Annotated in this window: 54 protein-coding genes and 1 pseudogene (2 of these 55 cut by a window edge); 41 read left to right on the forward strand and 14 right to left on the reverse strand. The window is 70.3% G+C overall.

Translation table 11 applies throughout. The features are described from left to right. The 4 genes from KCQ71_RS05320 to KCQ71_RS05335 all read left to right on the forward strand — a co-directional run. Positions 1–127, forward strand: partial view of a TRAP transporter small permease gene (locus KCQ71_RS05320; protein WP_223403614.1) — the 3' end only. 422 nt of this gene lie to the left of the window's left edge; the window shows 127 of its 549 coding nt (coding positions 423–549); its start codon lies beyond the left edge, outside the window; it ends in the stop codon at positions 125–127. After that, positions 127–1,407, forward strand: a complete 1,281-nt coding sequence (locus KCQ71_RS05325; RefSeq protein ID WP_223403615.1) for a TRAP transporter large permease — start codon at positions 127–129, stop codon at positions 1,405–1,407. Before KCQ71_RS05320 ends, KCQ71_RS05325 begins: the two co-directional genes overlap by 1 nt. A gap of 67 nt (positions 1,408–1,474) precedes the next feature. After that, complete coding sequence (locus KCQ71_RS05330; protein ID WP_223403616.1) at positions 1,475–3,115, forward strand: acyl CoA:acetate/3-ketoacid CoA transferase; 1,641 nt, start codon at positions 1,475–1,477, stop codon at positions 3,113–3,115. Next, on the forward strand, positions 3,112–3,906 hold the full coding sequence (locus KCQ71_RS05335; protein ID WP_223403617.1) for an enoyl-CoA hydratase/isomerase family protein: 795 nt from the start codon (positions 3,112–3,114) through the stop codon (positions 3,904–3,906). Before KCQ71_RS05330 ends, KCQ71_RS05335 begins: the two co-directional genes overlap by 4 nt. A 70-nt stretch (positions 3,907–3,976) precedes the next feature. Here KCQ71_RS05335 and KCQ71_RS05340 read toward each other — a convergent pair whose 3' ends face one another. Beyond that, complete coding sequence (locus tag KCQ71_RS05340) at positions 3,977–5,002, reverse strand: LacI family DNA-binding transcriptional regulator (RefSeq protein WP_223403618.1); 1,026 nt, start codon at positions 5,000–5,002, stop codon at positions 3,977–3,979. A gap of 130 nt (positions 5,003–5,132) precedes the next feature. Between KCQ71_RS05340 and KCQ71_RS05345 the strand changes: the two genes are divergently transcribed. From KCQ71_RS05345 to KCQ71_RS05390, 10 genes and pseudogenes are all read left to right on the forward strand, one after another. After that, entirely contained in the window at positions 5,133–6,362 is a 1,230-nt protein-coding gene (locus KCQ71_RS05345; protein WP_223403619.1) for a CaiB/BaiF CoA transferase family protein, read from the forward strand. Further along, positions 6,359–6,796: a MaoC family dehydratase gene (locus KCQ71_RS05350; protein ID WP_223403620.1), complete on the forward strand. Its 438-nt coding sequence runs from the start codon at positions 6,359–6,361 to the stop codon at positions 6,794–6,796. The genes KCQ71_RS05345 and KCQ71_RS05350 overlap by 4 nt, the downstream gene beginning before the upstream one ends. Further along, positions 6,793–7,947: an acyl-CoA dehydrogenase family protein gene (locus KCQ71_RS05355; protein WP_223403621.1), complete on the forward strand. Its 1,155-nt coding sequence runs from the start codon at positions 6,793–6,795 to the stop codon at positions 7,945–7,947. Before KCQ71_RS05350 ends, KCQ71_RS05355 begins: the two co-directional genes overlap by 4 nt. After that, positions 7,944–8,687, forward strand: coding sequence for an SDR family NAD(P)-dependent oxidoreductase (locus KCQ71_RS05360; protein ID WP_223403622.1), 744 nt, complete (start codon positions 7,944–7,946; stop codon positions 8,685–8,687). Before KCQ71_RS05355 ends, KCQ71_RS05360 begins: the two co-directional genes overlap by 4 nt. 18 nt (positions 8,688–8,705) lie before the next feature. Next, positions 8,706–9,983: an AGE family epimerase/isomerase gene (locus KCQ71_RS05365; RefSeq protein ID WP_223403953.1), complete on the forward strand. Its 1,278-nt coding sequence runs from the start codon at positions 8,706–8,708 to the stop codon at positions 9,981–9,983. Positions 9,984–10,061: 78 nt separating this feature from the next. After that, positions 10,062–10,637, forward strand: coding sequence for a sugar O-acetyltransferase (locus KCQ71_RS05370; protein WP_223403623.1), 576 nt, complete (start codon positions 10,062–10,064; stop codon positions 10,635–10,637). Positions 10,638–10,833: 196 nt separating this feature from the next. After that, positions 10,834–11,346: a hypothetical protein gene (locus KCQ71_RS05375; RefSeq protein WP_223403625.1), complete on the forward strand. Its 513-nt coding sequence runs from the start codon at positions 10,834–10,836 to the stop codon at positions 11,344–11,346. 323 nt (positions 11,347–11,669) lie between these two features. Next, entirely contained in the window at positions 11,670–12,275 is a 606-nt protein-coding gene (locus tag KCQ71_RS05380; protein ID WP_223403627.1) for a hypothetical protein, read from the forward strand. After that, positions 12,268–13,038, forward strand: coding sequence for a hypothetical protein (locus KCQ71_RS05385; protein ID WP_223403636.1), 771 nt, complete (start codon positions 12,268–12,270; stop codon positions 13,036–13,038). The genes KCQ71_RS05380 and KCQ71_RS05385 overlap by 8 nt, the downstream gene beginning before the upstream one ends. 146 nt (positions 13,039–13,184) lie before the next feature. After that, positions 13,185–13,663, forward strand: a pseudogene (locus KCQ71_RS05390) (DUF2397 family protein). Positions 13,664–13,743: 80 nt separating this feature from the next. Here KCQ71_RS05390 and glnA read toward each other — a convergent pair. Continuing rightward, on the reverse strand, positions 13,744–15,168 hold the full coding sequence (gene glnA, locus KCQ71_RS05395; protein WP_223403639.1) for a type I glutamate--ammonia ligase: 1,425 nt from the start codon (positions 15,166–15,168) through the stop codon (positions 13,744–13,746). 162 nt (positions 15,169–15,330) lie between these two features. On the opposite strand from glnA, the gene KCQ71_RS05400 reads away from it, so the two are divergent. The 3 genes from KCQ71_RS05400 to KCQ71_RS05410 all read left to right on the forward strand — a co-directional run bounded on the left by KCQ71_RS05400 (position 15,331) and on the right by KCQ71_RS05410 (position 17,994). After that, positions 15,331–15,723: an RDD family protein gene (locus KCQ71_RS05400; RefSeq protein ID WP_223403641.1), complete on the forward strand. Its 393-nt coding sequence runs from the start codon at positions 15,331–15,333 to the stop codon at positions 15,721–15,723. Between the two features lie 32 nt (positions 15,724–15,755). Continuing rightward, positions 15,756–16,601 carry a class I SAM-dependent methyltransferase gene (locus KCQ71_RS05405; RefSeq protein WP_223403643.1) on the forward strand — a complete coding sequence of 282 codons (846 nt, stop codon included), beginning with the start codon at positions 15,756–15,758 and terminating at the stop codon, positions 16,599–16,601. Between the two features lie 187 nt (positions 16,602–16,788). Then, positions 16,789–17,994, forward strand: coding sequence for an NAD(P)/FAD-dependent oxidoreductase (locus tag KCQ71_RS05410; protein ID WP_223403645.1), 1,206 nt, complete (start codon positions 16,789–16,791; stop codon positions 17,992–17,994). A 130-nt stretch (positions 17,995–18,124) separates the two neighbouring features. On the opposite strand, the gene KCQ71_RS05415 is transcribed toward KCQ71_RS05410, so the two are convergent. The 4 genes from KCQ71_RS05415 to KCQ71_RS05430 all read right to left on the reverse strand — a co-directional run bounded on the left by KCQ71_RS05415 (position 18,125) and on the right by KCQ71_RS05430 (position 21,571). Next, positions 18,125–18,838, reverse strand: a complete 714-nt coding sequence (locus KCQ71_RS05415; RefSeq protein ID WP_223403648.1) for a DUF4191 domain-containing protein — start codon at positions 18,836–18,838, stop codon at positions 18,125–18,127. 54 nt (positions 18,839–18,892) lie between these two features. Then, complete coding sequence (gene lipA, locus KCQ71_RS05420; RefSeq protein ID WP_223403649.1) at positions 18,893–19,894, reverse strand: lipoyl synthase; 1,002 nt, start codon at positions 19,892–19,894, stop codon at positions 18,893–18,895. 94 nt (positions 19,895–19,988) lie between these two features. Beyond that, positions 19,989–20,684, reverse strand: coding sequence for a lipoyl(octanoyl) transferase LipB (gene lipB / locus KCQ71_RS05425; protein WP_223403651.1), 696 nt, complete (start codon positions 20,682–20,684; stop codon positions 19,989–19,991). Between the two features lie 83 nt (positions 20,685–20,767). Continuing rightward, complete coding sequence (locus KCQ71_RS05430; RefSeq protein WP_223403653.1) at positions 20,768–21,571, reverse strand: aminotransferase class IV family protein; 804 nt, start codon at positions 21,569–21,571, stop codon at positions 20,768–20,770. A 26-nt stretch (positions 21,572–21,597) separates the two neighbouring features. Here KCQ71_RS05430 and KCQ71_RS05435 point away from each other — a divergent pair, with 26 nt between their 5' ends. Then, entirely contained in the window at positions 21,598–21,993 is a 396-nt protein-coding gene (locus KCQ71_RS05435) for a MerR family transcriptional regulator (protein ID WP_223403655.1), read from the forward strand. A gap of 9 nt (positions 21,994–22,002) precedes the next feature. On the opposite strand, the gene qcrB is transcribed toward KCQ71_RS05435, so the two are convergent. Beyond that, on the reverse strand, positions 22,003–23,640 hold the full coding sequence (gene qcrB / locus KCQ71_RS05440) for a cytochrome bc1 complex cytochrome b subunit (RefSeq protein WP_223403657.1): 1,638 nt from the start codon (positions 23,638–23,640) through the stop codon (positions 22,003–22,005). Between the two features lie 202 nt (positions 23,641–23,842). Between qcrB and KCQ71_RS05445 the strand changes: the two genes are divergently transcribed. The 13 genes from KCQ71_RS05445 to KCQ71_RS05505 all read left to right on the forward strand — a co-directional run bounded on the left by KCQ71_RS05445 (position 23,843) and on the right by KCQ71_RS05505 (position 40,266). Continuing rightward, entirely contained in the window at positions 23,843–24,637 is a 795-nt protein-coding gene (locus KCQ71_RS05445; protein ID WP_223403659.1) for an SDR family NAD(P)-dependent oxidoreductase, read from the forward strand. Positions 24,638–24,814: 177 nt separating this feature from the next. Beyond that, positions 24,815–25,816, forward strand: coding sequence for a LacI family DNA-binding transcriptional regulator (locus KCQ71_RS05450; RefSeq protein WP_223403661.1), 1,002 nt, complete (start codon positions 24,815–24,817; stop codon positions 25,814–25,816). Positions 25,817–26,016: 200 nt separating this feature from the next. After that, entirely contained in the window at positions 26,017–26,934 is a 918-nt protein-coding gene (locus tag KCQ71_RS05455; protein ID WP_223403663.1) for an ABC transporter permease, read from the forward strand. Beyond that, the gene (locus KCQ71_RS05460; RefSeq protein WP_223403665.1) at positions 26,931–27,842 is read left to right on the forward strand and encodes a carbohydrate ABC transporter permease; all 912 of its coding nucleotides are present in this window, start codon (positions 26,931–26,933) and stop codon (positions 27,840–27,842) included. The genes KCQ71_RS05455 and KCQ71_RS05460 overlap by 4 nt, the downstream gene beginning before the upstream one ends. Positions 27,843–27,906: 64 nt before the next feature. Continuing rightward, complete coding sequence (locus tag KCQ71_RS05465; protein ID WP_223403667.1) at positions 27,907–29,535, forward strand: extracellular solute-binding protein; 1,629 nt, start codon at positions 27,907–27,909, stop codon at positions 29,533–29,535. A 7-nt stretch (positions 29,536–29,542) separates the two neighbouring features. After that, entirely contained in the window at positions 29,543–31,825 is a 2,283-nt protein-coding gene (locus tag KCQ71_RS05470; RefSeq protein WP_223403669.1) for a hypothetical protein, read from the forward strand. 63 nt (positions 31,826–31,888) lie between these two features. Then, the gene (locus tag KCQ71_RS05475; RefSeq protein WP_223403671.1) at positions 31,889–32,509 is read left to right on the forward strand and encodes a histidine phosphatase family protein; all 621 of its coding nucleotides are present in this window, start codon (positions 31,889–31,891) and stop codon (positions 32,507–32,509) included. Positions 32,510–32,606: 97 nt separating this feature from the next. Then, positions 32,607–34,919, forward strand: coding sequence for a glycoside hydrolase family 43 protein (locus KCQ71_RS05480; protein ID WP_223403672.1), 2,313 nt, complete (start codon positions 32,607–32,609; stop codon positions 34,917–34,919). A 61-nt stretch (positions 34,920–34,980) separates the two neighbouring features. After that, positions 34,981–35,847 carry a glycoside hydrolase family 43 protein gene (locus tag KCQ71_RS05485; RefSeq protein WP_223403674.1) on the forward strand — a complete coding sequence of 289 codons (867 nt, stop codon included), beginning with the start codon at positions 34,981–34,983 and terminating at the stop codon, positions 35,845–35,847. Positions 35,848–35,972: 125 nt separating this feature from the next. Further along, positions 35,973–36,314 (forward strand): PadR family transcriptional regulator, encoded by a 342-nt coding sequence (locus KCQ71_RS05490; protein ID WP_223403676.1) that lies wholly within the window; start codon positions 35,973–35,975, stop codon positions 36,312–36,314. Beyond that, on the forward strand, positions 36,311–37,291 hold the full coding sequence (locus KCQ71_RS05495; protein WP_223403678.1) for a hypothetical protein: 981 nt from the start codon (positions 36,311–36,313) through the stop codon (positions 37,289–37,291). Before KCQ71_RS05490 ends, KCQ71_RS05495 begins: the two co-directional genes overlap by 4 nt. A 70-nt stretch (positions 37,292–37,361) precedes the next feature. Further along, on the forward strand, positions 37,362–38,828 hold the full coding sequence (locus tag KCQ71_RS05500) for a protein kinase domain-containing protein (RefSeq protein ID WP_223403680.1): 1,467 nt from the start codon (positions 37,362–37,364) through the stop codon (positions 38,826–38,828). 100 nt (positions 38,829–38,928) lie between these two features. Continuing rightward, positions 38,929–40,266, forward strand: coding sequence for an NAD(P)/FAD-dependent oxidoreductase (locus KCQ71_RS05505; protein WP_223403682.1), 1,338 nt, complete (start codon positions 38,929–38,931; stop codon positions 40,264–40,266). Between the two features lie 21 nt (positions 40,267–40,287). Here the strand turns inward: KCQ71_RS05505 and KCQ71_RS05510 are convergent, their stop codons facing one another. The 4 genes from KCQ71_RS05510 to KCQ71_RS05525 all read right to left on the reverse strand — a co-directional run bounded on the left by KCQ71_RS05510 (position 40,288) and on the right by KCQ71_RS05525 (position 46,250). After that, positions 40,288–41,175, reverse strand: a complete 888-nt coding sequence (locus KCQ71_RS05510) for a TIGR01777 family oxidoreductase (RefSeq protein ID WP_223403683.1) — start codon at positions 41,173–41,175, stop codon at positions 40,288–40,290. 169 nt (positions 41,176–41,344) lie between these two features. Then, entirely contained in the window at positions 41,345–43,219 is a 1,875-nt protein-coding gene (sucB, locus tag KCQ71_RS05515) for a 2-oxoglutarate dehydrogenase, E2 component, dihydrolipoamide succinyltransferase (protein WP_223403685.1), read from the reverse strand. 25 nt (positions 43,220–43,244) lie between these two features. After that, a complete protein-coding gene (lpdA, locus tag KCQ71_RS05520; RefSeq protein ID WP_223403687.1) occupies positions 43,245–44,630 on the reverse strand; it encodes a dihydrolipoyl dehydrogenase in 1,386 nt (461 codons plus the stop codon). Between the two features lie 117 nt (positions 44,631–44,747). Next, on the reverse strand, positions 44,748–46,250 hold the full coding sequence (locus KCQ71_RS05525) for a leucyl aminopeptidase (protein ID WP_223403689.1): 1,503 nt from the start codon (positions 46,248–46,250) through the stop codon (positions 44,748–44,750). Positions 46,251–46,335: 85 nt separating this feature from the next. Between KCQ71_RS05525 and KCQ71_RS05530 the strand changes: the two genes are divergently transcribed. The 5 genes from KCQ71_RS05530 (at position 46,336) to KCQ71_RS05550 (ending at position 50,675) form a co-directional block, all read left to right on the forward strand. Further along, a complete protein-coding gene (locus KCQ71_RS05530) occupies positions 46,336–46,692 on the forward strand; it encodes a hypothetical protein (protein ID WP_223403691.1) in 357 nt (118 codons plus the stop codon). Beyond that, complete coding sequence (locus tag KCQ71_RS05535; RefSeq protein ID WP_223403693.1) at positions 46,689–47,120, forward strand: hypothetical protein; 432 nt, start codon at positions 46,689–46,691, stop codon at positions 47,118–47,120. The genes KCQ71_RS05530 and KCQ71_RS05535 overlap by 4 nt, the downstream gene beginning before the upstream one ends. Before the next feature lie 195 nt (positions 47,121–47,315). After that, positions 47,316–48,341, forward strand: coding sequence for a quinone-dependent dihydroorotate dehydrogenase (locus tag KCQ71_RS05540; protein WP_223403694.1), 1,026 nt, complete (start codon positions 47,316–47,318; stop codon positions 48,339–48,341). A 63-nt stretch (positions 48,342–48,404) separates the two neighbouring features. Continuing rightward, on the forward strand, positions 48,405–49,358 hold the full coding sequence (sigJ, locus tag KCQ71_RS05545) for an RNA polymerase sigma factor SigJ (protein WP_223403696.1): 954 nt from the start codon (positions 48,405–48,407) through the stop codon (positions 49,356–49,358). A gap of 81 nt (positions 49,359–49,439) precedes the next feature. Beyond that, on the forward strand, positions 49,440–50,675 hold the full coding sequence (locus KCQ71_RS05550; protein ID WP_223403698.1) for an NAD(P)/FAD-dependent oxidoreductase: 1,236 nt from the start codon (positions 49,440–49,442) through the stop codon (positions 50,673–50,675). Here KCQ71_RS05550 and KCQ71_RS05555 read toward each other — a convergent pair. From KCQ71_RS05555 to KCQ71_RS05565, 3 genes are read right to left on the reverse strand one after another with little or no spacing between them, the layout of a single operon-like run. Continuing rightward, positions 50,642–51,655: an aldo/keto reductase family protein gene (locus KCQ71_RS05555; protein ID WP_223403700.1), complete on the reverse strand. Its 1,014-nt coding sequence runs from the start codon at positions 51,653–51,655 to the stop codon at positions 50,642–50,644. The genes KCQ71_RS05550 and KCQ71_RS05555 overlap by 34 nt on opposite strands. 20 nt (positions 51,656–51,675) lie before the next feature. After that, positions 51,676–52,263, reverse strand: coding sequence for a DUF3043 domain-containing protein (locus KCQ71_RS05560; protein ID WP_223403702.1), 588 nt, complete (start codon positions 52,261–52,263; stop codon positions 51,676–51,678). A 45-nt stretch (positions 52,264–52,308) separates the two neighbouring features. Beyond that, positions 52,309–52,902 carry a DJ-1/PfpI family protein gene (locus KCQ71_RS05565; RefSeq protein ID WP_223403704.1) on the reverse strand — a complete coding sequence of 198 codons (594 nt, stop codon included), beginning with the start codon at positions 52,900–52,902 and terminating at the stop codon, positions 52,309–52,311. 65 nt (positions 52,903–52,967) lie between these two features. On the opposite strand from KCQ71_RS05565, the gene KCQ71_RS05570 reads away from it, so the two are divergent. From KCQ71_RS05570 to ctaD, 5 genes are all read left to right on the forward strand, one after another. Further along, a complete protein-coding gene (locus tag KCQ71_RS05570) occupies positions 52,968–54,284 on the forward strand; it encodes a glycerate kinase (protein WP_223403706.1) in 1,317 nt (438 codons plus the stop codon). A gap of 116 nt (positions 54,285–54,400) precedes the next feature. Beyond that, positions 54,401–54,754: an iron-sulfur cluster insertion protein ErpA gene (erpA, locus tag KCQ71_RS05575; RefSeq protein ID WP_223403708.1), complete on the forward strand. Its 354-nt coding sequence runs from the start codon at positions 54,401–54,403 to the stop codon at positions 54,752–54,754. Positions 54,755–54,856: 102 nt separating this feature from the next. Beyond that, complete coding sequence (locus tag KCQ71_RS27540) at positions 54,857–55,828, forward strand: FKBP-type peptidyl-prolyl cis-trans isomerase (protein WP_308116607.1); 972 nt, start codon at positions 54,857–54,859, stop codon at positions 55,826–55,828. 251 nt (positions 55,829–56,079) lie between these two features. Continuing rightward, positions 56,080–56,910, forward strand: a complete 831-nt coding sequence (ctaC, locus tag KCQ71_RS05585) for an aa3-type cytochrome oxidase subunit II (RefSeq protein WP_223403710.1) — start codon at positions 56,080–56,082, stop codon at positions 56,908–56,910. Continuing rightward, a protein-coding gene (gene ctaD, locus KCQ71_RS05590) for an aa3-type cytochrome oxidase subunit I (protein WP_223403712.1) crosses the window boundary here: on the forward strand, positions 56,910–57,246 show its 5' portion. Its footprint extends 1,451 nt past the window's final position; 337 of the gene's 1,788 nt are visible here — the first part of the coding sequence; the start codon lies at positions 56,910–56,912; the stop codon falls past the right edge of the window. The genes ctaC and ctaD overlap by 1 nt, the downstream gene beginning before the upstream one ends.

Genomic DNA, 57,246 nt, shown 5'->3' on the forward strand with positions numbered 1-57,246 from the left:
CTTCTTCGTCGTCGAGCTTGCGGTCCGGACCCTGCGCGGCGAATCCGTGGAGGAGATCGGCGCCGAACTGATCGACGAGACCGCGGTCACCCCCGAGGGTCACGGCATCGAAGGAGTTGGTGAGTGATGGTCGCCATCGCGGTCTCGCTGCTGGTCATCTTCATCTGCATCTGCCTGCTGCGCGTCCCGATCGCGTACGCGCTGCTGCTGGCGTGCCTGCCGTTCTTCTTCCTGGCGGACCGGCTCAACACCGAACTCCTCACGCAACGGATGTACTCCGGGGTCGACTCATTCGTGCTCCTGGCGGTGCCGTTCTTCGTCCTGGCCGGCGGCATCATGAACGCAGCCAAGGTCACCGACCGGCTGCTCGCCCTCGCGAATGCGTTGGTCGGATGGGTCCGAGGTGGACTGGGCATGGTCAACGTCGCCACGTCGATGGGCTTCGGTGGCGTCTCCGGGTCCTCGACGGCAGACGTAGCAGGCCTCGGCTCGATCCTGATCCCGCAGATGAAGCGTCGGGGTTACTCGGCCGGGTACGCCGTCGGCATCACCGCAGCATCCGCGGTCATCGGCACGATCATCCCACCGTCCATCCAGATGGTCGTCTGGGGATCCCTGACGAACACCTCGATCGGTGCGATGTTCCTCGGCGGCGTGATCCCCGGGATCCTCATCGGTGGCGGGATGATGCTCGTGGCCTACATCGAGGCGCGCCGCCATGACTATCCGCGGGAGCCGAGACTGCCGTTCAAGGAGGTCGCGGTCGCGTTCCGGGACTCGGCTCTGGCCCTGGTCATGATCGTGATCGTCCTGGGCGGCATCATCGGTGGCTTCGTCACCGCGACCGAAGCATCCGTCCTGGCCGTGCTCTACGCGCTGTTCCTCGGCCTGGTGGTCTACCGCACGATCAAGATCCGGGACTTGCCGAAGATCTTCAGGGAGAGCGCGCTGCTCACGGCGCTGCCGCTGTTCGCGCTTGCCGCAGCCGCGGTGTTCGCGTACCTGCTCGCCTTCTACCGGATCCCGTTCATCTTCGAGGACGCCCTCGCCGGGGTCCCGAGCTGGGCGATCCTCTGGGTGGTGGTCGCGATCTTCCTCGTCCTGGGCACGTTCCTCGACGCACTCCCAGCGATGGCGATCATGATTCCGGTGCTCGCGCCGGCCGTGCTCGCCGCCGGCGTGGACCCGGTCCAGTACGGCGTGGTCGCCGTCATCTCGCTCGCGTTCGGTTTGATCACGCCGCCTTACGGGCTGTGCCTGCTGCTCGCCGCGAAGATCGGGAAGATCCCGGTGATCCAGGCCGTCAAACCCATGGCCCCGTTCGCGCTCGTGATCGTGGCGACGATGGCGCTCGCGATCCTGGTGCCGGACGTCGTTCTGTGGCTGCCCGGACTGGGCGGCGAGTAACCGCTAGCGGCGTGGCCCCACCCTGTTCGGGTGGGGCCACGTTCATCTTGGAAGAGAGTTGGTAGGCATGAAGAAAGTCGAGATCCTCACCGCGCGTGCGGCGGCCGACCTCATCGAGGACGGCGACGTCCTCACCGTCAGCTCGTCGTCCGGGCTCGGGTGTCCGGACTCGGTGCTGCAGGGGATCGGTGAGCGGTTCAGGCAGACGCAGTCCCCGCGGGGACTCACCTCGGTCCACCCGATCGCGGCCGGGGACATGTACGGCATCAAGGGCATCGACCACCTCGCCCAGCCCGGCCTGCTGACGCGGGTAGTGGCGGGCTCCTACCCGTCCGGGCCGTCGTCCGCGGAGCCGCCCGCGATCTGGTCCATGATCGAGAACGAGCAGGTCGAGGCGTACAACTTTCCGTCGGGCACGCTGTTCCAGATGCACCGGGCCGTCGCGGCCCACCAGCCCGGCGTGCTGACGAAGGTCGGCGAGGGCACCTTCATCGACCCGCGTGATCGCGGTGGTCGCATGAACGAGACCACGCCGGCGGATATCGTCGAGTTGCACACCGTCGGGTCCGAGGAATGGCTCTTCTTCCGTTCGATCGTCCCCGACGTAGCGATCATCCGGGCGACCACGGCCGACGAGTACGGCAACCTCACATTCGAGGACGAGGGCTCGCCGCTCGGAGCGCTCGACCTCGCCTATGCGGCCCACAACAACGGCGGCCTGGTCATCGCCCAGGTGAAGCGTGTGGCGAGCGGTCGCAGCCTCGACCCCCAGAAGGTGCGCGTCCCTGGAATCCTCGTGGACGCCGTCGTCCTCGACCCGGACCAGATGCAGACGACCGGCACCCGCTACGACCCGGCCATATCCGGGCAGCTGCGCCGCCCACTCGCGGACCTGCCCCCGGTCGCGTATTCGCTGGAGAAGGTGATGGCCAGACGCGCAGCTCAAGAACTGGCTGAGGGCGAGACCGTCAACCTCGGCTTCGGCGTCTCCGCCCTGGTACCGCACGTTCTGAACGAGGAAGGTCACGGTACTGCCGTCTCGTGGGTGCTCGAGCAGGGCGCGGTCGGCGGCGTCCCGTTGCTCGACTTCGCCTTCGGCTGCTCACAGAACCCCGACGCGATCATGCAGAGCGCGGACCAGTTCACGCTCCTGCAGGGGGCGGGCTTCTCCCACACGCTGCTGTCGTTCCTGGAGATCGACGCCCGCGGCAACGTCAACGTCCATCACCTCCCTCGCCGCCGGCACGTCACGGCCGGGGTCGGTGGCTTCGCAGACATCACCGCGGCCGCCCCGGAGATCGTGTTCGTCGGCTCGTTCACGGCCGGACGGCGCCAGATCGAGGTCGGTGCCGACGGACTCGGCATCGTCGAGGACGGCCCACACACGAAGCTGGTGCCAGAGGTTGCCGCGGTGACCTTCAACGGCCAACTGGCGCTGCGCCGGGGCCAGCGGGTGATCTACGTGACCGAACGCTGCGTCATGGAGTTGCGACCTGAGGGCATCACGGTCACCGAGATCGCGCCCGGCGTCGACCTCGACCGGGACGTGTTGGCCCGCAGCGCCTTCCCGCTGCTGGTCAGCGACGACCTGCGGCTCATGGACACCGTGCTGTTCCGCGACGGCGCGATGGGCCTGACCCTGCCCAGACATCCGGCGCACGAGCGGCTGGTCCGACGCGCCGGCGCCGCGGACGGGAGCCCCCGATGAGCGAGTCCCCGAACCACGGCAGCGCAACACTTTCGTTCGACCCCTCCGGCGAGGTCGCGACGATCACGCTCGACCGGGCCGCGAAACTCAACGCGCTCACCCCGGCGATGCTGCGCGACCTCGAGGTCGCAGCCCGGGCGGCCGACGACTCCCCGGCCCGGGTCGTGCTCGTGCGAACGGCGGGCGTCAAGGTGTTCTGCGTCGGGGCCGACATCACGATGTTCGGCGGACTGAGCCCGGTCGAGATGTGGCGCGACTGGATCACCGTGGGACACCGCGCGTTGAGCGCCATCGAGGCGATCCGGTGCCCCACGATCGCGGTCATCGACGGCCTCGCGTTCGGTGGCGGACTCGAGCTCGCGCTCGCGTGCGACTTCCGGATCATGGTCACCGACACCCGCGTGGCCCTGCCGGAGACCGGCCTCGGCACCGTCCCCGGTTGGGGCGGCACCGGTCGGCTGCCGGCCCTGGTCGGCGCCTCCCGCGCGAAGGAGATGATCCTCGCCCGCCGGGAGGTCGGGGCGGACCTCGCTCTCGCCTGGGGACTGGTGAACGACGTCACAGCACCCGAGGCACTGGAGGAGTGCGTCGAGGGCTGGTGCGCTCGGATCAGGGGCGGTGGTCCGGTGGCCGTGGCACTGGCGAAGCAACTCGTCACGGCGACGCTCGACGGCGCCCCGGCCTCGGTGGTCGAGGCGCTGGCCGGCGGTCTCTCCGTCGGTACCGCCGACCTCGCTGAGGGCGTCGCAGCGTTCCGGGCCAAACGCACCCCGGAGTTCACCGGCCGATAGGTCGTGGCGGCCTCGCGCGTCGGGGACGGGCTGATCGAACGTGTGGTCCGTCGACGGACTACACGACCGCTCAGCCTCGCGAGCGCCTGCCCCAGGACAGCGTCGATGCACGTAGCCGCAGAGCCGGCTCGAACTCGATCCGTTCCGGAGGGGCGGCACCGTCGGCGATCCGGGCAAGCAGCAGTTCCGCGGCGGCCTTACCGACGCGATTGGGCCAGGTCGCCACCGACGTCAGCGGGGGAGCCAGCCAGGACGCCATCGGGACGTCGTCGAAGCTCGCGACGGCGACGTCCCGGCCCGGGGTCAGGCCGCGCCGGTAGATCTCTGCGTACATACCCATCGTCACCACGTCGCTGTAACCGACCACGACGTCCGGCACCTTGCCCTGGTCGAAGACGTGCGCCATAGCGCGTTCGCCGGTGTCGGTGTAGTTCGTCGGCAGCGCCGTCGCCTCTCCGGAGTCGAACTCGACTGCCGTGCCGAGCCCGGCGCGCAGGCCGGCGATGCGTCCCTGGCGCGCGGAGGACTTCCGCGGTCCGCCGACCAACGTCACCGACCGGGCCCCCAGGGTGCGCAGGTGCTCACCAAGGATGAGGCCGGCGGCCTCGTTGTCCGGGCCGACATAGTTGTCCTGCTCGTCGATGTACCGCATCATCATGACCAGAGGCGTTTCGGTCGATTTGGTGTATCGGTCTACCTGCTCCCGGGTGAGATCCTGGGCCGGTTGGAGGAGGAGGCCGTCGACGTGGCGTTCGACCATCGTGGACAGCAATTGGGACTCGCGCTCGGACTGATCGTGGCTATGTCCGACGAGCACCGTCAAGCCCTCGCCGTGCAGCGTCGCCTCGATGGCCATGATCATCTCGCCAAGGTAAGGATTGCGGATTTCCGGTACGATCACGCCGATCGTCATCGACCTGGACGCGCGCAGCATTGCCGCGCGACGGTCGTAGACGTACCCGAGCTCGACCATCGCCGCACGTACACGCTCGGTGGTGGCCGGCGAGATCCGCTCGCTGCCACGGACCACGAGCGACGCCGTCGCCCGCGAGACCCCCGCCCGGGCGCTGACGTCATTGAGGGTTACGCGCCCCATGGTGTGTGCTCCTTCACTCCCCGAATGCTACGATCCGTTAGATCGATATAACAACGACCTTAGCGCCTGTTCGCCGAATGCGACGGGCAGAACCGGGGACCGGCGTGGCTCCCCACATACAGGAGGGTACGTGAGCACGATCAGCGAGACCGGGACGTTCGTGGGGGTGGAGGACCTGCCGTTGCGCGGCGTCCGCGTCCTCGACCTGTCGCACATGATGCAGGGGCCGTGGGCCACGGAGATGCTGGCGGATCTCGGAGCCGACGTAATCAAGGTGGAGCACGTCCGTGGTGGTGAGCGCGGACGCCAGTCCGGCACGACGGAGATCGGCGGCCATTCGGCGTTCTACCTGGCCATGAACCGCAACAAGAGGTCGCTCGCCCTCGACCTGAAGGCACCGGCCGGGCTCGCGATCGCCCGGGACCTCGTGGCCCGCGCCGACGTCCTGGTGCAGAACTTCCGGCCCGGCGTCATCGACCGCCTCGGACTGGGATGGACTGAGGTGCACGCCCTCAACCCGGGGCTGATCTACTGCTCCGGCTCCGGGTACGGCGCCGACCAGGCCGATCGACCCGGCCAGGACCTGCTCGCCCAGGCCCGCAGCGGCGCGATGGCGCTGACCGGGCACCACGGCGGACCGCCCGCGCCGAGCGGGCCGTTCGTCGCGGATGCGCACGCCGCGTCGATGCTCGCCCTCGGGGTGTGCGCCGCCCTCTTCGACCGGACCCGTACCGGGCTGGGGCGGCACTTCGAGATCGACCTGATCGGCTCGATGCTGCACCAGATGACGCAGGAACTCGTCTCCCACCACAACGGTGACCGGCCCACCCGACGTTCCCCCTCGCCATCGAACCCGTTCATGGAGGGTCCCTACGGCGTCTACGCCACCAGCGACGGGTGGATCGCGATCTCGATGTGCCCGACGGCGGACCTCGCCCGCGCGCTGGAGCGCCCGGACCTGCACGAGCGTTTCCCGGACAAGGCCACGGCACTCGAACGCCGCGACGAGCTCGTGGAGGACGTGAGCGCGTTGCTCGCGCCGCGGACCACGGCCGACGCCCTCGCCACGCTGGAGTCCAACGGCGTGTGGTGCGCGCCGGTCAACGACCTCGACGCGATGACCACCGACCCGGTGGTCGGCTGGGCCGGGCGGCACACCACCGTGCCGCACCCCGGCATCGGTCCGGTCGACCTGGTCCTGAACCCGCTCTCGCTCGACGGTCGGCGGCTGCCGGTGCGCCGCCCCGCCCCGTTGCACGGCGAGCACTCGGCAGAGGTCCTCGCCGAGCTCGGCCTGGACCAGGGCGAGACCGAGCTGCTGGCGCGGGACGGCGTCGTGCACCTCGGCGGTGCCGCATGAGCGCCCGCTTCCCCGCAATCGGTTCCACGAGCAGGTTCGCCAAGACCATCACCGAGGCGGACGTCGGCTTGTTCGCCGGAATCACCGGCGACTTCGCCCCGCAACACATCGACGCCGAGTACATGCGAACCCACCCCGCCGGGCAGCGCGTTGCGCACGGCATCCTCACGCTCGGCGTCGCCTCGACGGCCGCCTCGCTGCTGTGCGAGCGGGAGGACGTGGTCGCGGTCTCGTACGGCTACGACCGGCTCCGCTTCCTCCGCCCGGTGTTCCTCGGGGACACCGTCGAGGCGCGCTACCGCACCACCGAGGTGGACCCCGCGACAGGCAAGTGGTTCGCCGAGGTCAGGGTCACGAACCAGCACGGCGAGCAGGTGCTCGCCGCGGTACACATTCTCTATTGCTACCCCGATGACGAAGGAGCACCAGCATGAAGATCCTCGATGATCTCGACGAGATGATCGCGACCACCCTTGCGCCGCGGGCAGCAGAGATCGACGCCACCGCGCAGTTCCCGCAGGACGTCGTCGACGCGGCCGCGAAGATCGGGCTGCAGCGGGTCCTGGTGGGACAGGGCGGCGCGCTCGACGTCTCCAGGGCGACCATCGTCCACGAGATCTCCGAGCGCCTGGCGATGCACTCGATGGCATCCGCGGTCGCGATCAGCAACGGGCGCCTGGCGACCTACCTGCTGCTCAAGTACGCCCCGGTCGACGTGATTGAGCGGTGGGTGGAGCCGACGTTGTCCGGTCGGGCCTTCGGAGCCTTCGCCATCACCGAGCAGCACGCGGGTTCGGATGTGCGGGGGATGACCACGCTCGCCACCCGGTACGGGGACGAGTACATCTTGACCGGGGCGAAGTCGTGGGTCGGATACGCACCGAACGGCCACTACGCGATCGTGCTCGCCAAGGAGGAGACCACCGACCGCGACGCCGCAATGGTTGCGCTCGTCGTGGACACCTCGCTGCCCGGCGTGACGCAGGCGCACGGGCCACAGTTCTCCGGCCTGCGTGGCATGACCAACGGGACGCTGACCTTCGACAAGGTGCGAGTCCCGGCCGGCTCACGTCTCGACGTCGACGGCTTCGGCGGCATGATGGACGGACTGAACCTGGCCCGGATCGACGCCGCTTCCTACGCCTGCGGGCTGCTGCGAGGCGCTCTGCAGGCGAGCATCGAGCGGGCCGCGACGAGGCAGGCCTTCGGCAGACCGCTTGGGCATCTACCGTCCATCCAGAGCAAGATCGGCCGCATGGCCGCCGACTACCGAGCTGCCCGCGAGCTGACCCGGCTCGCTTCGGAGTCCTTCGCCGAGGGCAATGGCGGCGACCAGGACATCATCTCGATGGCGAAGATGTTCGCATCGGACGCCGCCCGCAGGCACACCGACGAGGCGGTGCAGATCTTCGGCGCCGAGGGCATCGTCACCTCGTCCTGGGTGAACCGGCTCAACCGGGACGCCAAGGTGACCCAGATCTTCGACGGGACCAGCGAGATCCACGAGACCATGCTCGGACGACGTGCCGTCCGCGCGTTCTCGCGGGGGGAGCCGCTCGAGTCCTTCCTGGTGCACGTGCCGTGACCGGGGTTCTCAAGGAGAAGGTGGTCGTCGTCACCGGCGCCACCGGGGGGATCGGCTCGGCCATCGTTCGTGCGGTGGGCGCGGCCGGTGGCGTGCCCGTGATCGTGCATCACGGCGAGGCCGCGGCCGCGACGGCGCTCGCCGAGTCGGTCGGGGTGGGCGCCCTGGTCCGCGAGGTGGACGTGCGCGACTGGGACCAGGTCGCCGGGCTCGTGGACGATGTCCTGGCCGAGCGCGGACGCCTCGACGTGCTCGTCAACAACGCCGGGATCATGGCGGAGGTTCCGTTCACCGAGATGACCCGGGCGGACTGGGACGCCACGATGGACGTCGACCTCACCGGGGTGTTCCTGTGTGCTCGCCACGCGGCCGTCCCGATGCTCGCCGCGGGCGGGGGAGCGATCGTGAACGTGTCATCGCAGCTCGCCTTCAAGGGTGCCGCCGGGTACACCGCGTACTGCGCAGCCAAAGCGGGGGTCGCCGGCCTCACCCGGGCGCTCGCCCGTGAGATCGGTCCGACCGTGCGGGTGACCGCGATCGCACCGGGTCCGGTCGCCTCGCCGATGACCGACCCGTACGCCACGGACGAGTGGCTCGCGGAGCGCACCGGCCCGTTGGTGATCGGCCGGCTCGCCGAGCCTGAGGAGATCGCGGCGTCCGTGGTCTTCCTCGCCTCTGAGGCGGGTTCCCTCATGCACGGTCAGACGTTGCACGCCAATGGCGGCGGCGTGCTGGCCTGAGGTGACTTCGTGAACGTGATGGACGACGGCGGCCCACCGGTGGAGCGTACGGGTGCGGGTGGGGAGGGGGTACTGATCGACTCCCCGGGGCATCGGCTCCGCCTCGACCGGGAGGCCCGCCGACTGCTGGAGTTCGGGCGCGCCGCGCGGCTGCCTGAGGGCGGCTTCGGCTGGCTCGATGCGACGGGCGTGCCCACGCCGGGGCGGCCCAGGATGCTCTACGTCACCTGCCGGATGACGCATGCGTTCGCGCTCGGCACGCTGCTCGGGGTGGACGGCTCGGCCGAACTCGTCGACCACGGCTTGCAGGCGCTGCGCGGGTTGTTCGGGGACCGGGCGCACGGAGGCTGGTTCACCTCGGTGGGTGCCGACGGGCCGGCCGACGACCGCAAGTGGTCCTACCCGCACGCCTTCGTGGTGCTCGCTGCTGCGAGTGCGGCCACGATCGGCCGGCCCGGCGCCACCGAGCTGCTCGACGACGCCCTGCACGTCATGGCGGAGCGCTTCTGGGACGAGGAGGCGGGCATGGTGGTCGAACAGTGGGACGTCGGCTTCACTCGGCTCGACCCCGAGCGTGGGGCCAATGCGAACATGCACGCCGTCGAGGCGTTCCTCGCCGCGTGGGCGGCGACCGGCCGGGATGTGTGGCGGGACCGCGCCCTACGGATCGGCTCGCGGATGGTTGACGTGGCACGCCGGCACGAGTGGCGCCTACCGGAGCACTACGACGCGGCCTGGCACCCAGCCTTGGACCGGTACCGCGACCGTCCGCGGGACCCGTTCAAGCCGTTCGGCGCCACACCGGGTCACGGCCTCGAGTGGGCGCGGCTGCTGGTCCAGCTGCACCTCGCCTACGAGTCAGCCCCGGGCGGTTCGCCGGCCTGGCTGATTCCGGCCGCGGAGCAGCTGGCCGACGCAGCCGTGCGGGACGGCTGGCACGTCGATGGCGCCCCCGGCTTCGTCTACACCGTGGACTGGGAGGGTACTCCGGTCATCCGGAGCCGCCTGCACTGGGTCACCTGCGAGGCCTTGGGCGCCGCCGCGATGCTCTGGCAGGTGACCGGAGACGAGCGGCATGCCCGCCGCTACGAGACGTGGTGGGCCTACGCCGAGCGGTACCTGATCGACGAACTCCGGGGCTCATGGCACCATGAACTCGACGAGCACAATGCCCCGAGCGCCACGATCCGTGACGGCAAGGCCGACGCCTACCACGCACTCCAGGCGGTGCTCCTGCCGAGGTTGCCGCCGACCGCCGCCGTGGCTCCCGGCGTCGCCCGGCTACGGGCTCATTGACCCGGGACGCGTGAGACTGGCTGACGGCCGTTAGGGTGGCGTTCGGAGTGCTGGACGACCCGAGGACGGAGACCACTAATGGAGTTGCCGGGCTTTCTGGACCACGTGGCAACCGGCGCTGTCATCGGCGGCGGTTCGCCAGCGCACGTGATGATGCACCAGGTCGCGCAGGACGCGCTCCGGATCGTCGCCGAACTCAACACGGGTTATCACAACGCGGACGAAGTGCGCGCATTTCTGTCCGAGTTGACCGGACGGACGATCGCCGAGTCTGTCACCGTCTTCCCCCCGTTCTACTGCGAGTTCGGCAAGAACCTGACCTTCGGCGAGAACGTCTTCGTCAACATGGGCTGCACCTTCCAGGACACGGGCGGGATCTCGATCGGGGACGGCTCGCTCATCGGGCACGGCAGCACCCTGACCACGCTGAACCATGGCGTCGACCCGGCCCGGCGCGGCGACATGATCCCGGCGCCGGTAGTGATCGGCCGGAGCGTGTGGCTCGGCGCCAACGTCACGGTGGTGCCGGGTGTGACGATCGGGGACGGCGCCATCGTCGGGGCGGGCGCAGTGGTAACCAAGGACGTCCCCGCGAACACGATCGTGGCCGGGGTGCCGGCCAGGGTCGTCCGGCAGACCGGGTTCGACGCCTAGACCTGCGGGCGGTCATCGGATCCCGGGCTCCGCAGCACTCGGGCAGTGCTGCGCATCGCGGGCCGCGCGTGATGGGCTCGCGCCCGGATACTCTGCGGCAGCCGCCGCGTTCTCGGAGGGTGACAGTGCCGAGGCCGACGTCCAGTTCGGAACCGAACCGCCCGCCTCGTTCTGCCAGGCCGAAGGGGCGTTGCCGGTGGCCGTGGCAGGCGCCTGGCTCACCTCGGTGCAGAATGAGGCTCTGCGTTTGGACGTCTACCTGGTGGCCGTCGCCCCGGCCCCGGGCGAATCCGAATGGACCTTCGAGGGCGTCCCGCTGTTCGAGCAGGGTGACCCGGTCGTGACCCTGCAGTACGTGGTCACCAACGTGGGGGAGGAGGATCTGGTGCTCCCGAACGGGGATATGCGCATCAGCCTCAACTATGCGGACAGCGGCCACTCGGCCACTCCCAGCGAGTTCTTCTGGGAACTCGTGGAGAGCCAGGGTGTGCCGAACAGTCCCATCGACTTCACCGCCACGGCCGGTGAGACGGACTGGAACCTGCCGATCGGTCCTGGCCGCTCGGTGTCCTGGGCCGAGGCGTACTGGTACGACGAGGGTGCGGATGCGTTGTTGAGCCTCGAACTGAACGAGTTCGTCGACGGCGAGATGGACGGCGACCGGTACGTGATCGATGCCGAGACCGACCTGGTTCTGAGGGCTCCCTGACGCCGGCAAGCGCGAAGCGCCGCCGACCCGAGCAACCTCGAACCAGCGGCACCTCGTGAGCGCTACGACTCAGATGTCGTAATACATTTCTAATGTGGCTCTGACCTGCGCAAACGCAGCGAAATCCGAGTCTGGGGCCGCGCTGGGGCCGCAACCCTAGGGGTTCGGGCGGCGATGCGGCAACGAGTCGATTCTCTACGGTACGAGTTCCAGCACTTCACTGGCGAGGCTGGTCAGACAACTTCGCATATGCGAAACTGTCTGTCATGAGTCTCCTCGGTGTATCTGAGGCCGCAGAGCGGCTGGGGGTATCCACGCGACGCGTGCAGCACCTCGTCGCGAGTGGAGACCTGCGCCAGGTGGCGCGCGGAGTCGTCGACGAAGTCTCGGTCGAGCGTCTGATCGCGGTCCGCGGCGGCTCACACGTCCGGGCCTGGTCGGAGGCGACAGCTTGGGGAGCGGTGGCAATCCTGTCGGGGGCAGAGGCTGACTGGATGGGGGAGCGGCAGCGCTCGCGCCTGAGGGCGCGGCTGCGTACGTTGTCCGCGGTCGAACTCGTGGAGCGTGCCCGTGGCCGGGCCGTTGTGACTCGCTACCGCGCCCACTCGAGCGCCGGCAAGTACCTCGTCGCGGCGGTGGTCTATCCAGTGAACGTGGCTGGCCGTCTTGGTCTCGCCGAGACGAGCGCCATCGACGGGTATCTCGCCGTCGATGGCATTGCCGCCGTGGTGTCGCGTCATGGGTTGATCCGCGACGACGCGGGTCGAGTCACTCTCCGCGCCACGACCATGGATCTCGACATCGTGCGTGACCTGTGTGAACGCAGCGTGCTCGTCGCAGCCCTGGATCTGGCGGAGTCCCTCGACGTACGCGAGCGGCGGGCGGGCCTCGCCGCGCTCGACGGCGTTCTGGAGGGCTGGCGTGGCTGACCGTCTCACCATCGATGTGCCGAGCCCCGTGGGCGGCTGGGGTGCGCCGTGGCCGAATGTCGCCGAGATCGAGGCCGTGCTGCCGCACGAGAAATGGACGCTTGTCGGCGGACTCATGGCGCAGCTCCACGCCATCCATCGAGGCGTCGACGCGATCCGGCCGACGAACGACGTGGACATCGTGCTCCACGTCGAGACCACGCGCGGCATCGCCGCGGAGGCGGCGAACGCACTGGAGTCGATTGGTTACGCGTTCACCCCATCGATGGACGATCGAAACGCCATCGCACACCGCTTCCTCCGAGGCGACTCACGGGTTGACCTCGCGACCAGTGCGGATGTCGTCGACGTGCTGGTCGCCGACCACGCCGCACCCCGCGTGATCGCGAAGCTGCGTGGCAAGGACATGATGGCGATCGAGGGCGGAACCCAGGCGCTGCGGCGAACCATCAACGCGCGTCTGCAGATCACGTCCGAGCGAATGACCACGGTCAGCGTGCCATCTCCCTTCGGTGCCCTCATCCTCAAGGCGGCGGCCTACCAGACAGACTCGCGCGACAAGGAACGTCACCTCCAGGATGCGGCCCTCCTGCTGTCGGTCATCGAGGATCCTTACGCGGAGCGCGACCAGTTCGCTGGGTCCGACAAGGCTCGGTTGGCGGTGCTCGCGAAAGCCATGCCCGACTCCGCGCGGCCGTGGCGTGCGCTCAGTGCTGATCGGAGAGCGGACGGCCAAGTCGCGCTCCGAATTCTCACTGGCTGAGTCTGCGTGGCCCGACGTGGGCGGACTCTCAGTTGGTTCAGGCGAGTGTCGGTGGTCTCACATAGCGTGCGTGGTGTGTAGGGGTCAGCGAGCGGACGCTCTACCGGTACGTCACGGCCGAGAACGCGGCCGAATACCCGCAGCTGATGCGGCTGTTCACCGAGACTCTCCTCAACGACCTGTCCGCGGCTGAAGCGCACGAGGCTCTCCTTCGCACCGTGCCCGGTACGGCTCTGTCGTTTGACGACATCGAGCACCGCTGCCGACAGCTGGTGACGTGGGGAACCTCGTACCGTCCGTCCGTGACGCCCGCGTCGCCACGGTCAGCGAGTGGCTTCGTGCCAGGTCCCGATACTCGGCGTCAAAGCTCGGCGGTCGAGTACACCGCCAGGTCGACAATGTTCTTCGTGCCTCCGACGGTGCCCGCGAGATTGCGCGCGAGTTCCAAGGCAGCACCGTCCAGACTCTCGAACGCATCCTTGCCCACCTCGACGCCACGCCACTCGACGGTGACGCCCTCGCCGGCGACGTGACGACCGTGTTCAAAAACCAGCGATTCTTCGCCGAGTCCGCAACAGACTTATACGCGTTCGTCCAGGGCAGAACAACGAAAGACGGCCCCTGACTCTGGAAGACGTCGAAAGACGTTCTCGCAGGTCAGGGGCCGTCTATGACAGCTGTTGACAGGGGCTGAAGCCCCGGGTCTCAGATGTCGTAGTAGAGCTCGAACTCGTGCGGGTGCGGGCGCAGCCGCAGGGCGTCGACCTCGTTGGCGCGCTTGTAGTCGATCCACGTCTCGATCAGGTCGGGCGTGAACACGTTGCCCTCGGTGAGGTAGTCGTGGTCGGCCTCGAGGGCGTCCAGCACAGCCGGCAGCGAGTCCGGCACCTGGGCGATCTGCGAGTGCTCCTCGGGGGGCAGTTCGTACAGGTCCTTGTCGACCGGCTCCGGCGGCTCGATGCGGTTCTTGATGCCGTCGATGCCGGCCATCAGCATCGCCGAGAACGCGAGGTAGGGGTTGGACGACGGGTCCGGCACACGGAACTCAACCCGCTTGGCCTTCGGCGAGGTACCGGTGACCGGGATCCGGATGCACGCGGAGCGGTTGCGCGCGGAGTAGACCAGGTTGACCGGGGCCTCGAAGCCGGGGACCAGGCGGTGGTAGGAGTTCACCGACGGGTTGGTGAAGGCGAGCAACGACGGGGCGTGGGCGAGCAGGCCGCCGATGTACCAGCGGGCGAGGTCGGACAGGCCGCCGTACCCGCGCTCGTCGTAGAACAGCGGCTCGCCGTTCTTCCACAGGCTCTGGTGGGAGTGCATGCCGGAACCGTTGTCACCGAACAGCGGTTTGGGCATGAAGGTGGCGGACTTCCCGGCCTCCCAGGCGACGTTCTTGATGACGTACTTGAACTTCATCACGTCGTCGGCGGCGGCGCGCAGGCTGTCGAAGCGGTAGTTGATCTCCTGCTGGCCGGCGGTGCCCACCTCGTGGTGCGCGCGCTCGACCTCGAGGCCGACCTCCTGGAGCTGGGTGACCATGGCGTCGCGCAGGTCCGCCATCTGGTCGTTGGGGGAGACGGGGAAGTAGCCGCCCTTGAAGCGGGTCTTGTACCCGAGGTTGCCGCCCTCCTCCTCGCGGCCGGTGTTCCACGCGGCCTCGTTGGAGTTGAGGTAGTAGAACGAGTGCTGCGCGCTGGTGGAGAAGCGCACGTCGTCGAAGATGTAGAACTCGGCCTCGGCGCCGAAGTAGACGGTGTCCGCGATGCCGGTGGAGGCAAGGTAGGCCTCGGCCTTCGCCGCGATGTTGCGCGGGTCGCGGGAGTAGGGCTCGTCGGTGAACGGGTCCACGATGGAGAAGTTGACCACCAGGGTCTTCTGCGCACGGAACGGGTCCACGAACGCGCTGGAGACGTCCGGCACGAGCTTCATGTCCGACTCGTGGATGGCCTGGAAGCCGCGGATCGAGGATCCGTCGAACATCAACCCCTCGGTGAAGGCGTCCTCGGTGAAGGCTTCGACCGGAATGTTGAAGTGCTGCATCACCCCCGGCAGGTCGCAGAACCGGACGTCGACGAACTTGACGCCCTGCTCCTTGGTGAAGGCAATGGCCTCCTCGGCAGTACTGAACATCCGTTGCTCCTTGATCTAGGACACCCGTCCTGGGTTCGGACACACGGTAGGGGCGCGGCATTTCCCTACCGTGACCCGTATGTGTCCGCCATGTTAAACGCCGAGGCACCTGCGCCGTCCGGCTGTCTCGTCCGGCCCGGCGCGGTACTACGCTCTTGAGGCATGAGTGGTGGACCCGCCGGGACGAAAGGCAGAGCAACATCCGACGGCGCAGCGAACGTCGCGAACGCGCCGCTCGGTCGGCGTCTGGTCGCCCTGGCGCTCGACTGGGCTCTCGCGAGCGTCATCAGCTACGCGTTCCTGGACTATCACCCGCTCGCCACGCTCGGCGTGTTCGCGGTGATGACGTACCTGCTCGTGGCGACCCTAGGGTTCACCATCGGGCACCGGTTCCTCGGCATCGGGGTGCGCGGGATCGAGGGCGGGGCACCCGGTCCGGTGCGCGCGGCCGTCCGGACGTTGGGGTTGTGCCTCGTGTTCCCGCCGGTGATCACCGGACCGGACGGGCGCGGGCTGCACGACATCTGGGCGAAGACCAGGATCGCTCGGCTCTGACCAGCCCGTCGGGGGCGCCCTACCCTTGCCGGATGGGCAACGAGGGCATGCGTGAGGTCTGGGCGTCCGGCTCCGCGGGTTGGGTGCGGCACCAGCGCATCTACGACGCCGCGTTCGTGCCGTTCACGACGGCGGTGCTCGCCGCTGCGGGACTGGCTCCCGGTCAGCGGGTCCTCGACGTGGGCTGCGGCACCGGCACCCTGCTCGAGGCGGCGGCCGCGGCCGGTGCACACCCGGTCGGCGTCGACATCTCCGACGCCATGGTCGCCGCGGCTCGGCTCCGGGTGCCTGGAGCCGCTGTGATCGTCGCCGACGCGCAGGTCGACGACCTCGCCGCTGCGGCGCCCGGCGCCCCGTTCGACAAGGTCGTCTCCCGGTTCGGAGTGATGTTCTTCGCCGACCCGTGCGCCGCCTTCGCCAACCTCCGCGCGGCCGCGGCGCCGGACGCCCGCCTGGCGTTCGTGTGCTGGCGCGAGGGGGAGCGGGACCTGTTCGAGGTCGGCCTGCGCTCGCTCATGGCGAGGCTCGAGGACCCACCCGGCCCACCGCCGTCGGGCGTTCCGGGCCCGTTGGGCCTCGGCGAGGAGGCACACGTGCGCCGGGTACTCGCGGACGCGGGCTGGCGTGACGTGGCGGTCGAGCCGGTCGACGGTTTGTGCGACTACGGCGTGGACGGCAGCGACGGCGTGGCGGAGCGGCTGGCGATCGTGCTCGGCGGGCAGGCCGGACGAGCCCTGCGCGCCGAACTCGAACCTCGCCTCGGCCCCGCGGGCTGGGACGCCGCGCTCGAGGACGCACGTCAGGAGGTGCGGGAGCGGATGGTCGACGGCGTCGTCCAGTTCGTCGCGCACGCCTGGTTGGTGACGGCGACCAACTGACCCTGAGTGGCCACACGGCACGGTCGTATGGGTGTCCCACTCCTGACGGCTGGTCGAGTGTGCTGAAGTGGCAGCCACTTCAGCACACTCGCGCAAAGGTGGCGTACCGCACACGGACCGGCCGCCGTCGGGCATTTACTGATTCGTTTGCCGGACCTGACGCCGCCCTCGATGCGAACATGACCCGGTGACCAAGACCGGATTGCGGGTGGTGATCCTCGGCGCCGGTTTCGGTGGCCTGGAGGTGGCATCGAAGCTCTCGGAGGCGCTCGGCGAAGGCGTGGACACCACTCTCGTCGACCGTGCGGAGAGCTTCGTGTTCGGGTTCTCGAAACTCGACTTCATGTTCGGGCGCACGAGCGCCGAGCGGGTACAGCTGGCGTACGCGGACGTCGCCCATCCGGGCGTGCGGATGGTGCGTGCCGAGGTCGTCGGCATCGACCCGGTCGCGCAGACCGTCGCGCTGGACTCGGGGGAGACGCTGGAGGCGGACGTCCTCGTGGTGGCGCTCGGCGCGGATCTCGACCCGTCCGCGACGCCGGGTCTGGTCGAGGCGGGACAGGAGTTCTACACGGTGCCCGGCGCGATCGCCGCACGGGATGCGCTCGACGCCTTCGACGGCGGCCGGGTGGTGATCGCCGTGACGTCGACGCCGTTCAAGTGCCCGCCCGCGCCGAGCGAGACCGCACTGCTGGTGCACGATTTCCTGACCGAGCGGGGTCTTCGCCGGCGCTCGAGCATCGACCTCGTGATGCCGCTGCCGAGGCCGATCCCGCCGTCGCCGCTCGCCTCGGCGGCGATCCTCGCGGCGTTCGAGGAGCGGGGGATCGGGTGGCACCCGGGTTCGTTGGTGCGCTCGCTTGATCCGGCGCGTCGGGTCGCGGTGCTCGGCGACGGCGAGGAGATCGGCTTCGACCTGCTGCTCGCGGTACCCAAGCACCTCGCGCCGCCGGTGGTGGTCGAAGCCGGGCTGACCGAGGACGGCTGGATCCCGGTGGACCCGAGGACCCTGCGCACGAAGTTCCCGGACGTGTTCGCGATCGGGGACGTGACCAGCGTGGGCACGCCCAAGGCGGGGGTGTTCTCCGAGGGCCAGGCGAAGGTCGTGGCCGCACAGATCATCGCGCGGGCCGACGGAGGCACCTCCGACGCCGAATACGGCGGGCAGGGCATCTGCTACATGGAGTTCGGCGGCGGACAGGTCGCGAAGGTGGACGTGACGTTCCTGCCCGGGCAGGCGCCGTTCGGTGGGATGGACGGTCCGTCGCTGCCGAATGGAGTGGAGAAGCAGCGGTTCGGGGCGGACCGGGCGCGACGCTGGTTCGGGCGGGACTGGGCGCCGGTGGAGGCTGGCCGCCAGGGTCCGGGCGAGGAATTCCTCGCGAGCGAGTGATCCCGCGGCGCACAACCGGCTTGGGCCGCGCGACCGCGCCCTCGCGATAGCGGGCACCGCAGAAGTGCGCGCGGGGTGGATCAGCGGTCAGCTCGGGAGACCGACCGTAGCCGGGGCAGACTGAGCCGGCTCAGCGCCCCCGCATCCCCTTGCGGTCCGGCCGCGCCTTCCGCGGGTCCACGCCCTTCGGGATCGGCAGCATGTTCCGGTGCAGCGCGCGCAGCCGCTTGGAGACCTCGGCCACCTCGTTCTTGGTGAGTTTGCCCTTCTGCCGCTGCACCTTGGAGGCGATCTTCGGCAGCGGGATCTGCCCCTCCTCCTGCCCGCACTCGAGCAGCACGAACGGCACGTTCGGGATCACGCGGGCGGTGCGCCGGCGCTCGTTCTCGAGCAGCTTCTTCACGCGGTGCGGCGGACCCTCGGAGATCAGCACCACGCCCGGCTTGCCGACTGCGCGGAACACCATGTCCTGGGTCCGCGGGTCGATCACGACCGGCTCCTCCTCGATGTTCCAGCCGCGCTTGATCGTGCCCAGGGCAGCCGAGACCGCGCCGGGCTCGCCCTCGATGCGCTGGTACGCCGTCGACTCCGCCCGCCGGGCGAGCAGGAACATCGCCCCGAGCAGCGAGAACGGCAGCGCCAGGACCGTGAAGTAGACCTGCTGGTTGAAGATCACACCCAGCCCGAAGCCGACGGCGGTGCCGCCGATGATGATCAGCAGCAGCAGCCAGGTGATCGACGGCTGCGCCTCGCGGACCATCTTGTAGACGTCCCACAGCTGGTGATACCAGCGCTTCTTCTTCGGTTTCGGGGCAGCCGCGTCGGGGGATGAGTTCTTCGCCATGATGGGGTCAAGCCTACCGGTCGCGCGAGGGGGCTCAGGGCGCCCCGACGGCCGTCACCGGTGCAGCAGCGAGGCCGCCTCCTGGCGGGCGGTGGTCGGCTCGGTCAGGTGCTGGAGCGCCTCGGGGACCGCTTGGCCGCGGCGGGCCATCGCCTGCCCCCACAACCGGCCGGCCCGGTACGACGAACGCACCAGCGGCCCGGCCATCACGCCCAGGAAGCCGATGTCCTCGGCCTCCTCCGACAGCGCCACGAACTCCTCCGGCTTCACCCAGCGGTCCACCGGGTGGTGCCGCAGCGAGGGACGCAGGTACTGGGTGATCGTGATCAGGTCGCAGCCGGCGTCATGCATGTCCTGCAGCGTGGACGCGGCCTCCTCGAACGTCTCGCCCATGCCGAGGATGATGTTCGACTTCGTCACGAACCCGGCGTCCCGAGCCATCCGGATCACCTCGAGCGAGCGCTCGTACCGGAACCCGGGGCGGATCCGCTTGAACACCCGCGGCACCGTCTCCAGGTTGTGCGCGAGCACCTCCGGCCGGGACGAGAACACCTCGGCGAGCTGGTCGGGGTCGGCGTTGAAGTCCGGGATCAGCAGCTCGACACCGGTGCCCGGGTTCACCTGGTGGATCTGGCGGACGGTCTCCGCGTAGAGCCAGGCACCGCCGTCGTCCAGGTCGTCGCGGGCCACCCCGGTGACGGTCGCGTACTTCAGGCCCATCGCCTGCACCGAGGCGGCGACCCGGCGCGGCTCGTCGGCGTCGAAGGCGTCCGGCTTGCCGGTGTCGATCTGGCAGAAGTCACAGCGGCGGGTGCACTGGTTGCCGCCGATGAGGAACGTGGCCTCGCGGTCCTCCCAGCACTCGAAGATGTTCGGACAGCCCGCTTCCTCGCAGACGGTGTTCAGACCCTCGCGGCGCACCAACTGCTTCAGCTCGGTGTACTCCGGTCCCATGGTGGCGCGGGTCTTGATCCACTCGGGCTTCTTCTCGATCGGGACGGCGGAGTTGCGCGCCTCCACCCGAAGCATGCGTCGTCCCTCTGGCGCGATGGTCACCCGGTTCACCCGTTTCTGCATCGGTTTGATTGCTTCTTGGTCACACTACGACCCGCCCTCGGTTCACGCCGCGTGCCGCGGGTGCGTGGTCCATCTAGTGGACGACGGCGGCGCTCGCCTCGGTCTGTTCGCTCACCGCGCCAGGGGCGACGGCGGCCCGCACCGCCGCGAGGTTCCGCGCCAGGTGTGGGGTGAGCAGGTCGGCGCACTCGGTGACGCTCACGTGCCGGCCGAGCAGCTGCGTGAGCGAGATCACACCGGCGTCCTCGATCCCGCAGGCCACGATCGCGTCGAACGCGGCGAGATCAGGGCACGCGTTCACGGCGACGCCGTGCATCGTCACGCCCTTGGCCACGCGCACCCCGATCGCCGCGAGCTTGCGGTCCTGGCCGCCGTCGACCCCCAGGACCCAGACCCCGCTGCGCCCCTCGACGCGTTCGGCGGCGACGCCGAGCTCGGCGCACAGGTCCAGGACCGACTGCTCCAGCACTCGCACATACTCGACCACGTCGACGGGTTCGACGAGGCGCAGGATCGGATAGACCACCAGCTGCCCCGGGCCGTGCCAGGTGATCCGGCCACCACGGTCCACGTCGACCACCCGGGTGCCGTCGGTGGGCCGGTCCCACTTCGCGGTGCGCTTGCCGGCCGTGTAGACGCTCGCGTGCTCGAGCAGCAGCATCTCGTCCGGGCCGCCGGCGACCACGCGGTCGTGGATGGCTCGCTGCTCGGCCCAGGCCTGTTCGTAGTCCACGAGCTCGGAGCCCAGACCCCAGCGGTGCGTCAGCATGACAACACCCTAGGACTCGATTCGCGCGGTACGGGCTCCGACTTCCGGGCGCACTCCTGTGAGGGTGTTGCCGTCGCCGACAATCACACGCGCAGTGCAGGCTCATCCTGGTACGCCTGATGAAGCAGCGCGGCGAAGCCCGGATCCACGGCGAGGAGGCGCTCGCCCACGCTCGCGACCAGGATCGCTGGGGTCCACGAGTTCATCACCACGGCGGACATCCGCGCGGTGAGGTCCTCGGGGCGGATCTCCCGGGTCAGCTGTGGCACCCCGCGTGCCGTGAGCTGACGGCCGAGGATCTGCATCGTGATGCCCGTCAGGACCTCCGCCTGCGGCCAGATCACGGACTGCCCGTCCCAGAACGCCAGGTTCCAGATCGTCGCCTCGCTGAGCCGCCCGGAGCGGTCGGCGAATGCGGCGTCGTCGAAGCCTCGGGAGTTCGCCTCCCGCAGGAAGAGGGTCTTGGCGATCTCGCCGACGTGCTTCACGTGCGGCAGCACGCGTTCGTGCGTCACGACGTCGAGCCGCAGCGGCCCGCTCGGTGGGTCGGCCGGCGCGGAGACCCGGACGAGCACGTCGAGATCGGCGGGAGTTTCCGCGGGCATGAACTCGCCCGGACGGGAGGCGACGAAGGCGGTCACGGACGAGTCCGGCGGTCCCGCGTCGATCGCGGCCCGGAGGTACTCGCGGATCGTCTCGTCGGGGAGGTGGTGGTCGAACATCTCGTCGCTGGCGCCGTGCAGCCGGGCCAGGTGCCGGTCGAGGCCGCGGACGGACCGGCTGCGGACCTGCATCGCGGTGAAGTGGGCGTAGCCTGCGAAGGCGAACGGCGCCAGCTGCCCAGCGGTGGCGGGGGAGCCGTTGAGGTGGACGATCTGCGTGGTCATGGTCTCGAACCTAGGAGTTGACACCAGTGTCAGGGGCAAGCCGCGGGCCGGACGAGCGTGTTCGCATCGGTGAGCTCGCCGCGCGCACGGGGGTGAGCCCGCGGCTCCTGCGCTACTACGAGAGCCAGGGGCTGATCGTCGCGGAGCGATCGGCGAGCGGGCAACGACTCTTCGCGGAGACCACGGTCGGCGTGGTCCAGCACGTGCGGCTCCTGCTCGAGGCGGGACTGCCCACCCGCGTCATCCGCGAACTGCTCGACTGCATCCGCGATCCGGGGCGACTGGACCCCTGCGCCGTGCCCATCCTCGTCGAACACCTGCGCGTCCACGACGAGCGGATCGCGAACCTGGTGAGCACCCGCGACACACTCCAAGGGCTGATCGACACCTCCCGGCCCTTCAGCGGAGTCGACTCGCGGTGACGCGCGGCCTCACCGTGAATCCTCGAGAACGCGGCCCCGTTCGGCTGTCTCCACTGCGTTGACTGCATCCCGGTCACGGGCAGCGAGCAGTTCGGCGGGGGTGACCGGAAGGATGCGATCCCGGTAGAACCAGCGGGAGAGACGAACACGAACGCGCCTCCGCCACCGGACGCGTCCGTTGGCGTCCGGCTCGAGCGTCAACGGTTCTTCTGCCTCGTAGTCGACCAGCCGCCACCGCTCGTAGTCGTTCAATGGCCGATGCAGCTCGATGTATTCACCCGTCGAGGTCCGGACGACTCTGCCGGTTTCATGGCCGTGGAGCACGAGTTCTCGATCCTTTCGTTGGAGTCCGATGCAGATGCGCTTGGTCAGGACGAACCCGAGCACGGGGCCGAGCAGGAGCGCGATCTGGAGTGTCAGCACGAGTCCCTCGAAGGCGACCCCGAACTGCAGCGCGATGGTGTCGATTCCGGCCGCTGCCCAGAGAACGCCGTAGAAGATCATTCCGGCGACTCCGATTGCGGTGCGGGTCGGGGCGTTGCGCGGTCTGGTGGGCCTGTGGTGCTCGCGTCGGTCGCCGGTGATCCAGCGTTCGATGAACGGGTAGAGCATGGCTGTCATCAGGTACAACCCGGACACCGCGACGGGCACGAGGAGCCCAAGGACCCAGGTCCCACCCATCCAGACGAAATCCCAGCCCGGGGGAACGAGCTTCTGCGCTCCGTCGAGGAAGGCCAGGTACCAGAGCGCGCCGGCTCCGGCAGAGGTGTTGCCCGGATCTGCCGGCCCGTAGTCCCAGATCGGGTTCACGGTCACCAGCGCGGCCATCAGGGTCAGGCTGCCGAACACGATGAGGAACAGGCCTCCTCGCTTCGTTGCGGCTCCGCCCGGACGACGCCGGACCACGCGCTCGGATCCGTGTCCAGGTCCGGGGCGAGCGGGCCGGCTTCGTGCACCGAGGACGGCATACATCGCGATGAGCGCCACGATGATGCCCGGCAGGATGAACGCGTGGACCGGGTACAAGGTGGCGATCGCGCCGCTCGGGAACTGTCCCTGGAACACGAGGCCCGACAGCCAGGTGCCCACCACGGGGACGCTCTTGAGCAGCCCGTCGAGCACCGCGAGGCTGCTCCCGGAGAGCATGTCGTCGGGAAGGATCGCGCCGGTCAGACCCGCGCCCAGGCCCGCGAACAGGACGCCGAACCCGATGAGCCAGTTCTTCACCCGAGGCCGGCGGAACTCACCCGTGAAGAAGACCCGCAGGATGTGCAGCAGCAACGCGGCGATCATCAGGTTGGCGCTCCAACGGTGGAGCTGGCGCATCAACAAGCCACCGCGAACCTCCAGCGAGATCTCCAGGCTCGATTCGTAAGCGCGTGACATCTCGACGCCCTGGAGGGGTCCATACGGGCCGTCATAGATCACCGGAGTGACGGAGGGGTCGTAGAAGAACGTGAGGAAGGCGCCCGTGAGCGTGCACACGACGACACTCGCGACAACGATCTGACCGAGCAGCAGCGACCACTGATCCGTGAATGCGTGCACCCGCCAGGACGTGATGATCGTGCCCAGCCGGGTTCGCTGGGCGAACCGATCCGCCAGTCGGTCCATGATCTGACTGCCCTTCGCGCTTCCTGCGCTCACGTGGCACCCACTCCGTTCGCTACTCGATGGCCGGCTCGTGGAGCCGGTTACATGGATGACGCCGTAGCTGGGCGGTTTGTGACGCCCCGCCGCAGATGCGAGACGATCGTCACAGCGGAGGTGCATGGTGCTGCGGCTCTGCTGGCGGCCCTGTGCCGCGTCGTAGGCTCGGAACCGGTCGCGATGGGTAAAGGAGGCAGGGATGGTCTGGATCCCGAGCACCGAGGGCACAGGAGCCGATCCGCTGCGGGACGGAGGGGCATCGGGCGGTTCCGTCGTCGTCACCGGCGGCAGCGGGGGCATCGGAAGGGTGATCGCCGATCACCTGGCCGAGAGCGGCCAGGTGGTGACCCTGGACCCGGCCCCGGCCACCCACACCAGTGCCCGGATCCAGCACGTCCAGGCGGACGCCGCCGACGCGGAGGCCTGTCGCGAGGCCGCCCGGCTCGCGGAGACCCGCGGCCCGCTGCGCGGCTGGGTGAACAACGCGGCGATCTTCTCCGATGCCGGCCTCGCCACCGCGAACGCGACGGAGATCGGCGCCCTCATCACCGCCAACGTGAGCCTGGCCCTGGTCGGCACCCACACCGCCGTGCGCCACTTCCTCACGCACGGCCGCCCCGGTTCGATCGTCAACGTCTCCTCCCACCAGTCCCAGCGACCCGTCCGTGGCGCCCTGCCCTATGCGACCGCGAAAGCCGCGGTCGAGGGCCTCACCCGCGCGGCCGCCGTCGACCACGGGCCGCAGGGGATCCGGGTCAACGCCGTCGCCCTCGGGTCGATCGCGACCGCGCGCTACGAGGAGTACCGGCGCGCCCATCCCGACGTCGATGCCCAGATGGCCGTGCTGCATCCGCTCGGGCACGTCGGCAGGCCCGTCGACGTCGCGGAGGCGGTCGCGTTCCTGCTGTCCCCGCAGTCCGCGTTCATCACGGGCGTCGTGATCCCGATCGACGGCGGACGGTCCGTGCTCGGGCTCGACCCGGAGGCGCGCTAGCGGCCGCTGGAGAGCATGCGTGCTCCCACGCTCCCACTCGAATGTACGCGGTTACACTCGGGCCGGTCGGAGACCTCGACCTCGGTATGCTCTGCGGGTCAACGCTCGCGAGGCCGGGGCGGAAGGGAGCGGACGATGGGTCGACGAGGGCGCGTAGCGCCGTCGCAACGGGTGCGGATGGCAGATGTCGCGGAAGCCGCCGGTGTCTCCCGGGCCACGGTGTCCAGAGTGCTCAGCCACGATCCCGCCGTTGTCGAGGCCACCGCCGCAGTTGTCCGGGAGGCGATCGAGCGGCTGGGTTACCGGCCGAATCGGGCGGCCCAGGCGCTCATGGGCGCGAGCAGGACCCTCGGCGTCATCTTCGGCGAGCCACCGGACCGGGCAAGCGCGTTGCTGTTGCGCGGTATCAACGAGGCCGCGACCTCGAAGGGGTACGCGCTCACGGTCGCGATCGCCACAGACGCGGGCGGCGAGGAGCTGCGACGGGGCCTCAACACAATGGTCGAGCAGTCGGCGGCCGCGGTCATGGTGCTGCCGGCGACCAGGCTCAACGCAGACGTGCTGGCGGCGGCGGACGTACCCTTCCCGATCATCAGCACCACCGATCTGGGACCAGGCTCGCCGTGCTCGGTTGCCGCACTGGATGAGCTGGGCGCCGTCGACGCCGTGGTGGGGCATCTGCAGGAGATCGGCAGGAACCGGATCCTGCACATCGGAGCCCGCCACGAGACGCTGGTGTCACAGTTCCGGCGCGGCGGCTGGCAGGCGCGTGTCGACGAGGCCGATCTCTTCGAGATGGCCGACGAGTGGAGTGCTCGCGGAGGCTACGAGGCCCTGCACCGGGCGGTGGCGCGCGGTGCTCGTCCGGACGCAGTCTTCGCTGCCAGTGACGAGATGGCGCTCGGCGCCATGTCCGCGGCGGGCGAGCTCGGTCTGCGGGTCCCGGAGGACCTGGCGGTCGCCGGATTCGGCGGGCTTCCGGTCACCGAGTTCTACGGCCCCGGGCTCACGACCGTAGCCACGGCGCCCCAGGAGCGCGGCGCCTTGGCCTTTGAGGAATGCATGCGGCGGCTGTCGGAGCCGGACAGCCCGCCGGCACACCGGCTGCTCGAGGGCGAACTGGTAATGCGGCCATCCACCGTTCCGGCGGGCGGTTCGCCCGGGGTGTCCGGCCTCTAGTCCGGACCCGGGATCGGCGCCCGCCCCGGCGTTTGACCACGCGGTGGCCGCAGTCGCCAGGGCATCGCCGTGGACCGCCGGCTGAGGCGACGTTTGACAGTCCGTCCGGGTGCCCGTTAAGTTGCACGCGACCCGCGATGATCGCGCGTTCATTGGCATAGACACTTATGTTCTTCACAGGCAATGGAGCTGTTGTACGCGTGAATTCCACCAAACGGGCGGCCCGGCTGCGGCGCAGCGCCCCCTTGCTGGCGCTGGCGGCACCGGGTGTGCTGCTCCTGCTGGCCTTCCAGTACTACCCCCTCGTCGGCAACGTCATCGCCTTCAAGGACTATCTGCCGTTCGTCGGGGTCTGGGAGAGTCCATGGGTCGGCCTGGAGAACTTCGAGCTGATCGCGCGCGGTGACCGCCGGTTCGTCAATGCGCTCACGAACACCCTGATCATCACGCTCGTGCAGGTGCTCCTGGTCTTCCCGGTGCCGATCGCGCTGGCCCTCGCGCTGAACTCGATGGTCTCGGATCGGATCAAGCGGATCGTCCAGTCGGTGCTGTACCTGCCCCACTTCCTGTCCTGGGTGATCGTCGTGGCGGTCTTCCAGCAGTTCCTCGGCGGTGCCGGGATGCTCAACAACTTCCTACGCGCCAACGGACTCGACACGTTCTCGCTCATCGGCAACGCCGATCTGTTCATCCCGCTGGTGACCAGCCAGCTGATCTGGAAGGACGCCGGCTGGGCCACGATCCTGTTCCTGGCGGTGCTCTCCCAGGTCGACACTTCGCTGTACGAGGCGAGCACGATGGACGGCGCCGGACGGTTCCGGCAGATGTGGCACATCACCCTGCCGGCGCTCAAGGGGATCGTGATCCTGCTCCTGATCCTGCGCCTGGGCGACGCGTTGAGCGTCGGCTTCGAGCAGATCATCCTGCAGCAGCCGGCCGTGGGCATCGAGGCCTCCGAGGTGCTGGATACCTACGTCTACAACGCGGGCATCGTGGATGGCAGCTGGAGTGAGGCGACGGCGGTCGGCCTGGTCAAGGGCGTCGTGTCGGTCCTGCTGGTGCTGGGTGCGAACAAGCTCGCGCACCTCTTCGGGGAGGACGGGCTGTACCGATCATGACGAACTCAACACGCAACGTCCGGCGCAGCACCCTCATCAACGGTCAGCAGCGTCCGTCACCCGTCTCCAGCGTGGTCAAACTGCTCGTATTCGCGATCGCGTGCACGCTCGTGGTGCTTCCGTTCGCCGCGATCATCGCCACGTCACTGGCACCGTCGGCGCAGGTGACTGCGGCGGGCGGGATGGTGCTCTGGCCCGAGCGGCTCGACATCTCCGCATATCAGGCGATCCTGTCCGGTGGCGTGGTCACCCGCGCGCTCGGCGTCAGCGGCATCATCACGATCCTCGGAGCGGTCCTGTCGCTGACGGTCTCCTCGATGCTCGCCTACGCGCTGACCAGGTCCGCGCTGCCGGGGCGCCGAGCGATCACGTTGCTGCTGATCTTCAGCCTGTTCTTCAACCCGGGCATCATCCCGATGTACCTCGCGGTACAGCAGTTCGGTCTGCTCGACAGTCTCGCCGCGCTCATCGTGCCGACCTGCCTCAACGCGTTCAACGTGATCGTGCTGCGCGCGTTCTTCGGCAACCTGCCCAAGGACGTCCTCGAGGCAGCCGAGATCGACGGGGCCGGCGAGGTGACCATGCTCGCCCGCATCGTCCTGCCGCTGTCGAAGGCAGCGCTGGCCGTCATCGGCCTCTTCTACGCCGTCGGGTACTGGAACTCCTTCTTCTCGGCGCTGCTGTACATCAATGACCCCAAGTTGTGGCCGCTGCAACTGGTGCTGCGGTCCTACGTCACCAACGACAACCAGATCGGCACCGCGGACGTCGCGTCCGGGATCCTCCCGGCCCAGGTGACCATGCAGATGGCGATCCTGGTGGTCTCGATCGTGCCGATCGTCTGCGTGTATCCGTTCCTGCAGCGCCACTTCGCCAAGGGCGCGCTCACGGGTGCCGTCAAGGGCTGACGCCGGCAATCGACGCACCCCCCAGTTCTCAGTCCCACACCACACACCATGGAAGGACGGACCCATGTCCGCGCACCCCCGTCACCCCTCCCGTCGAGCCGTCCTCACGACCGGTCTCGGGATCGCCGCACTGGCCGGCATCTCGGCCTGCTCGAGCGACTCCGACGGTGACAGCAGCACCAGCCAGGGCGGCTCGGGCGGCGGCTCGGCGGCTGCCTTGCCGGCCTACATCCCGTACGAGGGCGTCGAAGCCGATCTCCCCGTGCAGGACGGACGCACGTCGAGCGGCTTCTTCGCCTACCCGGCCGGCCCGGCCACGATCTCGACGGGCACCCCCGGCGACGGCGAGCCCATCACGGCGATGGGGCCGACCTCGTTCGCGCTTCCACCCGCCATGGACCAGAACGCGTTCTGGCAGGAGATGAACGAACGGCTCGGCTCGGAACTGCACATCACGTTGACCCCGGGCGGTGAGTACGACGCCAAGTTCGCGACCACGGTTGCCGGGCGCGCGCTGCCGGACTTCTTCCACGTGGGCTCGACCCAGTCCCTGCCGCAGTTCATGGCCTCCGAGGCAGCCGACCTCACCGACTTCCTCAGCGGCGACGCCATCGCGGACTACCCCGGCCTGGCGAACATCCCCACCGCGTCGTGGCAGGACTGCATCTTCGACGGCCGGATCCGCGCCATCCCGATCCAGCGCGGCTTGGTGAACCTGCCGACGCTCTTCGCCCGCCAGGACCTGCTGGAGGCCGCCGGCATCACCGCGACACCACAGAACTTCGAGGAGCTCAGCGACATCTCGAAGGAGCTCACTGGCGGGAACACGTGGGCCTGGGGGAGTCTGCCACTGGCCTACGCGCGTGCCACGGTGGACGTGCCGAGCTACTGGATGATCGTCGACGGCACGTTCACCAGCACCCTCGGCGACGAGCGGCACGAGCAGGCGCTGGAGGCCGTGCGCGCCCTCCAGGATGCGGGCGTGGTCAACCCGGATGCGGCGTCCGCACCGACGTCGACGAGGAAGGACTGGTTCGGTGCCGGCAGGTCGATCTTCCACGAGGACTCCTTCATCGCCTGGTTCAGCCTGTACGTCCAGCACGGCTCCGTGCCGGGGCTGAACATCCAGGCCCTACCGGTCATCGGGTTCGACGGCGGCACCGGGACCCAGTTCGTGCCGAACCCGAACTACGGGATCACCGCGATCAGTGCGGGCTCGGCCGACCGGGCCGAGACCCTGCTGCGGGTGGCCGACTACCTCGCGGCCCCGTTCGGCACCGAGGAGTACCTGTTCTGCAAGTTCGGCATCGACGGCGTCAACTTCGAGCTCGAAGGCTCGGACCCGGTGCCGACGGATGCCGCGAGCGAGGTGAACATCGGGTCCCTCTACATCGCCGACGCCGCGCGGGTGATCTATGCGCCCAACCGCGAGGCCGTGGTGCAGGCTGCATGGGACCAGCAGAACCGGGTCACCGAGAAGTCGTTCCAGGACCCGACGCTCGGGCTGTACTCCGAGACGGCCAGCCGCAAGCTCGCGTCCCTCGAGGGCGCACTGGGGGACGCCGAGCTGGACATCATGCTCGGGCGCCGCCCGGTCAGCGACTGGAGCGCCGCCGTCGAGGAGTTCAATGCCGGCGGCGGGGCGGACATCCTCGCCGAGTACCAGGCGGCGTACGACGAGCTGCAGGGGTGACCGCCCGATGAACGTGACGGCGCAGCGTGCCAACCACACGCGCGAGGACGGCATCGGAGGGCAGCAGGCGCGGATCGTGGCGTACCTCGGCGCCTGGCTGCACGCGATGGAGCCGTGGTGGACCGATGGCCCGGACGGCACCGGCTGGTTCGGTTCCGGCTACAACCACTGGGGCTCGCAGACGAACCTCAAGTACGCGTCGGCGGCAGCCGTCGTCGCGGTCCACCACGAGGATCCCGCGACCAGGGAGTTGGCCCTCCGGCGGGCGGAGGCCAGCTACCGGTTCGCCTGGGACTCGCACCTGTCGGGCACCGGGGCCTGCACGGACGGCACGCAATGGGGGCACACCTGGATCAGCGCGCTCGGCATCGAGCGTGCCTGGTTCGGCGTGGATCTCCTGCGCGGGCGAACCGGGACGAGCCTGGACGCCGGTGCGCGGTCCGTGCTCGTGAGTGAGTCGGAGTGGCTCAGCACCGACTACCGGCGCGGTGCGGAACCGGGTGTCAAGGCCGGCCTCTGGAACGCCGCCGGTCGCAACGATCCGGAGTCGAACCTCTGGAACGGTGCCTTGCTGTGGCGCACCGCCACGCGCTGGCCCGATGAGGAGAACGCTCCGCGCTTCCGCGAGGTGGCCCTGCGGTTCCTGGCGAACGGCGTGTCCCTTGCGGCCGACGCCACCGACGAGACGATGTACGACGGGCAGCCGCTTCGGGACCGGCACCTGGGTGCCAACTTCTTCGACTCGATGGCGCTGGACCATCACGGCTACCTCAACGCGGGCTACATGGCCATCTGCACCAGTCAGGCCGCCCTGCTGCACTTCGACCAAGTGCGTGCCGGCCTGCCCGTGCCCGAGTTGCTGCACCTGCATCAGGACGTGCTCTGGGAGCGGCTGAGTTCATGCGTCACGCCGGACGGCAGACTCATCCGGATCGGCGGCGACAGTCGAGTCCGGTATGCGTACTGCCAGGAGTACGTGCCCGTCGGCGCGCTCTACGCCGAGCACCACCTCGGCGACGCCGGGGCCGCCGACCTGGTCACGGCCTACCTGGGCATGGTCGATGCCGAACGTAGCGAGAGCGGCGCCTTCTACGACCGGCGACTCGATCACCTCGCCCGGGAGCGCCCGTACTACTACGTGCGGCTCGAGTCGGACCGGGCCAACGCCCTGGCGGTCATTGCGGCCAATCTCGATGGCGCGCGCACGATGGCAGCCGATCCGCCGGCCCAGGACGCGGTCGCGGAGCAGTCGCCGGACCCTCTGGTGCCCGCGGACGCTCCGGAACGCTCGGACGCCTGGCACGACGACGAACACGGAGTACTGGCCAGCCGGGGTGCGCGGCGGTTCGCCTCACACAGCTGGCGTGCGTTCACTACGACCCAGGGCCTGTGCCTGCCGGTCGAGCAGGGCGACCTCGCGGAATACCACCTCAACCTCGCCCCGCAGCTCAGTTTCGAGGGCGCCCAGGCGGCACTCGGCGAGTACACCTCCGGCAAGCCGTCCCGGCGGGTCCTGGACTACTGGCAGGGCAGTTTCGCCGGCGGCTTCGCGACCGTCGGTCAGGTGGCCGAGGGCGTCGAACTCTCGATCGGCGAGGGCTGGAGCGGCGGGCCCGGGGCCGAGAGCATCATCGCGATGGTCGCCCTCCCCGACGACGCCACGGTACTGGGCCTCCAGATCGTCACCACGCCGGACTGGTACGTCGGGCTGCTCGGCGGTCACGGGCTGAACCTGGGCATCCCGAACGACGCCTACAACGCGCACCAGCGGGTGCTGCGAACACAGCACGAGACCATCGACCTCGAGGGCCCGGCCGCCGAGGACTCGCTGCGCGATCTGGGACCCCAGGTCTGTGTGGACGGTCGGCTCACCGTTCGGTCCCTGGACGCGCAGCCCGTGCAGTTGCTGCGCCGGCCGACACCCCATGGAGGTCCCGCGCTGCGCTCGCTGGGCGTCGAGACCCTTGCGATCGGCGCGTTCGGCGGTCCGGCCTACGTACCGCCGCGGACGCGGATCGTCGACGCCGCGTATCTTGTCCACGTCGAGGACGCTGGTCCGCAGTCGTCGATGCCGGACTGCGTTGCGGTGCCGGCGACCGGCGGAGCCCGGGCATGGCGGGTGCAGAGCCAGGACCTGCGGACGTGGACGGTCGTGGTGAACCCCACCGATATCGAGGCGCTGGTCGAGGTGCCGGAGGGCGGGGGCCGGGAGCTCACCACGGGCATGCGCACATCGGGCTCGCTCACCGTTGCACCGCTCCGGGCCCGGGTCATCGAGCACACGAGCTGACCCGGGAGGGGACGGTGGACGAGCGGCCGCCGTACGCACTCAGCCTGGAGTACCGTCGAACGGATGAGTGATCTGCAGTGCGCGGCGGTGGTGCTGGTGGCGCGGCATGGGCAGGCCTATGAGCCGGAGCCCGGGACGGACGGCGACCTCGGCCTCACCCCCGACGGCGTCGCCCAGGCCCGCGCCCTCGCCGCGTCGCTGCGGGACCGCAGGGTGGCCGGGCTGTTCACGAGCACCCTGCGCCGGGCGGTCGAGACCGGCGCCGTCGTCGGTGCGGAGCTCGGGCTGAAGCCCGAGGCGCTGCCAGGTCTGGTCGAGTTCGACCTCGGTCCGGACGCCGTGACGCCCGACGGCGAAGCCCGGGCACTGCAGGTGATGCGCCGCTGGGTGGATGGTGACCTCGGCGCCGCCCTGCCGGGCGGGGAGTCCGGCGCGCAGGTCGTGACTCGGTTCGCCGGCGCGGCGGAGGAGATCGCCGACCGGTTCCGCGGCGAGACGGTGCTGGTGATCAGTCACGGCGGTGCGATGTCGCTCGTGCTGCCGCACCTCGCGGCCGCGGAGCCGGGGATGACCGCCGCGCGGTGGATCCCGCCGTGCGGCGTCGCCGAGGTGCACGTGGACGCGGATGGCTGGTCGCTGAAGACGTGGCCCGGTAGCACCGACGTGACGCTCGCCGGCCACTGAGCACGTACCCAGCCCCTTTACAACGTTGGAGTAGTTCGCTAGACAAGACGCAGGCGCCACATCATCGAAGCTGTCGCGGTCCGAAAGGTTGACACCCATGCGTCCCACCCTCCGTGCGGTCCTTGCCGCTGCCGCAAGCCTGTGCCTGCTCGGCTCGGGGCTCCAGGCCGCGACGGCCGACCCGGCCCCGTCGTCGTCGAGCCCGCCGGCTGCGACCGTGACGAACCCGATCTCGGACGAGTTCTCCGACACCTACGCCGATCCCGCGATCATCCGTGGCAAGGACGGCTACTGGTACATGTACGCGACGAGCGACCCGCTCACCGAGGCGCCGAGCCCGTTCGGACTGATGCACATCGCGCGGAGCCAGGACTTCTCCAGCTGGGAGTATCTGGGCACGGTGTTCGACGACGAGACCCGGCCCGACTGGGCGACGTCGGGATCGTTCCTGTGGGCACCGGACATCCGGTACGTGGCCGGGCAGTACGTCCTCTACTACACCGTGACGGACACGGTGGCAGACCCAGGCGGGTCGAACTATGCGATCGGCGCCGCTACCGCACCCACCCCGGCCGGACCCTGGACCGACTCCGGCGCCGCCGTCGTCGAGCCCCGGCCCGACGGCGGTGGCGGCTACTTCAACACCATCGACCCCGCGCTGTTCGTCGACGACGATGGTGTCCGGTACCTGTACTTCGGCGGGTACCACGGCGGCCTGTGGGTCACCGAGCTCGACGAGAGTGGGCTGACGGCGGTCGGTGCGGCCACCCGGGTGGCGCGGCCCGATCGTTACGAGGGCTCGTTCGTGGTGAAGCGGGACGGCTACTACTACCTCACCGCGTCGTCCGCGAACTGCTGCGCCGGCCCGGTGACCGGGTACAGCGTGTACGCGGGCCGGTCCACCTCACCGCTCGGCCCGTTCGTCGACCACGAGGGTGTCTCGCTGCTCGACTCCCGGGTGGGCGGCACGCAGGTCCTCGCCCAGAACGGCAACTCCATCATCGGGGTGGGGCACCATGCGATCTTCACCGACACCAGCGGTCAGGACTGGATCCTCTATCACGGCATCGAGCGGGACGATGCCTGGCTCGATGCGCCCGGTGGTATCAACGAGCGGCCCACGTTCGTCGACAGACTGGACTGGATCGATGGCTGGCCGGTCGCGAACGCCGGTGCCGGACCGACGCAGGGATCGTTGACCGGACCGGTGACCGGATCGGCACTCGGGATCGACCAGGGGGACCCGGCCGCGAACGAGGCCCTGCGGGTCACCTCGGGAACCTGGCGGGCGGCGGTCGAGGACCTCAACGACGCGGCCGGGGTGGGTGTGCTCGACCCGCTCGGGGGCACCGCGAGCGTGGTCTCGAACCGACCGGCCCCGAGCGACGTGCGCGTTGAGGCGGACGTCCGCTTCCTCGGCGACGCCCGGACGTTCGCTGTCGAACTGGCGCACGCCGGACGCAACGCGATCGTGGTCACGGTCGACCGGACGACCGGAGAGCTCCGTGCGGAGGTGACGCAGGGTCAACACACCACCGTCGAGGTGGCCCCATTGACGAACCTGTTCACCCCGGACGCCTTCACGTCGCTGACCGTAGAGGTGCGCGACGGCGTCCTGCACACGGTCCTGTCCGAGAGCCGTCTCGGCGACGTGCTCGCCGAGGTGGCGGTCGACCTGCCGCGTGGCGCGCAGAAGCAGCGACCCGTCGAGTTGGTGGCCACCGGCGGTGCCGTGCAGGTGGACAACCTCAGTGTGGTCGCGGCGCACACCCCGGTGACCGAGCGGGTCGCCGAGCCCCAACCCGGCTCCGTGCTCTTCGCCGAGGAGTTCGAGGGTGACCTGCAGCCCGGCTGGGAGTGGGTGCGCCCCACGCAGACCACGGTGACCGACACCCAGCTCCAGTGGCCGCTCGAGTCGGTCGATATCGTCGGCGAGGGCAACACGGGAGCCCTCCTGCTCCGGGACGCACCGGAGGGTGAGTGGATCATGCAGACCCGTGTGACCCTCGACCTCGGCGTGGACACGATCCGCAACTACCAGCAGGCCGGGCTGATCGTCCGCAACACCGACGACGACTTCCTCCGGCTGGGCACGGTGGCGATCTGGAGCAGCCGGCAGGCGGAGTTCGGCAAGGAACTCGTGGAGGACGGGCGGTTCAACTGGGGAGCCCATCTCGGCGGGCCCGTCGCGCCGACGATGTGGCTGCAGCTGCACCACACCGTCGATCCGACCACCGGCGACCTGCTCTACCGCTCGGCGACGTCACGCGATGGCGAGACCTGGCGATGGGGAGCGACGTGGACGCTGCCGGCCGGATCCGACCCTCAGATCGGGCTGTACGCCGGCGGCGGCGCTACCCCGTCGGCGGTCGCCACGTTCGACCACGTCCGTGTGTTCGAGGCTCAGTGAGCGCCCGTGACACCGTGGCCTTCACGAACCCCGTCCACGACCGGAACTTCCCGACCCGTTCGTGCTGGAGGTGGACGGTCGGTGGTACGGCTACGCCACCGAGGGCGAGGTCGGCACGCTTCCGATCCTGCGATCGGATGACCTGATCACCTGGGAGGTGGTGGGCGAGGGCATGCCGAGACCGGCTCCATGGTCCGTCGCCGGACGCCACTGGGCTCCTGAGATCGCGGCGTTCGGCTCCGACCGCTACGTGGCCTACTACACCGCGATGGAGCGGGTGACCCGGAACCAGTGCATCGGGATCGCCGTCGCCGCCTCACCCGAGGGGCCTTTCGAAGACACCGCCGAGGTGCCGTTCATCGGTCAGCACGACGAGGGTGGATCGATCGACGCGAGCCCGTTCACCGACGTCGACGGCACCCGGTACCTGCTGTGGAAGAACGACGGCAACCACATCGGCATCGACAGCTGGCTGTACCTCCAGCAGTTGTCCCCCGACGGGCTCGAACTCGTCGGGGAGCCACGCAGGCTTCTCACGCATGACCAGACCTGGGAGGGCCACCTCGTCGAAGGGCCCTCCCTGTGGATCCATGACGGCAAGTACATCCTCTTCTACTCGGCGAACGACTACGCGTCAGCCGACTACGGCGTGGGCTACGCCGTCGCGGACGACGTGCTCGGGCCGTACACGAAACCGTCCGATGAGCCCCTCATGCGCAGTACGGACGCCGCCGCGGGGCCCGGGCACGGGATGGTCGTCGAGACCGGTGGGCGCACCTGGTACGTCCACCACGCGTGGCCACCGGACGCAGTCGGCGCCCAGGCGCCGGGGCGCACGATGTGGCTCACCGAGCTCACGTGGCCGGACGGCGTTCCGATCCTCGACGGTCCCCGAGCACGTGTGGAGACTGCTTCCGCGGACGTGTGACGTCACTGGGGCGCTTCCGCGGAAGCACCGTCCGGCCCCGGAACACCGGCCTCGTAGGGCAGTCTGCGTCGGTCCGGTGACCGTTCGTCTTCCACTAGTGTGTGACACACAGTATAGTGTGAGGCATGGGCGAGGACGAGATCGAGGCGGGCCACCGGCAGGAGCTGCGGCGTGGCACCGTCGGCCTCGCGTGCCTGCTCCGGTTGCGCACTCCCGACTACGGCTACGCGCTGCTCGAGTCACTGGGTGCCGACGGCATCGACGTCGACGCGAACACGCTCTATCCGTTGCTTCGCCGGCTCGAGAAGCAGGGCCTGGTCACGAGCGAGTGGAGCACGGGGGAGGCGCGGCCTCGCAAGTTCTATCGCACCTCGCACGAAGGGGACCGGCTCGCCCGGGTCCTCACCGACGACTGGCACCGACTGGACGCCGCGCTGCGCGGCCTGATCGAACGAGGGGAATCATGACAACACCGACACTCACCGACCGTTATCTCTTCGCTGCCGCGCGTAGCGTCCCGGAGACGCAGCGCACCGAGTTCCGCAGCGAGCTCGCCGAGCGGATCGGGGACTCGATCGATGCGAAGGTGGACGCCGGGGCGGACCGCGAGGCGGCGGAGCTGGACGTGCTGACCGAGCTCGGCAACCCTGACGCACTCGCGGCCGCCTACGCCGACCGGCCGCTGCAACTCATCGGCCCGGCCCACTACCTCCTCTGGAAGCGCCTGCTGCGGCTGCTGCTCGCGATCGTGCTGCCGTGCGTCGCATTCGCCTACGTGCTGGGGCAGTTGATCTCCGGTGCCGGCATCGGGGAGATCTACGGCGGCACGGTCGTGGTGCTGATCAACGTCACGGTGCACCTTGCCTTCTGGACGACGGCGGTGTTCGCCTTCATCGACCGGGTCAGCGGCGGTAAGTCCGTCCTCGAGTGGAAGCCGGAGGAACTTCCGGTCGTGGTCGAGCCGCCGCGCAACCAGCTTCGCCTCGACGTCGTGAGCAACCTCGTGCTGATCGTGCTCACCGCGCTGGTGATCCTCGTCGGGCCCGGGCTGATCCCGTCGCCGGACGGCGCGGGTCCGGTGCCGTTCTTCGAGCCCGCGACCTGGGCCTGGCTCCAGTGGTACCTGCTGGCGGTGCTGGTGGCCCAGTTGGTGTTCTGGCTCCTGCTCCTGCGGCACGGGCGCTGGTCCTACCGGTTCGTCTTCGCAAGCCTGGTGCTCGCCGCCGCGGCGGCGCTGCCGATCGCGGCGACGCTGGCCGGCGGAACACTGGTGAATCCCGAGTTCCTGGCGCGCACCGACTGGACGGACGCGGTGGAGCAACTCGGCTCACAGGGTCCCGTTGCGTCGGTCCTCGCGGTCAGCGTCGTCGCGGTCGCGGCGGTCTGGCCGATCGACGGCTTCGTCAAGGCCCGCCGGGCCAGGCAGGAAGAGATCGCCCGGTAGGCACGCGCGCCGCGGGGCGGCCTGTGGATAACCGGCGCAGGAAGCGTGACGCCGGTGTTTCCTTGGACGCATGAGCGGCACAGTGCCGGAGATCCCGGGCTACCAGATCACGGGACCGCTCGGCTTCGGGGCGCCTTCGCGGGTGTGGGCGGCCCGCGAGGCACCGGCGCGTGGCGCACGCGCGGTGGCGATCCGGGTGTCCGAACCGGTCGACGAGGACCGCGCGAGAGCCCGACGGCGTCGGCTCGGTGCGCTCGGAGGTCTCGACCATCCGGGGCTGGCTCGGGTACTCGCGGTGCATGAGCGCGAGGACGGGCGCTGCGCCGTGGTCCAGGAACTGATCGACGGTCCCACCCTGGCGACGGTCCGCGCCGGGCGGCACGGCCTCGACCTGGCCGAGACGCTCGGCCTGGTGGCCGCGCTGGCCGACGCGGTGAGCGCACTGCACGCCGCCGGGGTGGTGCACGGCGACATCTCACCCGCGAACATCCTGCTGAGAACGCCCCCGCCGGGCCCGAAGGACACGAGGGCGCGGTCGGCCGAGCAACGGCAACCTCCCCATCCGCCGGTCGGCGCACCAGAGCTGCCGGACCCGGACCCGGGCGCGGTCCGGCCCGTGCTGGTCGACCTGCTCGGCGGAACGGGAACCGACGCCGGCACGGAGGGGTTCCGCGCACCCGAGCTCGTGGCGGGGCAGGAGGCGTCCGCGTCGGCGGACCTCTACAGCATCGGCGCGGTCGCCCGGTGGGCGGTGGCGGACGCGGAACGACCGGCGCTGCGCGAGATCCTCGGGGAGCTCACCGCGCGCGAGCCCCGGCGGCGGCCGTCCCTCGCGGACGTCCGGGCCTGGCTCGCCGAGTACGACGTCGCTCCGGTGCGCCTGCCGGACGCGCGCACCCTGGCCGGCGCCAGCCTGCGTGAGCACGCCAGACGGGAGGAGACGATCCGCCGGCCGGTCCGCCGTCCGCGCGGCCGGGCCCGCCACCGACGATCCCGGCGGTGGCGCGTGGTGGCCTGCGCGGCGATGATGCTCGGCGCCCTCGTGGGCGCCGCTTCCCTCAACGGGTGGGGACCGGTCGCAGCGGACCCGCAGGGCTCCGGCGAGCCGCACGGGACCCAGGACCCGACCGGCCGGCCGGGTACGTCGGCGGTCACCGCCGTACCAGCAGCGGTGCCGGCTCTCACCGCGGCGCGGGACGTGGCGCTCGCGGCGGGCGACGCGCAGGCGCTGGCGGCCGTGAGCGTGCCCGGCTCGCCCGCCGCGGCGGCGGACGCCGAGCTCCTGGCGGCGCTCGCGACGGCCGGCGTCACGTTGTCCGGACTCGCCACGGCCGTGACGGACGTCGAAGTGGTGAGCCAGGTAGGGGACGAGGCCGTGGTGCGGGCCGTCCTGACCCAGGGCGAACACCAGCGCACCGCGGCCGCACGTGCGGACGTGACGACCATTGCGGCCCTTCCCCCGCGATGCGTGGAGTTCACGCTCGCACTCGTCGAACCGGACTGGTTGACCGCGGATGTGGCCGAGTGCGCGCCCTGACCCGGCCGCGCGGCCGCTCACCCACCTGGGTGAACCTCAGGCGTGCCGTTCCCTCGCCAGGGGGAGGGCACCTCATGGGCCGCACGTCAGGCTGGTTCCCATGGACCACACATCGCAGGCAGCCAGGACCCGGCCCCGGGTCGTCATCATCGGTTCGGGCTTCGGCGGGTTGTTCGCCGCACGTGCGCTGGGACGCGCCGACGTGGACGTCTCGCTGATCGCGAGGACCGGTCACCACCTCTTCCAGCCCCTGCTCTACCAGGTAGCCACCGGCATCCTCTCGCCCGGCGAGATCGCCCCGGCAACCCGGGAAGTGCTGTCCCGGCAACGCAACACGCAGGTGATCCTCGGCGAGGTCGGCGACATCGACCTGGACCGTCGGACGGTCACGGCCAGCACGCTGGGGCGCACGCACCGCCACGGCTACGACCACCTGATCGTTGCGGCCGGCACCGACCAGTCCTGGTTCGGCAACCCGCAGTTCGCCGAGTTCGCGCCCGGCCTCAAGAGCATCGACGACGCCCTGGAACTGCGCGGACGCATCTTCGGTGCGTTCGAGCTGGCCGAACTGGCCGCGGCGCAGGGCCGGCACGAGGACGTGGCACGCCTGATGACGTTCGTGGTGGTGGGCGCCGGGGCCACCGGGGTGGAGATGGCCGGGCAGCTCGCCGAACTGTCCAGACGGACGCTACGCCGGGAGTTCCGGCACATCGATCCGGCGACGTCCCGGGTGATCCTTGTCGACGTCGCCCCAGCTGTTCTCGGCTCGTTCCATCCGCGACTGCAGGCGAGCTCGCACGCTGCGCTGGCCCGGATCGGGATCGAGGTGCGACTGTCCACCGCCGTCATCGGCGTCGACGCCGACGGACTCGATCTCGAAGGGCCCGACGGCGAACCTACGCGGGTCGAGGCGGCCACCTTGGTCTGGGCGGCCGGTGTGGCGGCGAACCCGCTCGCCGGGCACCTCGCCGATCAGGTCGGCCTGCGGGTGGACCGGCAGGGCCGGATCCCGGTGGAGGCGGACCTGACGCTGCCCGGGCACCCGGAGGTCCACGTGATCGGGGACATGATCGCCCTGGACAACCTGCCCGGGGTGGCGCAGGTCGCCATCCAGGGCGCCCGGCACGCGGCCGCCGAGATCCGCAGGACCCACCGCGGGGAGCCCACCGGCCGCGCCTTCCGCTACCACGACAAGGGCAGCATGGCCACGATCTCCAGGTTCCGTGCGATCACCCAGATGGGACGGATCCGGCTCACCGGCTTCATCGCCTGGTTGGCCTGGCTCGCGGTGCACCTGGTGTACATCATCGGATTCAAGTCCCAGGTGACGACGCTGCTGCACTGGGTGGTCAGCTTCGTCGGCCGGGGCCGGTCCGAACGGACCGTCACCGAGCAGCAGGTGTTCGCCCGCCGAGCCCTGGAACGCTCCCGTCGCTGACCCTCGAGCCGGCCCGGTGGGTCACCCGTACAGGTATTGCGCGGCGGACTCCGGGCTCGGGTGCGCGAACTCGAAGCCATCCGCCTGCAGTACCCCGGGCAGCACCCGCTGCGACTGCAGCAGCTCCCCGGCGAACTCCCCGAGGGCGATGCGTAGCGCGAACGCCGGCACCGGCACCACGGCCGGCCGGTGCAGCGCGGCCGCGAGGGTCCGGGTGAGGTCGGCGTTGCGGGCGGGCTCGGGGGCGGTCAGGTTCACCGGGCCGGTGACGTCGGAGTCGAGCAGGTGCACGATCGCGCCCACCTGGTCGGCGAGCGTGATCCACGGCCACCACTGGCGCCCCGATCCCATCGGTCCGGCCAGGCCGATCCGGAGCAGCAGGTTCAGCCGGCCGATGGCGCCACCGGTGCGGCTGAGCACGATCCCGGAGCGCACGACGGCGACCGGCAGACCGGCGTCGACAGCGGGCTGGGTGGCTGCCTCCCAGGAGCGGCACAGCCCGGACAGGAACGTGGTCCCCGCGGGGTGGTCCTCGCGGACGACGGCCTCGCCGGTGTCCCCGTAGAACCCGACGGCGGAGGCCTGGATCAGCCGGATCGGCTCGTCGCGCCTGCTGATCCGGGTGGCGATCAGCGACGTACCCGCCACGCGCGAACTGATCAGGTGCGCCTTGCGGGCCGGAGTCCAGCGGCGCTCACCCACGCCGGCGCCACCGAGGTTCACGACCCGGGCGACGCCGTCGAACACCTCGTCCGGCAACAGCCCGGAGTCCGGATCCCACCGGACCTCGCCCGGCGCCCGTGGCTCGCGGCGCACGAGTACTCGCACCTCGCGCCCCTGTGCCCGCAGGGTGTCGGCCAGCGCCGTCCCGATCAGCCCGGACGCCCCGGCCAGCACGACAGCGCTCACGTCCGCCCCTTCCTCCGTTCGATGCACCATGTCACGCCAAGGCGCCGACCGCCTCGCGACCGGGCCGCTGCTGACGCGGGAACCGCGCCGAACCCCACCACGACGAGACGGCGGCCGTCCCGCGAAGGGGACGGCCGCCGTCGGGCGTTGCTCGTTGACGCGAGGTGGGTCAGAGGCCCAGGTCGGCCTCGAACGCACCCTCCTCGAGCCGGCCCTTCATCGACATGAGGAACCGGGCCGCGTCCGCGCCGTCCACCAGGCGGTGGTCGTAGGACAGTGCCAGGTAGACCATCGAGCGGACCGCGATGACCTCGGCGCCGTCCGCGTCGGCGACCACCACGGGGCGCTTGACGATCGTGCCGACACCGAGGATGCCGACCTGCGGCTGGAGCAGGATCGGGGTGTCGAACAGGGCGCCACCGCCGCCGGTGTTGGTGATCGTGAAGGTGCCGCCGGACAACTCGTCCGGGGTGACCTTGTTCGCCCGGGTGCGGGCGGCCAGGTCGGCGATCTTGCGCGCGATGCCGGCGATGTTGAGGTCACCGGCCTCCTTGATCACCGGGACCACCAGGCCACGCTCGGTGTCCACGGCGAGGCCGATGTTCTCCGAGCCGTGGTAGACGATCTCCTCGCCGTCGATGCTGGCGTTGAGCTTCGGGAACTCCTTGAGAGCCTCCGTCGCCGCCAGCGTGAAGAACGGCAGGAACGTCAGCTTCGCACCCTCGCGGGCGGCGAAGTCGTTCTTGGCACGGGCGCGCAGGCGGGCCACCTTCGTGACGTCCACCTCGACCACGGTGGTCAGCTGGGCGGACACCTGCAGCGACTCGACCATCCGGGACGCGACGATCTTGCGCAGCCGCGACATCTTCTCCCGGGTGCCACGCAGCGGCGAGACCGCCGGCGTCGACTTCGCAGCCTGTGCGGCCGGAGCCGGGGCGGCAGCGGGAGCGGCGGCTGCGGCCGACTTCGCGGCGGCGGCCTTCTCCGCGGCCTCGGCGGCGGCGAGCACGTCCTGCTTGCGGATGCGGCCACCCACACCGGAACCGGTGACGGAGGACAGCTCCACACCCTTGTCCGCGGCGAGCTTGCGCACGAGCGGGGTCACGTAGGAGCCGGAACCCTCGTCGGACGACTCGGGCTTGGCGGGCTCCGGCTCGGCCTTGGCGGGCGCTGCAGCCGGGGTCGGAGCGGCCGGAGCCGGGGCGGGCGTCGGCGCCGCGGGTGCGGGCGACGCGGCGGCGGGCGCGGGCGACGGGGCCGCCGGGGCCTCGGCAGCCGGGGCCGGCTCGGGCGCCGGAGCGGCCTCGGGCTCGGGCGCCGCCGGTGCGGACGCAGCGGCGGGGGCCGCGGCACCGGAGCCGATGTACGCGAGCGTGGTGCCGACGTCGACGGTCTCGTCCTCGGCCACCAGGATCTCCAGGACCTTGCCGGCCACGGGGGAGGGGACCTCGGTGTCGACCTTGTCGGTGGAGACCTCGAGCAGGGGCTCGTCCACCTCGATGTCGTCGCCGACCTCCTTCAGCCACCGGGTCACGGTGCCCTCGGTCACGGACTCGCCCAGCGCGGGCAGGGTCACGGCCTCACGGTCGCCGGAACCAGCGTCGGAGGACTGTGCGGCCGGGGCCGGGGCCTCCTCGGCGGCCGCGTCGGCGGCGGCGGGTGCGGCTGTGGGCTCGGGGGCGGCGGCGGGCTCGGGGGCTGCCTCCGGCTCAGGGGCGGCCTCGGCCTGCGGCTCGGGGGCGGGCTCCGCGGCCGGCGCCTCCTCGGCAGCAGCTGCTGGGGCGTCACCCGACTCGCCGCCTCCGGAGCCGTCGCCGATGATCGCCAGGTCGGCGCCCACCTCGACGGTCTCGTCCTCGTCCACCAGGATCTTCTCGACCACACCGGCCACGGGGGAGGGCACCTCGGTGTCCACCTTGTCGGTGGAGACCTCGAGCAAAGGCTCGTCGACCTCGACCGTCTCACCGACGGCCTTGAGCCAACGGGTCACGGTGCCTTCGGTGACGCTCTCTCCGAGTGCGGGCATCTGCACGGACTGCGACATGACCGGGTGTCTCCTTCTTGGGTGGTCAGTTGTGGGAGTGCAAGGGCTTACCGGCCAGGGCCAACGCGGCCTCGCCCAGCGATTCGTTCTGTGTCGGGTGCGCGTGGATCAGCGAGGCGACATCTTCCGGGTACGCCTCCCAGTTCACGATGAGCTGGCCCTCGCCGATCTGCTCGCCCATCCGCGCGCCGAGCATGTGCACGCCGATGATGGGGCCGTCCTTCGCGCGGACCAGCTTCACGAAGCCGGTGGTCTTGAGGATCTGGCTGCGGCCGTTCCCGCCGAGGTTGTACTCGAGGACCTCGACGCCGTCCGCGCCGTGCTCCTCCTTGGCCTGCGCCTCGGTGAGCCCAACGGAGGCGACCTCCGGCTGGCAGTAGGTCACCCGAGGGATCCCGCTCTCGGTGATCGGCGCCGGGTCCAGCCCGGCGATCTGCTCGGCCACGAAGATGCCTTGCGCGAACCCGCGGTGCGCGAGCTGCAGCCCGGGGGTGATGTCCCCGACGGCGTAGATGTTGGCGACGCCGGTGTGCAGCTTGTCGTCGGTGAGGACGAAACCACGGTCGATCCGCAGCCCTTGCTCCTCGTACCCGAGGTTCGCCGTCGATGGCCCGCGGCCGACGGCCACGAGCAGGAGGTCCGCCTCATAGGTGGTGCCGTCCTCGAGGGTGACCTTCACGCCGTCGTCGGACCGCTCGACACCCGCGAACCGGACGCCGAGGGAGAACTTGATGCCGCGCTTCTTGAACGCACGCTCCAGGCCCTTGCTGAGCGCCTCGTCCTCTGCCGGGACCAGGTGGGGCAGCGCCTCGATGATCGTCACGTCCGCGCCGAAGGACTTCCAGACGCTCGCGAACTCGACGCCGATGACGCCGCCACCGAGCACGATCGCCGTCTTCGGAACCCAGTCCAGCGTCAGCGCCTCCTCGGAGGTGATGACGCGGCCACCGATCTCCAGCCCGGGCAGCGACTTCGCGTAGGAGCCGGTGGCGAGAACCACGTTGCGACCGGTGACCCGGCGCCCGTCCACCTCCACGGTGTCCGGGCCGACGAGGCGGCCGTATCCGTTGATCACCTCGATCTTGCGTGAGGAGACCAGGCCCTGCAGGCCCTTGTACAGGCGGGCCACCACGGAGTCGCGGTAGGAGTTCACGCCGTTGATGTCGATGCCCTCGAACGTCGAGTTGACGCCGAACTGCTCGCTCTCGCGGATCTCGTCGGCGAGCTCGCCGGCGTGCAGGAGCGCCTTCGTCGGGATGCAGCCGCGGTGCAGGCAGGTGCCCCCGACCTTGTCCGACTCGATCAGCGCAACCGACATGCCGAGCTCCGCGGCGCGCAGCGCGGCGGCATAGCCACCGCTGCCCGCACCCAGGATGACGACGTCGTAGGCCTCGCCTGGTGCTTGCGTCACGTGTGTCTCCTCGTCCACCGTGCCGGGGCTGCCATGCTTACCGGCTCCGTCCATCTTGGCACTGTCTTCCGCACTCACCCAACCGGGCCCACGACCGAGCCCGTGAGGTTGCTCACCTCAGGCCCCGGCCGCGTCCTCGAGGAGGCTCAGCAAGGTTCGCACGCCGACGCCGGTGCCGCCCTTGGGCACGTAGTGTCGCGGACCGCCCTCGTTGAACGACGGGCCCGCGATGTCCAGGTGCGCCCACGGCGTGCTCCCGGCGAACTCCTGGAGGAACAGCCCCGCCACGAGCATGCCGCCGTAGCGCTCGCCCATGTTCGCGAGGTCCGCCATCGGCGTCTTCATGGACGCGCGCAGCTCCTCCGGCAGCGGCATCGGCCAGAACTGCTCGCCGGACCGTTCGGCGGCACCGATGACCGCGCCGCGGACGTCGTCCGAGCCCATCACGGCGCTGACCTGGTTGCCGAGGGCGATCATCTGAGCGCCGGTCAGGGTCGCGATGTCGATGATCGCGTCCGGCTTCTCCTCGCCGGCCGCCACGATGGCGTCGGCGAGGACCAGACGGCCCTCGGCGTCGGTGTTCAGGACCTCGACGGTCTTGCCGCCGCGGATGGTGATCACGTCGGAGGGTCGCTGCGCCGTGCCCGACGGCATGTTCTCCGCCAGTGCGAGCCACCCGGTGACCTTGATCGGCAGGCCGAGCTCGGCGGCGGCGAGGACCGTGTTCAGCACGGCGGCGGCACCGGCCATGTCCGACTTCATCGTCTCCATGGACTTCGCGGGCTTGATGGACAGGCCGCCGGAGTCGAACGTGATGCCCTTGCCGACGAGCGCGTAGTGCTTCTTCACCCGTGCCGGGGCGTACGTGAGCTTGACCAGTCTCGGCGGCCGGACGGAGCCCTGCCCGACGCCGATCAGCCCGCCATAGCCACCCTCGCGCAGCGCGGCGTCATCGAGCACGGTGATCTTCACCTTGGTGCCCTTGACGGAGGCGCGTGCATGGTCGGCGAACGTCTGCGGGTACAGGTCGTTCGGGGCCGCATTGACCAGGTTCCGGGTGCCGTGCACCGCGGCGGCAAGCACCCGGGCGCGCACAACGGCGTCCTTCGCGGCGCGGGTGCGGGCCGTCGGTGTCACCAGGGTGATGGTCGCCACGGGGGCGACGGCGCCCGCACGGGTCCCGCGGTAGTCGCCGAACGTGTAGGCGCCGAGCAGGGCGCCCTCGGCGACGGCGGAGGTCTGGGCCGCGTCGTCGGCCGGCAGTACCAGGGCCACGGCGGTCGTGCCCGCGAGCTGGCGGGTGGCCGCGCCCGCGGCGCGGCGCAGGTTCTCGAGGGTGGGGGCGCCCTCGGACTTCTTGCCCGAGGCGACCGCCCCGAGACCGGTCAGGACCAGCAGTGACGCCTTGACGCCGTCGCCGGCCGGGATCTTCGTCACCTCGTCGACGGTGCCCTTCAGGCCGAGGACACCGATCGCGCTCTCCAGGGCGGCGCGGACCGGGCCGGGCAGGGCGTCGGCGCCGAGCAGGCGCGCACCCGTGCCGTCGGGGGTGATCCCGATCACGAGGGCGTCGGTGGCCAGGCGGGCAGGGTCGGAGGAACTCAGCGCTAGTTCGGTCACCCGCCCATCGTAGGAGGTCCCGCCGCCCGTGGGCGAAACGGCGCGGATGCGGATCGGTGACCGGGCGGGCATTACCCTGCACGATGTGCCTGTTGTGTCATGGTTCATCGTGGGTTGCTGCCTGGTGCTGGCGGGCTGGGCCCTGGTGCTTGCCCTGCGCAACACGTCGGTGACGTTCAACCAGCTCATCGGGGCCGGCGTGATCGAGGTCGCGCTGATCGCGCAGATGATCGTGGCCGGGGTCAGCCTCGGCGGCGGACACGAACTCGGCGACCCGGTCACCTTCTGGGGCTACCTGATCACGGCGCTGGTGATGATGCCGGTCGCCGCGGTGGTGGCGTTCGCCGAGCGCAGCCGGTGGAGTTCGGTGGTGCTGGCCGTGGCCGCGGCGGTCCTGATCGTGATGCAGATACGGGTGAACCAGGTATGGATGATGTCGTGACGGCCCCTGAGGACGTGGAGGACACCCGGCGCCCGGCGTACGGGGCCGGCCGGGTCCTCATCTTCGTCTACGGGATCTTCGCGCTCGCCGCGACGGCCCGGGCGACCGTGCAACTGATCCGGGACTCCTCCGAGGCGATGTTCGCGTACTCGCTGTCCGCGCTGTCCGCCGTCGTGTATGTGCTGGCGACCGTGGCGCTGGCGCACAACGGCCGCCGGATGCGCCGGGTCGGCTGGATCACCGTCTCGTTCGAGCTGGTCGGGGTGCTGACCGTCGGAACCCTGAGCGTGCTGCACCCCGAGTACTTCCCGCGGGACACCGTCTGGTCGAACTTCGGCCAGGGTTACGGCTACGTGCCGCTGGTGCTGCCGATCCTCGGGCTGTTCTGGATGTGGCGGTCCAGCCCGGCGCGGATCGCCGCCGGCTGACGGGTACTGCCTCGGCCTTCCTGCCCCACGGACCATCCACCACCCCCAAGCCCGCCCTTCGGTGCCGAGCGCGCGGTTCCCACGTTGGAAGCCTTCCGGGACCGTGGGCTTCCGCGCGCTCGACGGGGTGGGCCGGGGTGAGGGGGCCAGGGGGTGACGGGACTGAAGGTGGCGCGGGCTCGGTAGGGTGAGGGCGTGCCGAGCCCGTATCGCTTCGTCTTCGACAATCTGCTCACCAAGGTCGACCCGGAACGGGCGCACCACGGGGCCGCGACGCTGTTCCGGATCCTCGGACGTACCCCGGTGCTCCGGGACGCGGTCCGGGTCACGCTCGGGCGTGCGCCGGAGGCCGGAGCGCCGGAGCTGTTCGGCCGGCCGACCACCGGGCTGCTCGGGCTTGCCGCCGGTTTCGACAAGGATGCGACGATGGCGGCCGGGCTGGACGCCGTCGGGTTCGGGTTCGTGGAGATCGGTACCGTCACCGCCCACGCCCAGCCGGGCAACGACCGGCCGCGCCTGTTCCGGATCCCGGAGCGGAAGGCGCTGGTGAACCGGATGGGCTTCAACAACTCCGGGGCCGCGGCCGCCGCGACCCGGCTGCGCAAGCTTCGCAGGACCCCGCACGGGCGCCGGCTCGTGCTCGGGGCGAACATCGGCAAGTCCAAGATCACCCCGCCGGCCGCCGCGGTGGAGGACTACCGCACGTCCGCGCGCGCGCTGGCCCCGTACGTGGACTACATCGTCGTCAACGTGTCCTCCCCGAACACCCCGGGCCTGCGGGACCTGCAGCAGACCGAGGCGCTCCGGCCGATCCTGGTCGCCGTGCTGGAGACGGCCCGGGCCGCCGCGGCGCGTGAGCTGCCCGTCCTGGTCAAGATCGCGCCGGATCTTGCCGACGCCGACGTCGACGCGGTCGCGGACCTGGCCCGGGAGATCGGCCTGGCCGGCGTGGTCGCGGTGAACACCACGATCCAGCACGACCTCGGCGCCGGCGGCATGTCCGGCCCGCCGGTGCGCGAGCGCGGCATCGAGGTGGTGGCCCGGGTGCGGGCCCGGCTCGCCGAGGACCAGGTGATCATCGGCGTCGGCGGCATCTCCACGCCGGCGGACGCCCGTGCCTACCTGACCGCGGGGGCCAACGCCCTCCAGGCCTATACGGCGTTCATCTACGGCGGCGCCACCTGGCCGGGGACGATCAACCGGGCGCTCGGCCAGGGCTGAACACACCGCCCGACCGGAGACACGCACTCGTCGACGCAAGCTCCGCCGTCGTAGTCTCGAACCATGACCGCAGAACCGCTGCGCGCGGAAGAAGTTGACCTGTTCGAGGACTTCCGGGGCCGCCTGGAGGCGATCGCGTACCGGATGCTGGGATCGGCCACCGAGGCCGAGGACGCCGTCCAGGAGACGTTCCTGCGCTGGCAGGGCGCCGACCGCTCCGGGATCCGGGTACCGCGGGCCTGGCTGACCCGTGTGCTCACGAACCTGTGCCTGACGATGCTGACGTCCGCCCGGGCCCGACGCGAGGTGTACGTGGGGGAGTGGCTCCCGGAGCCGGTCCTCGACGGGGACCCGATGCTCGGCCCGGCCGAGACCGCGGAGCAGCGCGAATCGGTCTCGACGGCGATGCTCACCCTGCTCGAGCGGCTCACCCCGAACGAGCGTGCCGTGTACGTGCTCCGCGAGGCGTTCGGCTACCCGCACGCCGAGATCGGCGAGATCCTCGACATCTCCGAGGCGTCCAGCCAACAGGTGCTGCACCGTGCCAAGGCGCACCTGGACACCCCCAAGCCCCGCACTGCCGTCGACCGGGTCGCCGCGCGGGAGGTGGTCGAGGAGTTCCTGACCGCCGCTGCCAGTGGCCGCACCGAGCCGCTCGTGCGGCTGCTCACGGCAGACGTGCTGGGCGCGGGCGACGGCGGCGGGCGGATCCCGGCGCGGCGCAAGGCCTTCTCCGGTGCCGCTACGGTGGCGAAGTTCCTGCGCGGGCTGTTCCGAGGGACGGACGCGAAGTTCGCGATCTTCGGCGGCAAGCCCGAGTTCTACGCCGCAGTGGTCAACGGCAGCCCTGCGGCCATGGTGGTGGTGGACGGCCGGGTGGTGGGGGTGATGGTTCTCGAGCTGACCGACGACGGCGTCGACGCGGTGCTGAGCCAAGTGAACCCGGACAAGCTCGGCCGGGCGGCCCGGCGGTGGGCGCAGATCGAGCACGGGGAGCCCATCGACTTCGGTCTGTGAGCCACATCACAGCGGCACGTGTCAGGGATCACGGACACGCCCGGTTCAGGAGGGACAACCCTCGAAGGAGCTGAGTGACCCATGAAGCACCGCATCGTGATCCTCGGCGCCGGTTACGCCGGTGCCTCCGTGACCGGACGCCTGGCCCGCCGCCTGCACGCCGACGACGTCGAGATCACCCTGGTCAACGGTGAGAGCGACTTCGTCGAGCGGGTCCGGATGCACCAGTTGGCGACGGGTGCGGACCTGCGGCCGCTCCCGCTGCGCGCGGCGTACGCCGGCACCGGCGTGCGGGTGCGCGTGGGCCGGGTGGAATCCGTGGACGTCGAGGCCAGGACGGTCTCGTTCACCGAGGCCGACGGCGAGCACTCGCTCACCTACGACACGCTCGTGTACGCGCTCGGCAGCACCCAGAACGACGGCGGTGTGCCCGGCGCGTCCGAGCACGCCCACGAGATCGCGAGCCGGCCGGGCGCGCTGCGGCTGCGCGAGCGCCTCGCCGCGCTCGGACCAGGTGGCCGCGTGGTGGTGGTCGGGGGCGGGCTGACCGGGATCGAGGCCGTCACCGAGATCGCCGAGTCCCGGCCGGACCTGCAGGTGGCGCTGACCACGCGCGGCGAACTCGGCTACTGGCTCTCGCCCGCGGGCCGGCGGCACCTGCACCGGGTCGTCGACCGGCTCGGCATCACCGTGCACGAGGGCGCCGACGTGGCCAGCGTCGGCGAGGCCGGCGTGCTGACCACCGACGCCGCCACGATCGGCGCCGACATCACCGTCTGGACCGGCGGGTTCACCACCCACCCGATCGCTGCCGCGTCGGCACTGACCGTCACCGACCGCGGGCGGATCGTGGTGGACGACGCGATGCGCTCGGTCTCCCACCCGGACGTGTACGCCGTCGGCGACGCCGGGCAGGCCCGCGGACCCAAGGGCAACCTGCTGCGGATGTCCTGCGCGTCCGGCATCCCGATGGCGTGGCGGGCCGCGGACTCGATCGTGGCCGAGCTGACCGGGGCCGGCGCACTGCGGATCCCGCTGTCCTACGTGCAGCAGTGCATCAGCCTGGGTCGGCGCGACGGCCTGATCCAGATGGTCACCTCCGACGACCGGGCCCGGCCCCTCGCCCTGACCGGACGGTTCGCCGCCCGGTACAAGGAGATGATCTGCTGGGGCGCCGGGCTGGTCGGGCGGGGCGCACCGCTGCCCTACCCGGCGCGACGGCGCCGCCTGAGCCAGGTGACGCCGTCGACGGGGAGTTCGGCTCCCGGCGAGCCGGTTGCGGCTCAGACCAGCCGGGACTTCGGCGAGACGCTGTAGGTCTTCTCGGAGTCGCGGACCACGGTGTCGCCGAGGACGTCGTCGATCCGGGTGAGCACATCCTGGTCAAGGGTGACTCCGGAGGCTGCGACATTCTCTGCCACCTGCTCCGGCCGGGACGCACCGATCAGCGCCGCGGCGACGTTGTCGTTCTGCAGCACCCAGGCCACCGCGAGCTGGGCCATGGTCAGATTCAGGCCCTCGGCGATCGGGCGCAGGTCCTGCACCCGGCGGAGCAGTTCCTCGCGGCCGAGCATCCCGGAGATCATCTGCGCGCCGCCCTTGTCGTCGGCGGCCCGGGAGCCCTCCGGCGCGGGGGAGCCGGGCAGGTACTTGCCGGTCAGGATGCCCTGCGCCACCGGGGACCAGACGATCTGGGAGATGCCGAGCTCGGCGGAGGTGGGGACCACCTTCTCCTCGATCACCCGCCACACCATCGAGTACTGCGGCTGGGAGGAGATCAACTGGACGCCGAGGTCCTTCGCCAGCGCGTGCCCGGCGCGCAGCTGCTCCGCGGTCCACTCGCTGACGCCGATGTAGAGGGCCTTGCCGGAGCGCACCACGTCGGCGAACGCCTGCATGGTCTCCTCGAGCGGCGTCTCGTAGTCGTAGCGGTGCGCCTGGTACAGGTCCACGTAGTCGGTGCGCAGCCGGCGCAGGGAGCCGTTGATCGACTCCATGATGTGCTTGCGGGACAGGCCGGTGTCGTTCGGGCCCTTCGGGCCGGTCGGGAAGTAGACCTTCGTGAAGATCTCGAGGGACTCCCGGCGCTGCCCGGCGAGGGCGTCCCCGAGCACCTCCTCGGCCTTGAGGTTGGCGTAGGTGTCCGCCGTGTCGAACGTGGTGATGCCCGCGTCCAGGGCGGCGTTCACGCACGCCGTCGCGGCGTCGTTCTCCACCTGGGAACCGTGGGTGAGCCAGTTGCCGTAGGTGATCTCGCTGATCTTCAGACCGGAGTTGCCGAGGTATCGAAAGTGCATCCCACGATCTTAAGGGTGCCTCAGCGGGGGTACTCGCCGCGCTTGATCTGCGGCTTCGGCATGCGCGTGCGCCGCAGCTGGAAGGCCCGCATCACCGTGTACATGAGGGTCCGCTTGGCGCGCTCCTCGCCGAACTTCTCGCGGAGCTGGCGGCGCACCCGGAACGCGGCGATCAGGGCGTCGACCAGCGCGATGGCGACGATCGCGTACAGCGCGAGGATCGCGGTGACGCCGATCGCGGCCCAACTGGCGTTGAACGTGGAGATCAGCAGGATCACCACGATCGCGCCGGACAGCGGCAGGAACAGCTCGCCGAGGCTGAACCGGGCGTCGACGTAGTCACGCACGTACCGGCGCACCGGGCCGCGGTGCTGGAGGGGGAGGTCCTCCTCCTTGCCGGTGATCATCGCCTCGTTCATCCGGGCGCGCGCGGCGTTCATCTTCTCGCGCTCGGCACGGCGTGCGGCGCCACGGTCCGTCGGCACCAGGGGACGCTTGTTGGCGGCCTCAGCGACCTTTCGTTTGGGCGTGGGCCGTCCCTTACCGGATGGAGGCGCCTCTACCTCTTCAACGATGGGGGCTTCCTCGTCCTTCTTGCGTCCGAACACGAGGTCCAGCCTAGTCGAGCGGAACCGGTGCCACGGGCGCCGCCGTCACGGCCCGGGGTCGTAGGTGAGGGTGCCGCGTACCGCCGCCGCCATCGGTGCCCCCTCGAAGCGCTCGACGACGGCGAGGGCCAGGTCGATCGCGTGCACGCCACCCGTGCAGGTGAGCAGGTCGCCGTCGTCCAGGTTGGTCACCCCGACGTCCAGCAGCGCGCTCGGTTCGAGCCCGAGCAACAGTCGACGGCAGTCCGGGTGCACGGCCGCAGCCCGGCCCGCCAGCAGACCCGCGGCGGCCAGCGCCAGGCTCCCGCTGCCGACGCCGACCAGGAGGGCCGTGCCCGCCCGGGTCCGTCGCAGCCAGGCGAGGTGCTCACGGTCGCGGGTGAGGCGCCGCACGCCCGGCCCGCCGGGGTGGATCAGCACGTGCATGGTGCCGGCGTCGTCGACGTCCCCGGCCGGGACCAGGTGCAGGCCGGTCGAGGACCGCACCGGCAGCCCGTCGTGGGAGAACAGGATCACGTCCGGGCGGAGCGCGCTGCGCGCACTCCACGTGCTGAGCACCCGGTGCGGCCCGACCACGTCCAACTCGTCCACGCCGTCGAAGACCAGGATGCCCAACCGGATCGGTGAGGCCGTTGTCACAGGCCCGATGATCCCACCAACCGTGCCCGACGCCCAGCGGCATCGGTACCTGGGAGACTGGCCGGGTGCGCGTCGTGATCGCCCCCGACCATTTCGGTGGCCCGTTGAGTTCCCCGGTGGCCTCGGCCGCCCTCGCCCATGGCTGGACCGAGCGGGGGCACGAGGTGGTCGCGGTGCCGATGAGCGACGGCGGGGCCGGTCTCGTCGAGGCCGTGCATGCCGCCCGGGGCGGGAACATGGTCGCCCTCACCCTGCCCGGCGGGACCGGGGGCGCGGACCGGCCCGCGACCGTGCTGCACGTGCCCGGCCGCAGCGGCGGTACCGCCTACGCCGAGGCCTCCGTCGCGCTCGACGGCGTGGGCACCGCTGCGGACCCGCTCACCCTCGCGCGCAGCGGCTCGAGCGCCGCCGCCGCGGACCTGCTCGTGGGTGCGTTGGGCACGGGTGCGCGCCGCGTCGTGCTGGGCGTCGGTGCCGTCGCGGTGCACGACGGCGGAGCGGGCTTCCTGAGTCGGCTCACCGAGCTGCTGGGGGAGTCGGGGGCAGGCCCGGCGCCCGGCGCCGCGCCGGGACTGGCGGGTCTGCTCGCGACGCCTGGTGAGCCCGTGGGAGGAGCGGCCACCACCCCGGGCGCCGCCCTCGGGGCGCGGGTGCCCGCGCTGCGCCGCGCCCTGGCCGGCACCGAGATCATCGTCGCCGCCGCCACCGACATCCCGCTCCTCGGCCTGCACGGCGCCGGCGCCTCCCTGAGCGAGCGGCCCGGCATCGACGCGGTCGACGCCCAGGAGATCGAACGGGACGTGGCAACGTTCGCCGCCGACCTCGAGGAGGCCGCGGCCCGTGCCGCCGACGGTGCGGCCACTCCCGGCCCGGGCGGCTCCGGCGTCGGGAGCGACCTGCTCGCCGGTGCTCGTGAGCACGCCGGCCACCGGCACGTGGAGCGGCCTGCGCCGGCCCGCCGGGCGGCGTACTCCGGGGCCGGTGGCGGGCTCGCGTTCGCCCTGGCCCTGCTCGGGGCGCGGGTTCTCGCCGGCTCGGACGTGGTGGCGACCGAGGTCGGCCTCGACGACCGGGTCGCCGAGGCGGACCTCGTCGTCACCGGTACCGCCGTCCTGGATGGTGACGCCCTCCACGAAGGGGTACCGGCCGCCGTCGGGAACCGTGCCATGACGTACGGCCTGCCCGTGGTGGCGATCGCCCACGAAGTGCACGTGAACCGGCGCGAGCTCGCCCGGGTCGGCATCAGCGCCGCGTACCCCGTCCTCGACACGCCGCTGTCGCCGTCGGGCGGATCCGAGGCCGGTCGCGACGCCGGCGGGACCGACGCATGGTCCGCCCTACGGACCCGCGGGGACCGGGTGGCCCGCTCCTGGGGCAGGTGACGTACTCTGGTCTGGACGCCGTGAGCGGACGGGAACAACTTCGCCCGATCGGTGCGTTACCACTGAGGAGAATGCCGGCGACCGTGTCCGGCGGGCACACCACATCGGAGATGACGATGACCGACACCACCACCGAGACTCTCGAGCACGAGGTCGCCCTGACGGACCTCGCCGCCTCCAAGGTGAAGTCTCTGCTGTCCCAGGAGGACCGCGACGACCTGCGCCTGCGCGTGGCCGTGCAGCCCGGCGGCTGTTCCGGCCTGATCTACCAGCTGTACTTCGACGACCGCTACCTCGACGGCGACGCGGTCCGGAACTTCGAGGGCGTCGAGGTCATCGTCGACAAGATGAGCGTGCCCTACCTCTCCGGCGCCACCATCGACTTCGCGGACACGATCGAGAAGCAGGGCTTCACGATCGACAACCCGAACGCCGGCGGCTCCTGCGCATGCGGCGACTCGTTCCACTGAGCCGCCCCCGTAACTAACGGCTGCGCCCCTCGTCCGCAGCGGACGAGGGGCGCAGCCGTCTGCTGTCCCCGAACCGACCAGCTACGAATCGAGCCCACCCACGTGAGTCTGACCCGCCGTCGTCCCCTTCCGCTCCTGATCGCCGGTGCCACGGCGGCCGCCCTGCTCCTGGCCGGTTGCGCCGGCTCCGGCGACGATGACGGTGGTGACCCCACGCCGTCGGCATCGGAGAGCACCGGCGCCGAGGTCACCGAGGGCAGTGAGGGCATGCCGCAGGCCTCGGGGCAGTTCGGCGAGTCGCCGAACCTCACGTTCCCGGACAGCGCTCCGCCGGAGGGGCTGCAGGTCGAGGTCCTCTCCGAGGGCGACGGACCGGTGGTGGAGCCGAACGCGGTCGTGACCGCGAACTACTACGGCATCGTCTGGGGATCCGACGCCCAGTTCGACGACTCCTACAGCCGCGGCGCCCCGAGCATGTTCGGCCTCACCCAGGTGGTCAAGGGCTGGACCGACGGGATCCCCGGCCATGCCGTGGGCTCCAGGCTGCTGATCAGCATCCCGCCGGATCTGGGCTACGGGCCGCAGGGCGGGAACCCGGACGCCGGCATCGGCGCCGAGGACACCATCGTGTTCGTCATCGACGTGGTCGAGACGTACAACCCGGGCGACGCCGGCCAGGCCGACGCGGCGCCGACGCCGGAGGCGGCCGACGCCCCGGTCGTCATCGACGGCGCACTGGGGGAGCCGGTCACGTTCACGATCGCCGGGGGCGCGACGGAGCCGACCGAGCTGACCGTGATCGTCCTGGCCACCGGGACTGGTGAGCCCGTGGCGAGCCAGCAGAGCGTCGCCGTCGCGTACGCGTTCTCGTACTGGGACGGCAGCGGGACCGGCTCCAGCTGGGGCTGGGACGGCGCCGACCCGGAGGGCCCGTTCTCGGCGTTCGCCGGTCAGGGCACGATCGTGGACGCCACCCTGGACGTGCCGGTGGGCTCGCGGGTGCTGGTGCTGGCACCGGCGACCGAGCAGGCTCCGGCCAGCGCCGCCGTCATCGACGTGCTCGGCACCGCCTGACCGACCACCTCGACGCCACGCCCTCGGATCCGACCCGAGGCGTCCATCCGAGCGGGTCCTGACGCACGCACCGGTCCGTTGGGGATAAGGTGGGCGAGGCTGGTGAGAACTTCGTGACGGACACCCTGAAGGTGTCCAAATAACTAGTGATCACGCGGCCGAACTTGCAGATCGTTGTGACGTCGGAAGGCTTGAAGATCGTGTCATCGCCCTCTTCTCGACACCCGAAACGCCGCGCTGCGGCGCTCGGCGTGGTCGGGCTCGTTACCGCCGCAGTTCTGGGTGGTTGCTCCGCCGAGCAGGTGGGTCGCGGTTGGATGCCGACGGTCCCCGGCATGACCGAACACACCGACGACATCGTCGCGCTGTGGACCGGTTCCTGGATCGCCGCGCTCATCATCGGGGTGCTGGTGTGGGGGCTGCTCATCTGGTGCGTGATCGTCTACCGCAAGCGCAAGGACGACGACCGACTGCCCGTACAGCTGCGCTACCACCTGCCGCTGGAGCTGCTCTACACCTTCGTTCCGATCGTGATGGTCGGCGTGCTCTTCTACTACACGGCGACGCTGCAGGAGGAGATCACCGACACCTCCACCGAAGCCGACGTCCACATCGAGGTGTACGGACGGCAGTGGTCCTGGGACTTCAACTACCAGGACGCCGACGTCTGGGACTCCGGGCAGCCGGCGCCGCTTGACCTCAGCGACATGGCCGTGACCGAGGAACTGCCCACGCTGTACCTGCCCGTCGACCAAACCGTCGAGTTCACGATCCGCAGCCGCGACGTGGCGCACTCGTTCTGGGTGCCCGCGTTCCTGTACAAGATCGACATGCTGCCCGGCGAGGTGAACACCTTCCAGGTGACCCCGGGCGTCGAGGGCGAGTGGCTCGGCAAGTGCGCCGAGCTGTGCGGCCAGTACCACGGCTACATGCTGTTCAACGTGGCCGTCGTCTCCCAGGCGGAGTTCGACGCGCACATGGCCGAGCTCGAGGAAGCCGGTCAGACCGGCCAGTTGGGGCCGGAGTACGACCGGCAGAACCCGGCGAACCTGACCGGCGCCGAAGAAGGAGCTGACCACTGATGGCCACCATCGAGGACACGCCGCAGGCACACGTCGAGACGGTGCCGGGCCTCCCCGCGGAGCGGCAGAAGCTCGGCCGGACCGTCATCAAGTGGGTGACGTCCACCGACCACAAGACGATCGGGTACCTGTACCTGATCACCTCCTTCATCTTCTTCTGCATCGGCGGCGTGCTCGCGCTGCTGATCCGGGCCGAGCTGTTCGAGCCGGGCGTGCAGATCGTCAGCAGCGCCGAGCAGTACAACCAGCTGTTCACGATGCACGGCACGATCATGCTGCTGCTGTTCGCGACGCCGCTGTTCGTCGGGTTCGGCAACGTCCTGGTGCCGCTGCAGA

It is taken from the genome of Occultella gossypii, assembly GCF_019947135.1.
Taxonomy (GTDB): Bacteria; Actinomycetota; Actinomycetes; order Actinomycetales; family Beutenbergiaceae; genus Occultella; species Occultella gossypii.

Coding starts and splice junctions, on each gene's coding strand:
- KCQ71_RS05355 (WP_223403621.1), top strand. CDS start 6,793: ATGAAGATCCTCGATGATCTCGACGAGATGATCGCGACCACCCTTGCG.
- KCQ71_RS05475 (WP_223403671.1), top strand. CDS start 31,889: ATGAGTGATCTGCAGTGCGCGGCGGTGGTGCTGGTGGCGCGGCATGGG.
- KCQ71_RS05500 (WP_223403680.1), top strand. CDS start 37,362: ATGAGCGGCACAGTGCCGGAGATCCCGGGCTACCAGATCACGGGACCG.
- KCQ71_RS05340 (WP_223403618.1), bottom strand. CDS start 5,002: ATGGGGCGCGTAACCCTCAATGACGTCAGCGCCCGGGCGGGGGTCTCG.
- KCQ71_RS05555 (WP_223403700.1), bottom strand. CDS start 51,655: ATGCACTTTCGATACCTCGGCAACTCCGGTCTGAAGATCAGCGAGATC.
- KCQ71_RS05480 (WP_223403672.1), top strand. CDS start 32,607: ATGCGTCCCACCCTCCGTGCGGTCCTTGCCGCTGCCGCAAGCCTGTGC.
- erpA (WP_223403708.1), top strand. CDS start 54,401: ATGACCGACACCACCACCGAGACTCTCGAGCACGAGGTCGCCCTGACG.
- sucB (WP_223403685.1), bottom strand. CDS start 43,219: ATGTCGCAGTCCGTGCAGATGCCCGCACTCGGAGAGAGCGTCACCGAA.
- KCQ71_RS05370 (WP_223403623.1), top strand. CDS start 10,062: ATGGAGTTGCCGGGCTTTCTGGACCACGTGGCAACCGGCGCTGTCATC.
- KCQ71_RS05335 (WP_223403617.1), top strand. CDS start 3,112: ATGAGCGAGTCCCCGAACCACGGCAGCGCAACACTTTCGTTCGACCCC.
- KCQ71_RS05550 (WP_223403698.1), top strand. CDS start 49,440: ATGAAGCACCGCATCGTGATCCTCGGCGCCGGTTACGCCGGTGCCTCC.
- KCQ71_RS05505 (WP_223403682.1), top strand. CDS start 38,929: ATGGACCACACATCGCAGGCAGCCAGGACCCGGCCCCGGGTCGTCATC.
- KCQ71_RS05445 (WP_223403659.1), top strand. CDS start 23,843: ATGGTCTGGATCCCGAGCACCGAGGGCACAGGAGCCGATCCGCTGCGG.
- KCQ71_RS05365 (WP_223403953.1), top strand. CDS start 8,706: ATGGACGACGGCGGCCCACCGGTGGAGCGTACGGGTGCGGGTGGGGAG.
- KCQ71_RS05460 (WP_223403665.1), top strand. CDS start 26,931: ATGACGAACTCAACACGCAACGTCCGGCGCAGCACCCTCATCAACGGT.
- sigJ (WP_223403696.1), top strand. CDS start 48,405: ATGACCGCAGAACCGCTGCGCGCGGAAGAAGTTGACCTGTTCGAGGAC.
- KCQ71_RS05330 (WP_223403616.1), top strand. CDS start 1,475: ATGAAGAAAGTCGAGATCCTCACCGCGCGTGCGGCGGCCGACCTCATC.
- KCQ71_RS05400 (WP_223403641.1), top strand. CDS start 15,331: ATGAGTGGTGGACCCGCCGGGACGAAAGGCAGAGCAACATCCGACGGC.
- KCQ71_RS05415 (WP_223403648.1), bottom strand. CDS start 18,838: ATGGCGAAGAACTCATCCCCCGACGCGGCTGCCCCGAAACCGAAGAAG.
- KCQ71_RS05405 (WP_223403643.1), top strand. CDS start 15,756: ATGGGCAACGAGGGCATGCGTGAGGTCTGGGCGTCCGGCTCCGCGGGT.
- KCQ71_RS05465 (WP_223403667.1), top strand. CDS start 27,907: ATGTCCGCGCACCCCCGTCACCCCTCCCGTCGAGCCGTCCTCACGACC.
- lipB (WP_223403651.1), bottom strand. CDS start 20,684: ATGCTGACGCACCGCTGGGGTCTGGGCTCCGAGCTCGTGGACTACGAA.
- KCQ71_RS05325 (WP_223403615.1), top strand. CDS start 127: ATGGTCGCCATCGCGGTCTCGCTGCTGGTCATCTTCATCTGCATCTGC.
- KCQ71_RS05450 (WP_223403661.1), top strand. CDS start 24,815: ATGGCAGATGTCGCGGAAGCCGCCGGTGTCTCCCGGGCCACGGTGTCC.
- KCQ71_RS05470 (WP_223403669.1), top strand. CDS start 29,543: ATGAACGTGACGGCGCAGCGTGCCAACCACACGCGCGAGGACGGCATC.
- glnA (WP_223403639.1), bottom strand. CDS start 15,168: ATGTTCAGTACTGCCGAGGAGGCCATTGCCTTCACCAAGGAGCAGGGC.
- KCQ71_RS05350 (WP_223403620.1), top strand. CDS start 6,359: ATGAGCGCCCGCTTCCCCGCAATCGGTTCCACGAGCAGGTTCGCCAAG.
- KCQ71_RS05430 (WP_223403653.1), bottom strand. CDS start 21,571: ATGACCACGCAGATCGTCCACCTCAACGGCTCCCCCGCCACCGCTGGG.
- KCQ71_RS05495 (WP_223403678.1), top strand. CDS start 36,311: ATGACAACACCGACACTCACCGACCGTTATCTCTTCGCTGCCGCGCGT.
- KCQ71_RS05490 (WP_223403676.1), top strand. CDS start 35,973: ATGGGCGAGGACGAGATCGAGGCGGGCCACCGGCAGGAGCTGCGGCGT.